The following is a 57671-nucleotide window of genomic DNA, read 5'->3' as shown; positions in this document are numbered from 1 at the left end:
TTACAAAGGGAAATTGCATCTTGTAAAGATGTAGTTATGGATGGTAGAGATATTGGTACCTTTGTTCTTCCTAATGCTACTTATAAATTTTATTTGACTGCATCTATAGAAGAAAGAGCAGAAAGAAGATATATAGAATTAAAAGAAAAAGGATTTGAAGTGACATTAGAACAAATTAAAGATGAAATACAAGAAAGAGATAAAATGGACATGGAAAGAGAAATTGCACCTCTTAAAAAAGCTCAAGATGCTATTGAAATAGATACTACAGGAAAAGGAATTGAACAAGTCATCCATGAAATATTAAAATATTTAAAAGAATAAAAGAGATTTTTCTAATTTTAAAGAAGGAGTTTGTAGGAATATGTAGAATCTAAAATAAATGTGCCTATAGGAGGGAGTATGATATTGAAAATTATTGTTGCAGATAATGCAGGTTTTTGCTTTGGGGTCAAGAGAGCTATGAATCAAACGATAGATGCTATTGATAAAGACCATAATAAAAAAATATATACCTATGGGCCACTGATTCATAATCATCAAGTAATAGATAAGTTAGAGTCTATGGGAGTCTTTGCGATTGAAGATATAAAAAAGGCACAAGATAAAACTTTAATTATACGGTCTCATGGAGTTCCTCTTAATTTTTATGATTCTACTCATGAACATAATATACAATTGATTGACGCTACTTGTCCTTTTGTAAGAAAAGTACAAAAAATTGCAAAAGAATATTATGACAAAGGTTATAATATTGTTATTGTAGGAAATCCAAAACATCCTGAAGTCATAGGCATTAATGGGTGGTGTAATAATCAAGCTTATATTATAGAAAATCTAGAAGCTGTTTCAAAATTAGAATCTCTAAATAAAATTTGTGTAGTAGCACAAACCACTATTACTCAAGAGTTATGGAATCATGTAGTAGAAGAACTAGAAAAAAAATCTACTACATTAAAAACATTTAATACTATTTGTACAGCTACAATAGAAAGGCAGAAATCATGTGCCCAGGTAGCCCAGATGGTAGATGCTATGATTGTGATTGGTGGCTATCATAGTTCAAATACACAGAAATTGGTACAAATCAGTAAAAAGTATTGCAAGAATACTTATCATATAGAAACTGCTGAAGAGTTACCACTAGAAGAAATAAAAAAATTTGATAAAATTGGAGTAACAGCCGGAGCTTCAACACCGGACTGGATTATTAAGGAGGCTATTCATAAAATGAATAATACAGAAAACAATGATATGATGAATATGATGGAGGAATATGAAAAAAGTTTTAAAGTCCTTAGAAGAGGAGAAGTTGTAAAAGGAACTGTTATTCTTGTTACAAATCAAGAAATTATGGTAAATGTAGGATATAAATCAGATGGAATTATTCCTAAAGGCGAAATCTCTAATGATCCTTCGATCAATCCTCGTGACATAGTAAAAGAAGGAGATGAAATAGAAGTATATATAGTAAGTACAGATGATGGAGAAGGAAACCTTCTTTTATCTAAAAAAAGAGTAGATGCAAAAAAAGATTGGGAAGAACTAGAAGAATCAGAAGGAAAAAACAATGTAATTTCTGTAAAAGTTTTAGAGGTAGTAAAGGGTGGAGTCATTGCTGGATACAAAGAAATTAGAGGATTTATCCCAGCATCTCAATTATCTACTAGCTATGTAGAGGATATGAAAATCTTTCTAGGGAAAGAATTATATGTACGAGTAATTGAGTTTGATCAAAAAAAGAAAAAAATTGTATTTTCTCGTAAGGCAGTTATGGAAGAAGAAAATCAAGTAAAACGTCGTATGTTATGGGAAAACATCTCAAAGGACAAAGTGATAGAAGGAGAAGTAAGAAGAATTGTAGATTTTGGTGCATTTGTAGATATTGGAGGAGTAGATGGTCTTGTTCATATCTCTGATCTTGCTTGGGGAAGAATCAAACATCCTACAGAAGTAGTTAAAGTAGGAGATAAAGTAAAAGTAATTGTATTGGACTTTGATAAAGAAAAAGAGAGAATATCATTGGGAATGAAACAACTTACAAAAGAACCATGGGAAACTGTAGAAGAGAGATATCATGTTGGAGATATTGTTGAAGGAAAAGTATTAAAGCTTGTAGATTTTGGTGCATTTGTTGAAGTAGAATCAGGAATAGATGGACTTGTTCATATTTCTCAAATCTGTGATAGACATATTGCAAAGCCATCTGAAGAAATTCATGTAGGACAAAAAGTAAACGTGAAAATACTTGATTTAAATAAAGAAACTAAAAGAATGAGTTTAAGTATCAAAGAAGCTGTTGAGGATACAAATGAACCGAATTTAGAACAAATCAATCAAGATGAACCAACTACTATAGGAGAAATATTAGGATCTAAAGAATAAGGAAGATCATCTTCCTTATTCTTTTCTAAATTTAGGGGTATATATAAATTTAGTATGAAAAAGAATGAATATTAAAGGGGGCAAGCTATGAACAATTATGAGCTATTCAAAGAGAAAGTCCATAAAAAGACAGGAATCAATTTATCTTATTATAAAGAAAGACAGATGAAAAGAAGAATTGATTCTTTAATGAAAAGAAACAACTTTTCAAATTATGATGATTACTTTAATGCAATGAATAAAGATGCAAAGATTTTTGAAGAATTTATTAATTATCTTACCATTAATGTTTCTGAATTTTTTAGAAATGCTAGTCAATGGACTATTTTACAAAAGGATATTTTTCCTGATCTTTTAAAAAAGAGTAGAACTTTAAAAATATGGAGTGCTGCATGTTCTACTGGAGATGAACCTTATTCATTAGTTATGGCTTTGAGTGAATTAGTGCCTTTAAGCAATATAAAAATTTTGGCTACAGATATTGATAAAGAAGTAATTCAAAAAGCTAAGACAGGAATTTATTCTGCTAAGAGTATTGAAAATGTACCTAAGCATTTAGCAAGTAAATATTTTGAAAAAATAGGAGAATCTTTTAAAATCAAAGATGAAATTAAAAATTGTGTCCAATTTAAACAGCATAATTTATTAAAAGATCCATATCCAGATCAATGTGATTTGATTGTATGTAGGAATGTGATGATCTATTTTACAGAAGAATCTAAAGAAATTATGTATAAAAAATTTAGAGATGCATTAAAAGAGAATGGAGTATTATTTGTAGGAAGTACAGAACAAATTATATTGCCTACAAGATATCAGTTGGATTCTGTAAAAACGTTTTTTTATAAGAGAATTTAAGATTATTTATATAATTTTATACGTAAAGTACAAAAAAATACTACTTCTTTACAATTTACGTTGTAAAGAAGTAGTATTTTTTGTTATAAATGTCTGTTTGTTGTTAAAGTTTGACTAAAATTAATATTCTAAATTTACTACAAAATTGCAGGAATTATCAAATGATCCAAGAATATTTACATTGAAGGAGTGATGAATGTGATTGATAAAGAAAAAAGATATTCTATTTCAGAAGTAAGTAAATTAACAGGATATGAAGCTCATGTACTAAGATATTATGAAAGTGATTTTAATTTAGAGATTCCTAGAACACCTACAAATCGTAGGTACTATACTTATAAAGAAATAGAAAGATTATTTTATATTAAAGAGCTTCAAGAGAGAGGCCTTACCAATAAACAAATTAAATTGATTTTAGAAGCCCCAGAATTAGTGATTCCTTCAACTAGTGAAGTGGCCGCAACTTCAGAATCACAAGAGTTATGTGTGATAGATAAAGATCCTGCAAAAGACATGATTCAAAGAATTTGTGATCAAGTTCATGAGACGATTCGACTCAATATAGGGAACAAGCTAGAAGAAGCAAAGGATGAAATTATTGATTATTTTCATTCTATGAAAAAAGAAGAAGAAGAGATTGAGAATACAGATGTGATCCGAAAAGAAAAAGATGTTTTAATCTGCGAAAATGCAAGGCTTAAGATGAAAGTAAAAGAGAAGTCTTATGAGATGGCTCAATTGAGAGAAAAGATGAAAAGATTAGAAGAAAAAAATAAGCCTTTCTGGAAAAAAATATTTTCCAAGAGCTCTTAATAAATAGAATGATGAAATATGTAAAAATGTGCGAATCATTTATTAGAAAATTTTAAACAATAAACAAAATTCTGTATCTTAAAAATGTTTTCTATGTTATAATAATTTCAGGACATACACTATGTATTATATATAGTGTACATAAAAAATAAATGGGGGGATTAACATGATTATTGGAGTTCCAAAGGAGATTAAAAACAATGAAAACAGAGTAGCCATTACACCTGCAGGAGTAGAATCTTTTGTAAAAAATGGGCACAAAGTAATCATTGAACATAATGCTGGAATGGGAATAGGGATAGATGACGAGGCGTTTAAAAGTGCAGGAGCTGAAATTATACCTACAGCAAAAGAAGTATTTGATAAAGCAGATATGATTATAAAAGTAAAAGAACCATTAAAAGAAGAATATGGATATTTTAGAGAAGGACAAATTCTATATACATACCTACATTTAGCACCAGAACCAGAACTTACAAAAGCTCTTATAGAGAAAAAAGTAATTGGTATTGCTTATGAAACAGTTCAATTAGCAGATGGATCTTTACCACTTCTTACTCCTATGAGTATGATTGCTGGAAGAATGGCTACACAAGTAGGGGCACAATTCTTAGAAAAGCATGAAGGTGGAAAAGGAATGTTAATTGGGGGCGTTCCTGGAGTTGCGCCTGGAGAAGTTGTAGTTATTGGTGGAGGAATTGTTGGAACAAATGCAGCTAAAATGGCGTTAGGTTTAGGTGCAAATGTTACGATTTTAGATATTAATCCAGCAAGACTTTTATACTTAGATGATTTATTTGAAGGAAAAGTAAATACAATTATGTCTAATAGCTATAATATAGCAAAAGCTGTTCAAAAGGCAGATTTATTGATCGGATCTGTACTTATTCCTGGTGCAAAAGCTCCTACACTTGTAACAGAAGAAATGGTAAAAACTATGGAACCAGGTTCTGTTATAGTAGACGTAGCTATTGACCAAGGTGGTTCTATTGAAACTATTGATAGAATTTCAACTCATGATAAACCAACTTATGAAAAACATGGTGTACTTCATTATGCAGTACCAAACATTCCTGGTGCAGTAGCTAGAACTGCTACTTTTGCTCTTACAAACTCAACAATACCTTACGGATTAAAAATTGCGAATAAAGGATATCTTGCTGCTCTTCGTGAAGATCCTGCATTGGCAAAAGGATTAAATGTAATTGATGGAAAAATTACTTATGAATCTGTAGCAAAAGTTCATAATTTAGAATATACACCTATTGAAGAAATCCTAGGTTGTGAAGCTGAAGCTACGATTTAGTAAATTGAAATTATAAAAAATGGGAAGCTACTATTTCAGTAGCTTCTTTTTTGTATAAAGAAAACCATCTGATAAAATAATCGATTCAATGTAATTATCTTATAAAAGTATTCTTTACTCGTTGAGATTTCAGTAGATAAGTTCCCCAGATTGTTAAGTAACCTATATTTTTGAATAAATTTTGAACTAAAACTTCAAAAGTTTCGTTACCCAATGCTGGAATTTGATTACATAAAATCATATCAATTACCATGAAAAGTATACTCATGATCACAGAAAATGACCACATTTTAATAAAAAATCTGGATTTTTTAAAAAGTAAAAACAAAGCTGTAAGAGCTAGAAGAACAGAAATTATATTTGCAACAAGTTCAAAAATTATAGTTGGTTTCCATAGAACATGGTAAACAGGACTACTAGGCGATGTTAGTGCATACCATGTATCCTCAGTAAGAGAAGTGGAGAATGTAGAATAGGTCTCATATGCCATATATATTGGCCTAATGATTGCAGTAATTGTAAACAGTAGTAGCCATCCACCTATACCACTATATTCTAATAGCTCAGTCTTATTATCAATAGTCATTTGTGTCACCTCCTTCTGAATGTCATGATCATATTATACCAATTATTGAAAAATTTACTGTAGGTAATCTGGCTTATATTGAGACATATAGTACATTAGATGAACTATTGAGGATAATGTAGAAGGAGAATAGCCATTAAAATAAGAGTAAGTTGGCAAATATACTAAAGATATATTAATAATTTAAAAGAGATAAAATTATGAAATAAATAATACATGATTACTAATGGGAAAAATATAATGTTCTCTGAAAATTGAATAATGTGGTGTTTGAAAATAGAAATATGCATATTTTCTCTGGCTGATAATCTTGTAAATATGTTTTGATTATTATAGAATATAGATGAATCTGTAAGATAATGGTGATAAATTAATAATATTAAGGTTATTAATATTTTAATAAATAAAAAGGAGATATTTTATGTTCAATTTGGGTACATTGGAGCTGGTATCAACAGGGGGGTATATACAAATAAAATAAAAGTATAGCCTCCCACAGATTACTAATTACAATTAATATTGGAGGTTTATATATGAATATAATTATTAGGCAAGAAAAACAAGATGATTGTAAGCAAATATATGATTTAGTAAAGGTTGCATTTCAAACTGCAAAAGTTTCTAATGGTAAGGAACAAGATTTTGTTAACCAATTACGAAGTAGCGATAACTATATTCCTGAACTTGCTTTAGTAGCTGAAGAGAATAATGTATTAATTGGACATATTATGCTAACTAAAAGTTATATCAGTAATAGTGGTTACAAAACAGAAACGCTTTTATTAGCACCTATTTCTGTTGCTTTGGAATATCGTAATAAAGGTGTTGGTTCTAAATTAATAAACAAAAGTTTTGAATTGGCGAAAGATATGGGATATAAATCTATCGTGCTTGTAGGGGATACTGCTTATTATAGCAAATTCGGATTTAAAAAGTCTGTTGACTTTGGGATTAAATATTTGCATGAGATTCCAGAAGAAAATGTTTTGGCTTGTGAATTAGTTAAAGGCGCATTAGATGGAGTAAGTGGAACGATTGATTGCTAGACTTTGTCATGTGAGATTATGAGCATGATCTTTAACTTTTATTAGATAGCTGTATTTCTATTTAGTATAACAATCAAAAAATTAGATAATTTATAAAACACCGTATTATTCAAGACTGAATTTTGCGGTGTTTTATATTTATATGGAAATCTCTAAATTGATAGTTAGTGAGAGAGAAATGACACAATTTACTTAAGCTAATGGAAAGTTATTTGAGGAATTCCAAAGGTATATAAAAGAATTATAACTATTAATATACTTATTAGAGATTCAACATACAAAGTATATTTACCAAATAGTTTATCGTCGTTTGCTTTGGATATAATAAATTTTCTGAATAATATTAAAAAAATAGCTAATACTAATGTACTTTTTAGAAAACTATTTTGTATCCTCATAAACATATAAATTGGAGATAAAGTAATATAGAGGACAAAACTAAGAAATATGTGTTGTATTGAAAATTCAATAATTTTATAAACCTTTGTTAGAAATACTTTATTGATGATTGGATTTACCATGTAAACGTACCTCCATTTATTTAATGGATATCCACTAATGTTAAATTTAAGAACATTATATCAAAAAAGTAATTCTAATACAAAAAAGTACAAAATATAAGGTTAATAAAGTGTATTTTCATAAAATATGGGGATGATTATTAAAAAATCTATGCTGAATTATAAATTATATATATTTATGATTAGAAGATATTTATATTTGCGATAAGTAGGCATATAGCAATTATCATTAGCACATTTATTGTAACTAATATTTTGTTGAGGGCTGAATTTTCAATGATTCTTTGTATGATATCATCAATGTATTTTACCATATATATTGCAATACAATTCAGAAAAACACCAAAAATAAATTGTTGAAAAGAGACAGATAACATATAGATTAACCTCCTTTCATAAATGAAATTTTTACAATCATTGTATAAACCATGTTATTACCTCCCTTAACTAGTAGTAAATATTGCAACAATGGTAAAAATCATCCCCATAAAAGTAATACAGAACGATTAAATATAAAATTGATTAAGATTATATTGTTATTTTAACCATTTGTATGAAATTTATAATATAAGCGAAAAGGGGGAATTTGGACAAAAGATGATTTCAAAAAGTTTTGTGTGTACTACATGAAGCTTTTTTTATGCTTTGATTCTCTCATATCCTAGAAAATAAAGGTACCCTTTAGGATTGCGGACAGATGGAATAGAATGAGAAAAGTTGTTGAATATCAGAAATGAGAACGTTGTATTTAACGGAGGTCTTTAGGTCTACGACATAAGTAAAAATATGAAGAAAGAACAGTACAATAAATAGGTCTATTTAAAATATCAAAAAAAATTGGTTCATAAGCATGTATTGGAAATTCATTTGTTAAATCCTTAAGAAATAAGTAAGGAACAAAAATTAGTATTCCAAGAGATATATCATATTTGAAATTTGAACCGAAAAATTTAATAAGTTTAGTTTTGTAATGATATTTGGTATCTAAAATATGAAGAATTAAGATAGTGAGAAATGCAGAAATAATTGATATTGAATAATTCATGGAATGCACAACCTTTCAGTTTATTTAGGTAAATTATACCAAATATGATAGTAGATATCAAAAAAGCTAAAGGTTAATTAACGAGAAAGGGAGGAGTAGATGAAAGTTTTTAAAATGAATGATTATAATTGGGTTGAAAGTAATTTAACTATGAAAGAAACAAATGGATCATTTTTATTAAATATGAAAAATGATATGCAAAATTTATGACTGAATTGCCAAAACCAATAGTATAACCTTGAATATAATTACATCAAACTGTTATAATATGTTATGATATAAAACAAGCTAAATTTAAAAAGTATGAAGTATGAAGGAGCGATAATTGAATGAGCGAAAGAAAAGAAGTGAATGTTTCTTTGAAGGAAATAGCCCTTCAAAATGAATATATAGAAATGATGAAAATGGAAAATGAGATATTTTTTGAAAAAAATGGACGAAGAAAAAAAGCTATGGTGGTAACCTATGGTTGTCAAATGAATGAGCACGATTCTGAAAAACTATTAGGAATGCTTGACAATATGGGATATGAAGAAACTACTGTTATGGAAGAGACAGATCTAATCATTTATAATACATGCTGTGTAAGAGAAAATGCAGAATTTAAAGTATATGGAAACTTAGGACAACTTAAGCCTTTAAAAAAGAAGAAAAAAGATATGATTATTGTAGTGTGTGGGTGTATGATGCAACAACCTCATGTAGTACAAGCTATCAAGAAGAAATACAATCATGTAGATTTAATATTTGGAACTCATAATCTTCATAAATTCCCTCAATTGCTAACAGAAAAAAAGCAATCTAAAGAAATGTTGGTAGATATATGGGAAGAAGGAGAAATCATAGAAGGAGTTCCTGCGATTAGAAAATATGAATTAAAGGCATTTGTAACTATTATGTATGGATGTAATAACTTCTGTACCTATTGTATTGTACCTTATACAAGAGGAAGAGAAAAAAGCAGAAATCCAGAAGATATTTTAAAAGAAATCAAGGGACTTGCAAAAAACGGTACAAAGGAAATTACACTTTTAGGTCAAAATGTAAATTCATATGGAAAGACTTTAGAAGAAAAAATGGATTTTGCGGATCTTTTATATAAGATCAATGAAATAGATGGAATCGAAAGAATAAGATTTATGACTTCACATCCTAAAGATCTATCTTATAGATTAATAGAAGCAATGAGAGATTGTCATAAAATATGTGAGCATATTCATCTACCTGTTCAATCTGGAAGTACAAATATTTTAAAGAAAATGAATAGGCATTATACAAAAGAAGATTATTTAAAATTAGTAGAAACTATAAAAAGAGAAATTCCAGGTATTGCAATTACTACAGATATGATCGTAGGATTTCCAGGAGAAACAGAAGAAGATTTTGAAGAAACACTAGATTTAGTCAAAAAAGTAGAATATGATGCAGCCTTTACTTTCCTTTATTCCATAAGAAAAGGAACCCCGGCAGAAAAGTATACAGAGCAAGTTTTGGAAAATGTTAAGCATGACCGATTTGATCGATTGTTAAATGTTTTAAATCCTATTGTTGCAAGAAAAAATATGGAGCTTAAAGATAGAATAGTAGAAGTGTTGGTAGAAGGAAAAAGCAAAACGGATGAAACAAAATGGATGGGGCGTACAAGAGAGAGTAAGCTTGTGAATTTTACAGGTCCTGATGATCTAATGGGAAAACTTGTACATGTAAAAATCACAGAACCTAAAACTTTTAGTTTAAATGGTATTTTTGTAGAAGAAAAATAGACATAATAGCCAGGGAAATCCCTGGCTTTATTGTGAAAGAAGGGGGAAGTTTATGACAAAATTAACTCCAATGATGCAGCAATATATGGAATTAAAAGAAAAATATAAAGATTGTATTTTGTTTTTTCGTTTGGGTGATTTTTATGAAATGTTTTTCGAAGATGCATTACTTGCCTCTAAGGAACTAGAAATTACACTGACTGGTAGAGATTGTGGAATGAAAGAGAGAGCTCCTATGTGTGGAGTACCCCATCATTCATCGGAAAGCTATATTGCAAAATTAGTAGATAGAGGTTTTAAGGTAGCCATTTGTGAACAAGTAGAAGATCCCTCACAAGCAAAAGGAATTGTAAAAAGAGATGTTGTAAAAATTATCACACCAGGAACCATTATAGATGCTCATATGTTAGAAGAGAAACAAAATAATTATATCATGTCTATTTACATAGATAAAAATGGAGCAGGAATTGCCTATTCTGACGTTTCAACAGGAGAATTAAAAACAACTCAATTTATAGATGAAAAATTTTTTATAAAGCTTTTAGATGAAATCGTAAAAGTAAATCCTAAAGAAATCATTATCAATACTTTTGATTGTGCTGGGGTCAATATAGAAAAAGAAATTTCTTTGATAACTTCGTCTTATATGAATGAATTTGACAGCTGGGCTTTTGAAAAAAAATATGGAGAACAAAAAATAAAGGATCATTTTAAAGTAGCTTCTTTAGATGGTTTGGGACTAAATCATAAAGACAAAAGCATTTGTGCGACAGGAGCATTGATAGAATATTTACAAGATACACAAAAGAATGCCCTATCTTATATAAATAATATAGAAGTTTATGCAACAGACTCTTTTATGATTTTAGACAAATCTACAAGACGAAATTTAGAACTTACAGAAACTATGAGAGATAAAAAAAGAAGAGGTTCTCTTTTATGGGTACTAGATAAAACGAGCACAGCCATGGGAGCAAGGATGCTCAGAAAATGGATTGAAGAACCTTTAAAAGAGGTTGATTCTATTCGTGCTAGACTAGATGGAGTAAAGTCTCTAAAGGATCATCTAATGATTCGAGAAGAATTAAAAGAAGCATTAAAAAATGTATATGATTTAGAAAGATTGGTAGTAAGAATATCTTATGGAAATGCCAATGCAAGGGACTTGGTAAATTTAAAATCATCATTAGGAGCCCTTCCTAAAATTAAAGATATTTTAAAGGATATAGATGCTTCAATCTTAAGGAAATTGATGAATCAAATGTATCTTGTAGAAGAAGTAAGAGAATTAATTCATAGATCGATTATGGACGAGCCTTCTTTGGCTTTAAAAGAAGGAGGAATCATAAAAGATGGATATGACAAAGAATTAGATGAATTAAGAGATATAGTGAGAAATAGCAAACAGTGGATTGCAAATCTTGAAAATGATCAAAAAAATAGTACGGGAATTAAATCTTTAAAAATAGGGTTTAATAAAGTTTTTGGATACTATCTAGAGGTGACCAAATCAAATCTACATTTAGTTCCAGATTACTTTATTAGAAAACAAACTCTTGCCAATGCAGAAAGATATATTACTCCAGAACTTAAAGAAGTAGAATCCAAAGTATTAGGAGCAGAAGATAAAATTATAGAATTAGAATATGAAATTTTTATTCGTGTGAGAGAGGAAATCAAAAGATTCACAAAAGAAATTCAAGATACAGCTCATGCAGTGGCATCCTTAGATGTATTATTATCCTTTGCTGAGGTAAGTGATCGATTTGGATATGTAAAACCTGTAGTTTCTGACGATTGTGAGATAGAAATTTGTGATGGGCGTCATCCTGTAGTAGAAAGAACTATGGATGTAGATTTGTTTGTAGGAAATGATACTCTATTAGATGGAGAAGAAAATAGATTTTCTATTATTACAGGACCGAATATGGCTGGAAAGTCCACTTATATGAGACAAGTAGCTTTAATCGTTTTAATGGCTCAAATAGGATGCTTTGTTCCTGCACAAAATGCAAAAATAGGAATAGTAGATCGAATTTTTACAAGAGTAGGAGCTTCAGATGATTTGGCACAAGGGCAAAGTACTTTTATGGTAGAGATGAGTGAACTGGCAAATATATTAAATCAGGCTACAAAAAATAGCTTGATTATATTAGATGAGATTGGACGAGGAACAAGTACTTATGATGGTCTTAGTATTGCTTGGGCAGTGGTAGAATATATTAGTTCAAAGGATAAGATAGGAGCCAAAACATTATTTGCTACCCATTATCATGAGCTCACAGAGCTTGAAGGAATATTTGAAGGTGTGAAAAATTACTCTATTTCAGTAAAGGAAAATAACGACGATATTATTTTTTTAAGAAAGATCATTAGAGGAAGCATTGATCAAAGCTATGGAATACAAGTTGCAAAGCTTGCAGGAGTAAGAGATGAAGTCATTGATCGAGCAAAAGAAATTTTAATACAATTAGAAGAAAATGATATTCATCATAAAAAAATAAAAACAGATATAGAAAAAGAAGAAATAAAGACAGAAGTAGTAAAAGAAGAAGATGTACAGCTTAATTTTTTAAATGAAGAAAAAAATTATGTCATAGATGAACTCAAAAAAATTGACATTTTAAATCTTACACCTATGGATGCTATGAACCATTTGTATCGTTTGGTCAAATTAGCAAAAGAGTAAAGGGGAGTAAGGCATGGTAAGAAGAATTTACAAGCTAAAGAAGCATATTGCAAATAAAATTGCAGCTGGTGAGGTTGTGGACAGGCCTTCCTCTGTAGTGAAAGAATTGATGGAAAATGCTATTGATGCAGGAGCTTTAAAAATTACGGTTGAAATCAAAGAAGGAGGAAAAAGCTACATAAGAATTACAGATGATGGAAGTGGGATTCATCCTTCAGATATAGAAGTAGCTTTTGAAAGACATGCTACAAGCAAAATAAGAGATATAGAAGATTTAAACAGAGTCATTTCTTTAGGTTTTAGAGGAGAAGCCTTAGCAAGTATTGTTGCTGTATCTCAGGTAGAACTCATTACAAAGGTAGAAGATTCTTATATAGGGACCCAAATTCAAATTCATGGGGGAGAGGTTATTCACAAAAAAGAAGTGGGTTGTCCAAAGGGAACTACTTTTATTGTAAAAAATTTATTTTATAATGTACCTGCAAGACTTAAATTTTTAAAGTCTAATACCACAGAAACTGCGTACATTAGTGATTTGGTGACCAAATTTTCCCTAGCTTATCCAAACATTTCTTTTCGATTTATTAATAATGGAACCATTGTATTTACTACATCAGGAAATGGAAAAGTAATAGATAATATTTTTAATATATATGGAAAAGAAATTGCTCAAAATATGTTATGTGCAGATGAAAAAGAAAACGGAGTTACCCTCCAAGGATATATTTCAAAACCAAATATATCAAGAGGAAATAAAAAACTACAAGTATTTTTTGTCAATGGAAGGTATGTAAAAAATAAAATGATTAGTGAGGCTATAGAAGAAGCATATAAGACTTTAACTATGGTCAACAGATTTCCTATATGTTTTTTATACCTTCAGGTAGATCCAAATTCTATTGATGTAAACATTCATCCTACAAAAATAGAAATTCGATTTGATGATCCAGAAACGATAAAAAAGTTTATCATAAAAGTCTTAAAGGATGCTTTATTTCATGAAGATTTGATTCCTAAAGTTTCTTTTGAAAAAAAAGTAAAAAAAGAAGAAGGTCATCAAGAAAGGATATTAGATCTTCCTATACAAAAGGAAGAATATAAATTACCTCCTAAAGAGATACCAGTTAAAGAAAATTTTATAAGTCCTATAAGAAAAATAGAGAATACTATAAAAGAAGATATAAAACCAGATATAAAACCAGATGTAAAGGGACATATAAAACCAAATATAAAAGAAGATATAAAGATAGAACCTTCTACAAAATATATAGATGAGCCTGTTGTCATAGAGGATAAGCCTCATTATATTACAAATAATAAAAGCAAAGAAGAATTCCAAGAAGAGTGTATTCAAGTTTCTCAAAACACTGAGCCAAAAGAAAGAAAAATTCATTTAGAAATTAAAAATATTCAAATTATAGGACAGATTTTTAATACTTATTTGATTGGACAAGATGGAGAAAATATGTATTTGATTGATCAACATGCTGCTCATGAAAGAATCATGTATGAATATCTTACAAATCATTATAAAAATCAATCTATTGCAAGTCAAAATCTATTGGTACCTATTGTATTAGAATTATCTTACATAGAATATGAAAGAGTAAAAAATAATATAGATTTTTTTACAAGCTTAGGATTTGATATAGATGAATTTGGAGTGAATACTTTTATGATTCGTTCTGTACCTATGCTATTTGGAGAGCCAGAGGCAAAAAAATTTTTTATGGAAGCACTAGATCACTTAAAAGATTCTATTCAAAATAGTTATGATATGAAGGTAGAGAAAATTATTTCTATGTCTTGTAAAAAAGCCATCAAAGCTCATGACAAACTAGATGCATTAGAAATAGACAGTTTAATGAAACAATTATCAGAGCTTGAGAATCCATATACTTGTCCTCATGGAAGACCTGTTATTGTAAAGATGACACAATATGAAATAGAGAGAAAATTTAAAAGAACATAAAGGAGGAGTATCATGAAAAAACCTCTTTTTATTATGGTTGGCCCTACAGCTGTAGGGAAAACAGAGGTAGCTATAGAACTTGCTAAAAAATTAAATGGAGAAATTATTTCTGCAGATTCCATGCAGGTCTATAAAGGTATGAATATAGGAAGTGCAAAACCCACTTTAGAAGAAAGACAAGGAATTGCTCATTATTTGATGGATGAAATAGATCCTAGAGAAAATTTTTCTGTAGCAGAATTTCAAAAAAGGGCAAAAGAATATATAGATCTTATCTTAAGTAAAAATAAACTACCTATGATTGTAGGAGGAACAGGGCTTTATGTAAATTCTATTATCTATAATATAGATTTTACGAAGACTTGTGGAAATTGGGAATATCGAGAAGCATTAGAAAAAGAAGCAGAAGAATTTGGAAATGAATATTTACATGACAAGTTAGCTCAAAAAGATATGGAAGCTGCAAATAGGATTCATCCTAACAATGTAAAAAGAGTTATAAGAGCCCTAGAAGTTATAGAAAGTGGAGAAAGAATAAAAGATTTTCAATCCAACTTAGTAGAAAATGAAGAATATGACTATGTACTTATAGGACTTATGAGAGATAGAGAAAGATTATATGAAAGAATCAACAAAAGAGTAGATTTGTTGGTTGAGATGGGACTTGTTGATGAAGTAAAGAGATTAGTAGATCTAGGTCTTGATGAAGAAGATATTTCTATGAAAGGCTTAGGGTATAAAGAAGTGATCAAATACTTAAAAAAAGAGTATGATTTAGATGAAGCCATAAGGATTATCAAAAGAGACACTAGAAGATTTGCAAAAAGGCAAATTACTTGGTTTAAAAGATATGATAAAATGAAGTGGTTTTTCATAAATGATAATACTTCAACCTATGAATTAGAAAATGATATTCTAAAATACCTAGAAGGAAAATGGAAGTTTATATAGAATATGTTAAGTAATGACGGAGAGGAGAGGGGTATTATTTATGAAGAATGGAATTAACATACAAGATGTATTTTTAAATCAAGCAAGAAAAGAACGCGTTCCCATTACCGTATATTTGGTAAATGGATTTCAAATAAAAGGAACGGTTAAAGGATTTGATAGTTATACAGTAGTGTTAGATAGTGATGGAAAACAAAATATGGTCTATAAACATGCTATCTCTACTATTACGCCATTAAAATCTATGAATTTAACATTAGGAAAAAAACAAGATGAAGAGTAACGAAAGTTACTCTTTTTTCTATTTTGAGCATATAGTGTTATAGTAATTAGTTTTGGGGTGATAAAATGCATAATAAAGAATATTCCCATGTATTTGAGCTTTTAGAAGAAGGAAAGATTCCAACAGAATATGCCATTCAAAAAATGATACAACAACAAGATGACAAAGAAGATGAAAAAGAATTAGAAGCTTTAATGAAGGAATTAGATAGCTTGATAGGATTAGATAAGGTGAAAAAACTCACAAAAGAATTGCAGGCTTATATCTATATTCAAAAAAAGAGAAAAGAAGAAGGTTTATCAGCAAATTCCTTAGTATTACATATGATTTTTAAAGGAAATCCTGGGACTGGGAAAACTACAGTAGCAAGATTACTGGGAAAAATATTTTCTACTATGGGGGTTTTAGAAAAAGGACATATGATAGAAGTAGAAAGAGCCGATTTGGTAGGAGAATATATAGGTCATACAGCAGTAAAGGTCAGAGATCACATCAGGAAAGCTTTAGGAGGTATTTTGTTTATTGATGAAGCATATTCTTTAGCAAGGGGAGGAGAAAAAGATTTTGGAAAAGAGGCAGTAGATGCATTGGTAAAAGGAATGGAGGACCATAAGGATGATTTTATATTAATTCTTGCAGGATATAAAGAAGAAATGGATAGATTTTTAAAAGTCAATCCAGGGCTTAAATCTAGATTTCCTATTCATATAGATTTTCCAGACTATACTTTGGAAGAACTACTACAGATCGGAGAAATTATGGTTCAAAAAAGACAATATGAATTATCTATGACTGCAAAAGCCAAAATATCTAAAATTATTTCTCAAAAAAGAGTAGAAGATTCTTTAAATAGTGGAAATGCAAGACTTGTAAGGAATATAGTAGAAAGAGCCATAAGAAAGCAAGCAGTAAGGCTTAAAAAATCTAAAACTTTTTCTAGAGAAGATTTAATGATTTTAAAAAGAGAAGATATCACCGAGGAGGATGATGGATGAAAACATGCTTGATCATTGGAAAACCCAATGCTGGCAAAACTTTATTTTTACTAAACTTTGCAGAATATATAGGACTTAAAAAAGTAAAAATTGAACATACAAAGATAAATCATAAGGTGGACACAAAAGAATATGACCTAGAGGAAGCAAAAAAAATCTTATCATCTCCTATTCCATATAAAACCCAATGTTTACAATCTATAAAGCTTGAAATTCACATGATAAAGGGAAAAAAAGAAATCATTATGATGGATAGTAGTGGGTTTACAGATGGAATTCATAAAGATATACAGATTAGAAGAGCCATGGCTCAAACTTTAGAACAAATCCAAAATAGTCATGTGATTTTTCATGTATTTGATCTTACAGATGATCATATTGAAGAGGTAGATGAACAGTTGGCAAAGTATGGAATGACTCAAGGGGGATATGTAATTTTAGGAAATAAAATAGATTTATTAGATAGAAAAGATGAAATCATAAAATTTCAAAGGAAATTTATCAATCACTATGTTATCCCTATCTCAGCCCTTACGAAAGAGGGATTTAGGGAGGTAAAAAGCTATGTTTGTCGTAGGTTATAATACTTTTACAAAAATAGGGGCATGTATCTTATGTGGAGTAGTCATTAAATTATTAGATGATGTGATAGATGAAGAATTAAAAGATATACATACAGGGGCTATCCTTTCTTATGGACTTATTATTTTTTCATTGGCTACAGGGTTCAATACTCATTATTCAGTGACTTTATTAAGCTCAGCTTATATGGTTGGCATGTTTCATGATTTGAATCATTTTTTACCTACAAGATTAAAAGCTTATCAAGAAAATATATTTTTATTTTTGATCAATAGCTTATTATTTTCCTTTTTATTTACTATAACTTCTTTTTTTAGTGTCCTTTTGATTCAATTGATAGATGATTTATGTGATCAAGAATATGATCATAAATATGGTTATAAAAATTTTGCAAATGAATTTGGAAAAATAGAGGTTTTGCTTACATGTTTTATTTTAGGAATAGGACTTATATTATTAGATCCATTAAAGATATTTATCATATTACTAAGCTATTTATGTACTGAGTGGATATATATAAAAATTACAAAGCCTTTAAAGGCAGGTGAACTAAAATGAATTATCTACTATACGTAATGATATTTTTAATAATATTTTTATTAGGCTATGCTATAGGGAGAAGGGTAGGGATCAAAGAAGGATATGAAAAAGGTATTTTATATGCTCCTTTAAAGATAAAAAAAGCAGAATATGATGAAATTGATTGAATAGATGGAATATGTTACAATACAAAAGGACAACTAAGGAGAAGGTGAATTTATGGGAATTTATACAAAAGAATTTTTGAAAAAACACATGAACATTAGTGAAAAAGTAGTAGATCTAGCACAAAAGATAGAAGAAGAAGTGAAAGATCAATTTGAAAAAATTAATGATATCAGAGAACTCAATCAATATAAAGTTCTAAAGGTTATGCAGGATATGAGAGTGAGCGATATGCACTTTCAATGGAATACAGGATATGGATACAATGATCCTGGAAGAGAAAAAATAGAGGAAGTATATGCAGCACTTTTTAAAGCAGAAGATGCTATAGTACGACCTACTATTGTAAATGGAACTCATGCACTTACTTTGTGTTTAACAGGAATATTAAGACCAAATGATGAGATGCTCTCTGTTACAGGAAGACCTTATGATACATTAGAAGAAGTAATAGGAATCAGAGGAGACTACAATGGTTCTTTAAAAGAATTTGGTGTTACATATAAAGAGATTGGATTTTTAGAAGATGGAAGTATAGATATAGAAAAGATGAAACAAAGTATTACCCCTAAAACAAAGATGGTATATATGCAAAGATCTACTGGATATAGCTTTAGAAAAGCTGTACAAATAGAGGATATGAAAAAAGTTGTAGAAGTAGCAAAAAAAATCAATCCAAATATTATTTGTATGGTAGACAATTGCTATGGAGAATTTTTAGATACTATAGAGCCTACAGAGGTAGGGGTAGATATTCTAGCAGGATCTTTAATTAAAAATCCAGGTGGAGGATTGGCTCTTACAGGAGGATATATTGTAGGAAGAAAAGATTTGATTGAAATGATTTCTTATCGTATGACATCTCCTGGAATTGGAAAAGAATGTGGACTGACATTTGGAATGACAAGAAGTATGTTCCAAGGATTATTTTTAGCTCCTCACGTTGTAAGTGAAGCTATAAAGGGAGCAATATTTTGCGCAAAATTATTTGACCATTTAGGATATGAAGTATCTCCAAGTTTTGATGAAAAAAGAAGTGATATTATACAAGCTATCAAGCTTAGAAGTCCAGAAGCTGTAGTTGCATTTTGTGAAGGAATACAAGGAGCAGCTCCAGTAGATGGATTTGTAACTCCTGTTCCTTGGAATATGCCAGGATATGATAGTCCTGTGATTATGGCAGCAGGAGCTTTTGTCCAAGGATCATCTATAGAGCTTAGTGCAGATGCTCCTATCAAAGAACCATATGCTGTTTATTTTCAAGGTGGACTTACTTATGAACATGCTAAGTTTGGAGCATTAAAAGGATTACAATCCCTTATAGATAAAGGATGTATAGAGTTATAGAAGTGTAGTTGTTTAATAAAGTTGTAAAGGAAACTTGCAAAACCAAAAGTGTTTTGCAAGTTTTTTTGTGTTTAAATTTAAGGTAGGAAAAGGGAGTTGAGAGAACTTGAAATATGCAATGATATTAATAGTTATGTTATAATATGGATTAAAGGTGTTGTAGTATAATTTTGGCAAATAAGATTAATTTTTATAATGAGAAGTAAAAAATTAGAATGAAAGTAGTTAAGTATTGAGTAAATATATTTAAGTTTATAATATGATAGGTTGAACCGTACCATAAATAACGACGGATATCATGTGCATATTGATTAAGTAAACATGATATAGTAATATTATAAGTAAAAATAAAATTCCTAGTGGTAGTTATTGTATGCTTATATGGAAGTGAAAAAATGACATATCCATTTTGCGAAAAAGTGGTAATTTCATTAAAATTCACTTGATTTGAAAGAAGGCTAGGCAGAGTTTAAATTGTTTTTGAATAGTATGAGGTGAAGTACGTGAAAGAGACATATTTGCAAAATTATCTTGTTGAAAACTATATACTTATTGCAATAGTAGTGGGTATATATTTTGTTGTTTCCATGAAATCGGCAGTAGATATATCTATAAAAAAACGAATGGTTATAAATATGACACTGCTTTTGATTCTGTCTATAGCGGAGTTCTATATGAATTATCTTAAGGAGCAAGCTATGGTGGGATTGCCCCTCATCATAACAGGTATAACCTATTACTCTCTAAAACCTTTGGTTATGGCTACAGTCATAAATATGGTGGAACCAAAAAATAAATTAATCTATGTTCCCGCCATAGTGAATTTCCTTTTTTACTGCCGTGCATTTTTTAAAAATAATGTATTTTATTTTGGGTCCGATGGAAGCCTTGAACTTGGACTTGTGGGATATACCTTTATTGTTACGGACTGGGTATATTGGGTTATATTCCTTCTTATATTGAATATGGAATTTTATAGAAAAACAGATGTAAATTCTCTTGGAGCTTTCTTCTGTATAGCCTGGCTGATGACTGCCAATATTATGGAATCAATAGGGGTACGAGCAGGAATATTGAACGAAACTTATGCTGTAGCATTTTTGTTTTATTACCTTGTAATACATGTATATATATCACAGCAGGTAAATGAGGAAAAGGAAATGAAGCTGAGGGAGCAAAGAGTATCATTGATGCTTTCACAGATACAGCCTCACTTCTTATACAATACATTAAATACTATCACTGCACTTTGCCGAGCAAATCCGAAGCTTGCAGAGGAAACTACTATAAAATTTTCCAGATATCTTAGGGAAAATATGTATAGTATGGGCGAAAATGACACACATCCTTTTTCTCAGGAGCTGGAGCATACAAATATTTATCTTGATATAGAAAAACTGAGATTTGGGGATAGGGTAAAGGTAGAATATGATATAAAATCAGATGATTTTAATATGCCAATCCTGACGTTGCAGCCAATTGTGGAAAATGCAGTTAAGCACGGAATATGCAAAAAGCTTGAGGGAGGAACAATAAAGATTTCTACAGAAAAGCAGGGGAGAGATCACATTATAACAATTGCAGATAATGGAATAGGCTTTGAAATAGACAAGGCATTAAATGATGGAAAACCTCATGTTGGCATACATAATGTAAATGAACGACTCAAAAGTATGGTTAAGGCAGAAATGGAAATTACAAGTTTTATAGGAATTGGAACAACTGTAAAAATTATTATTCCGGGAGAAAGAAAAAATGTAAGACTGGAGAGTGGTGAACGACGTGAAATACTTAGTATTGGACGATGAGATAATTGCAGCAGAGTATCTTGCAGCATTAATATGTGAAGCTGATGAAAAAGCAGAAGTTGTAACGGCAAATAATCCTCTTCAGTCACTGGAGCTTGCCAAGCAGCAGCAGTTTCATGTGTGCTTTATTGATATACAAATGCCGGGATTAAATGGCATAGAGTTTGCCAACGAGCTTAAGAAATTGTACCCTAAGACTAACTTCATATTTGTGACTGGTTATTCGGATCATATGGGAGAGGCATTTAGACTGGATGCCAGTGACTATATCATGAAGCCAGCAAATGTGGAGCAGATACGTCATGCACTTGAAAATCTTAGATATTCATCTCAGGAGAATCCAGTAGGGGAAGAGGAACGGAGGATACAGATAACCTGCTTTGGAAATTTTGAGATACGTATAGATGGAAAACCTGCAAAATTTAAATTTGATAAGACAAAGGAGCTTCTGGCATATCTTGTTCACAGAAAGGGCGCAAGATGTACTTCAAAGGAAGTAATTGCAACTTTATGGGAGGAAGATGGTCATGATTCGTACTACAGGATGCTCAAAAAAGACTTGCAGGATGTGTTGAACCAGCTTGGATGTGGAAAAATAATATATAGTGAAAGAGGCCAGATTGGACTGTCAAACTTAGAATGTATCCAGTGTGACTACTTTAAATGGGTAGAAAACAGTGTAGAGGGCAGAAGGCTTTATCATGGCGAATATATGGCTCAATATTCTTGGGCTGAAGAGGTTAATGCTTTCATCGAAAGGGAAAAATATCAAAAATAAATATTAAAAAAAATTGACTAATATTCATATTTATTGACACTTCCTTGACGGAGAGAATATTATGATGGAATTGTAATTTGATAAATCATCATATTTTCGGAGGTGTTTTTATGAGTGAAAAAAACAAAACAGTCAGATTGCCTAACAAAGTGGAAGCTCTTATTCCAATTGTTTTTCTTCTGACAGTAATGATCACAAACTATGCACTTGGCTGGGGACTGGATCCTCATATTCCTGTAACTCTTGCATGTGCAGTTGCCATGGTTATTGGAAAACTGTGCGGCTACAACTACAAGGAAATGCTTGCTGCAGGTCTTGAAGCTGTTAATCAGTCCCTTGAAGCAATCATTATCATTCTTCTTGTGGGATGCCTGATTGGTTCATTTACTGCATGTGGAACTATCCCAGCGGTAGTCTATTATGGGCTGAAGCTATTTACACCGTCTATATTCCTTCCATTTGTAACAATTCTTTGTGCAGTTGTAGGTATTGCACTTGGATCAGCATGGACAGTAACAGCAACTCTTGGTATTGCATTTATGGCTATAGGTACAACAATGGGACTAAATCCAGCACTTATTGCAGGTGCTATTCTTTCAGGCGCATGTTGTGGCGATAAATTCTCACCACTTTCAGACTCAACAAATCTGGCTGCTGGTTCTGCACAGACTGGACTTTTTGATCATGTAGCAGCTATGGTAACTACAACTTTCCCAAGTTTAGTTATTGCAACATGTATATTTGCATTTTTCTCACTTTCAGAGGTTCAGAACTATGACCCTACTCTTGCAAATGAGTTATCAGCTGCAATCATTGACCACTATACATATATGAGTCCAATTCTTCTTATTCCTATTTTACTGATTATAGTAGTAGCAGTAATAAAGATGCCAGCTATTCCTTCAGTTGTACTTCTTTCCTTGATTGGATGTGTATTTGCTTTAATTTTCCAGGGTGCTGGAATCTCTGACTGCATCAAAATGTTACACTATGGATATGCAGCTGAATCAGAAAACGCATTGTTTACAAAGCTTGTAAACAGAGGTGGTATGGATAGTATGCTTTGGACTAACAATCTTGTAATAGTTGCGGTTGCTTTTGGTGGTATACTTCAGAAGATTGGTTCAGTAGAATCACTTCTTGGTGGACTTATCAAGAAGGTTAAGACTCCATTCCAGTTAGTTCTTGTTACCCTTACGACTTCAATGTTCTGTATCACAACTATGTGCGACCAGTACTTAGGATTAATCATTCCTTCATCAATGTATAAGAATAACTTTGACGAAATGGGTCTTGGTAGGAACATGCTGTCAAGAACACTTGAAGACGGTGGTACTTTATGGTCACCACTTATCCCTTGGTCATCTTGCGGTGCATACCATTCAGCAGTGCTTGGAGTTCCAACACTGTCATACTTGCCATTTTGCTTCATGAATATCATCAATCCTATTTATGCTATTGCTACTGTAAGCTGGGGTGGAAATATTTTATATGCTGATGGATCAAGAACTAATATGTTTGGTAAGCTAAAAAAAGGTCATGGACCTGCTGGTGCACCTGAAGAAGCACATGAAAAGGCTATGAAAGCGCTTGCAGAAAGAAGAAATGCTGGATTATGTAAGAGCCTATAGAAACAAATCTAGCTAATATAAGAGAGGAGATACTATGGAATATTACGGAATCATGCCGGAACGAAAACTGTGGGTAAAGGTGGCAGTTATCATCTTTGGAGCTTATGCTGTTTATAACGCAGCTGTAAATCATAACTGGTTTTACCTGCCATTTGGAATTATCATGATTCTTGCCACTTTTTCTGACAGAAAACATGTGATTTCACAAGAAGGAGTGGATATTCTGTACACTGTCTGTGGAGTCCAGTTTCATAATATGTGGGACTGGGCCGAAATAAAAACAATTCATACAGATTCAATCAAATCCAGACCAAATGTGGAACTGCATATTGGTAAGGATGTGGTATCTAGAAGGTTTATTTTATCAGTGGATGATGCCGGCGAAGCAATAGATATTGCAGGCAGAATGAATTCAAAGATTTATATCGCAGAAGTGAATCACAAATAGTAAATAATCAAATTCTATAATTTTAAAAGTGCCTGGAGCTTTGGACATCAGGCACTTTTGATTTTATGAATTTAATTCTTCAAATTGGGTAGGAGAAAGATATCCAAGAGCAGAATGAATTCGCTTTGAACATGGACATAAGACCAATAATATAAGTAAGTATACCCAAGGGGGACTTACTTATGAGCATGCTAAGCTTGGAGCACTAAAAGGACTTCAATCCCTTATAGATAAAGGGTGTATAGAGTTATAGAAGTATAGTTGTTAAATAAAGTTGTAGACTGAACTTGCAAAACCGAAAGTGTTTTGCAAGTTTTTTGTGTTTAAATTTAAGGTAGGAAAAGGGAGTTGATGGAACTTGAAATATGCAATGATATTAATAATTATGTTATAATGTGGATTGTAAATATAACATTGATGTTATCGCAATCAAAACCTATATTATATTGGTGGAATTTTAGAATTAAAGTAGTTAAGTATTGATATTACTAAGTTAAGGATAGTTTTTGTAGTTAAAAACTGTATCGTAAGTTAGGCAAAATATAAATTATGATAAGGATGAAGAATGTTGAATAATGCAAATCTTTTAATAGTTGAGGATGACAAAGAAATTAACTATCTAATTACAAATTATTTGAGAAAAGAAGGATATAATGTTGACTGTAGTTTTGATGGTATAGAGGCCATAAATAAATTTGAGAATAACACATATCAATTAGTCATATTAGATTTAATGTTACCACTTCTTAATGGAGGTGAGGTTCTTTTAAAGATTAGAGAGAAAGCAACAATACCAGTTATTATTTTATCTGCAAAAGATGAGCAAACAGATAAAATATTTGGACTTGAATTAGGAGCAGATGATTATATTACAAAACCTTTTGAGATAGGAGAGGTTATTGCAAGAGTTAAAGCTCAATTAAGAAGATACCTATATTTTGACAATAAAATTAAACAAAAAGAAATATTAGAACATGGAAAACTCAAGTTGAACTTAAATACTTATGAGGTTGAAGTGGGAGAAAAAAATATATCTCTCACTGCAAAAGAATTTGAAATACTGAAGCTTTTAATGACTTATCCTAATAAGGTATTTACCAAATGTCAACTTTTAAGCATTGTTTGGGGGGAAGAATATATTGCTGATCAAAATACAGTAATGGTACATATAAGTCGTCTTAGAAACAAAATTGAAGATAGCTCATCTAGCCCTGAATATATAAAAACGGTTTGGGGGATAGGCTATAAGTTAGGTGAGGTATAATAATGAATATATATTTTTATATTATTTTAATATGTATTTGTTGCATATCAATATTTAGAAATATTTATTTTTCAACTCAAATAAATAGAATTAATAGAACTCTAGAATATATAAAAGATGGTAATTTTAATATGAGATTGCGTTTTTATTCTCATATTAAAGATATACAAAACCTAGGAATCAGTTTAAATTCTATAATAGATCAATTTCAGCGTACTGTTGAAAAAAAAGAATATCTTGAAGAATCAAGGAAAAAAATGATATCAAATATATCACATGATATAAGAACTCCTTTAACTTCAATTCTAGGATATTTAGAAGCTTTAAATAAAGATAAAAATTTAAGTGATGAAGAACGACAATATTTCTTGAGTATAGCGTATGACAAGTCGGAAAAACTATATAAATTACTTGAAGAATTTTTTGAGATATCTAAATTAGAATCAGAAGATATATTGATTAAAGTAGAAAAAATTAACTTAACTAATACAGTTCAAGAAGTATTGGTAGGATTCTATTGGGAATTTATAAATGAAAGTATTGAACCTGTTATAGATATACCAGAAAAAGATTTTTTTGTGTGGGGGGATAGTAAATTAATTGATAGGATATTATCGAATCTATTACTCAATGCTCTCAGATATGGAAAAAAAGGAAAAATAATTGGAATAAAAATAAGAGAGGAAAATGCTATGATATGGGTAGATGTATGGAATGGAGGGGTTGGCATCCCAGAGAAAGATATTCCGTACATATTTGATAGATTATATACTGTAGAACCTTCAAGAAATAAAAGAGTATATGGAAGTGGACTAGGCCTTGCAATAGTTAAAGAACTTGTAGAGAGCTTAAAAGGAGAAATTTCAGTTAATAGCATACCAAATGAAAAAACTACCTTTTCATTTTCATTGCCTTTATATAAATAGCTAATGTAAAGTAAAAACTTTATATTGGCTATTTATATATTTAAGGTATTTGTAAGGTTTTTGTTAAGATTATTTTAAAATACTGCAGTAGTATATAACCTATAAGATTAATTAATGTTAGGAGTAGATAACGATGGAGACTGTATTAAAAACATATAATCTAACAAAAAAATACAAACATCATAAGGCTGTTGATGGTGTAAATATAACTATTGAAAAGGGTGATATTTATGGATTTTTAGGACAAAATGGTGCAGGTAAAACTACCACTATGAGAATGATTATGGGATTAATTAAATCTACCACTGGAGAGATTGAGCTATTCGGTGAAAAGGTAAGCGAAAATAAAAAATATATTTTTGATAGGGTTGGATCTATTATAGAATTTCCTGGTTTTTATGAAAATTTAACGGCAGTAGAAAATCTAAATATTCATAGAAAGCTTATGGGGATTCCAGGTACAAACTGCATAGAAGAATCCTTAGAAACTGTAGGAATACTTGAGGCTAAGAATAGAAAAGCCAAAGAATTCTCTTTAGGAATGAAACAAAGACTAGGTATAGCAAGAGCATTGATTCACAATCCTGAACTTTTGATATTAGATGAACCAACAAATGGATTAGATCCTATGGGTATAAAAGAAATGCGTCAACTTATACTAGAACTTTCACAAAAGAGAAATATAACTGTACTTATATCCAGTCACATTTTAAGTGAAGTACAGCAATTAGCTACAAAAGTAGGTATAATACATAAAGGGAGGCTACTAGAAGAGATAAATTCTGAGGCTTTGAAACAGAAAAATAGACATTATATAGAACTAAAGGTTAATAACGATAGAGATACAACAGTTATTTTAGAGCAGAAATGTAATATAAAAGATTATATAGTTTCAGAGCAAGGGGTTATTAAGATTTATGAAAGGATAACAGAAACTTCAGATATCAATAAAATATTAATACAAAATAATATTGATGTTAAAGAAATATCCATAATGAGGGATAGTCTTGAAGATTATTTTATTGAACTGATAGGGGGAAAGGATAATGAGTAAAATTGCAAGTTTACTAACAGTAATCAATACCGAATTTCTTAAGCTAAGGAAATGTAAAATTTTATGGTGTGTCCCTTTATGCTCTTTGTTACCAGACATACTAATATTTCTTATTTATGCCTTTAATCCAAAGTATCCTATAGTTGTTTGGAAAGAGTACTTTACTAGTGCCATAATGTTGATTAATATATTGTTTGGGATAGGATTTTTTTCTTTACTAACAGGATTTATATACTCAAGAGAGTATCAAGAAAACACTATAAATACTATGTTTACATATCCAATAAGTAGGATGCAATTTTTCATTAGCAAACTTATTGTTATTCTAATGCTCATTATTGTCACAATTATTTCTTCGTTTATTATATTATTACTATTAGGATTAAGTATAAAGCATGAGCCGTTAACTTTTAACATTTTACTCTATTATACTAAAGTATATATATTTATGATTATCATGCACTATGCATTAATTCCTGTAGCGGCATTTTTAGGTATTCATAATAAAAGTATAATACCACCAATTATATTGGGGGTAAGTGCTATGGCTTTTAGTATTATAATAATGAATACTCCGTTTAACACACTGTTTCCTTGGAGCGTTCCAACCATATTAAGTCCTCATGAAAATGGGAGAACATATACTAATTATACTTTAGGAATTGTTACATTATCTACAACCTTTACTGTAGGAACAATATTAAGTATAAAAAGTATAAAGAGAGATGTACAGTAAAAAATATATAGAAACAAGGAAACGTGTTTTTCTTCTTTTCGAGTTAACAGATAGATCAATCTCTTCTGAAAGATTTCAATATATTAATATATTCTACAAAAATAAAAGGAACCCTTTTTGAAATTAGGATTCCTAATAATTTACATATATTGAGTTTTAATATTTTGTCATTATTAATATATACTATAATAGCTTCTTTTATCTCATAATATATAAAATTATAAAACCTATAAAACTCCCTATCACTAAAATAAGTAATTGAATAATACCACTTATTACATCATCGATGTTCCTATAGCCATTAATTCCTGGTATTAGTGGTAAAGAACTATCAATAAAATATCTAACTATATAGTAAAAAATTAATGTTATGATAAAAACTATTAATTCATCATTCATTATACATTCCTCCATTATAAAACATTATTATAAGTACTTTACTATTGACCATTAGTGTAATATCTAAGTTATACTATAACATTATTTGGTAAATGTTTATATAGTTAGGAAGAATCAAAAAGATTATTGATGTACCCTTATTAAAGAGCCATATGCTGTTTATTTTCAATGGGGACTTACATGAACAGAGCATTAAAAGGACTACAATCTCTTATAGATAAAGGGTGTATAGAGTTATATATCGAAAGAACTTTTAATTATTAATAAATCTAGAGGTTCTTTTTGAGTTTCTTATGGAAAAAGGCTATCGAAAAATTAGTTTATGAAAAATCATAACTGTTCCAATAACCAATAGTACTCAGAAAGTTCCTATAGTTATTTATCCAAGAAGATATTTTATATCTTCTATCATGGTTTTAAGGTTTAAACATATTAATGAGTATGATGGAATTATCTCAAAAAATGTACTTAAATTATAAGGTATAAAAAATTCTGTACAGTGTATTTGAAAACTACTATGGGTTGAAGTAATCTTAAAAATTATTTTCTTTATATAGTGTAGTTTTAAAACAATTAATTTCTTGATTATTTTTTTATATCTGTCTATTTTCCTATTTTTTTTATATACTCTTTATCGAATATATCAAATTTTATGTCATTTACATTTATCAATGGCAATTGATTCTTTTGCAAGTATTCTAATAAACGATTATGTAAAATCACTCTTTTAGTGCTTGTGAAGGATAACTCCCAATACTTTTCTTCTGTTATTCCATATGCTTGAATTTGTTTTTCTAAAATTTTCCTTACTTGAGAATCAGCATAAAATGCTTTTTTTGCATTTTCAGTATCTTTTTTTGCATTTTGCTCTACATCAATTCCATATTTTTTAGCTAACCTTTCTTCTTCAATATTCAGTTTCATTGCATTCCAAGCATCATAATAAGGATTTTTTGATCCGTTTGCTTGAAATTTTAAAGCTCTCAATTCTAGTTCCTTAGCAGTTATAGGTTTATCTTCTATCTTTCCAATTATTCGATTGGCCTTATTAGAATGATCTTCATTAATATTTTTGTAAATATGAGCCACTTGAAGTTCAAGTTCATCATTACAATTCGAATCTGAATTAGAATTAGAATAAGTCGTAGTTATTGTCATTATATCAGTAGAAGAGCCTGTTTCTCCAAATTCGCTCTTTCCCTGCTCAGTGTCTGATCCCAAAATAGAATTTGTATAAAGTATTACAAAAACTATAATAGCTATTCCTATACCACCTATTAACAAATATCCTTTTCTCATATGATCCCTCCATTACTTAAAAAATATGGCTCTCTATAAAAAGAGCCATATTACTTGTACATTCATTATTCCATATCTAAATTTCTGTCAAGATTTGCTTGCCCAAAATTTTTATCAATTCTGCCTTGGTATTTTATGATTATTATATCTACAAACAATGCAATTTCTTAGTATTAAAAGGTACAACACAATTATACGCATCCGTCTAATCTAAGTTATTCTTTGTGTATACAAATCTAATATATCATACAATATTGTAATAAAATGTAGAATATGCTGAAAATTGTTAGCATAATATAAAAATTTTAATATATGTGATAATTATTTATTTAGAAAATAAAAAATAAGTAAAAAATACAAAATACACAAAATAAGAAAAATATTCCAAGAGTAGCTAGACTTAAAAGTATAAATTCCATATATCATGTAATGATTCACAGTATTAGTGAAATTGATTTATTTTAAAAAAATAGTGACAAAATAAAATATTTTTCTCTAATAAAGAGATACCAATACAAATATAAGCCACGTTTGATTGATGGCGATCATGATATTGATTGCAAAATTGATGGTTTTGGAGGAATGAAATTAAAATCTCAATTTGCTAAAAAGGCATAAGGCTTTCATGCAACAAAACTAACTATAAATAAAAGCTATTAAAAATGATAGTATACTATATATAGTTAGGAGATGAGGAGAAAAGTGAAAGATAAATTATCAATTGGTGAATTTGCAAGATTAAGAAATATTACGACTGAAACATTAAGACACTATGATCGAATAGGTTTACTTAAGCCTATAAAAGTAGATCCTAAAACTGGATATAGATACTATTCTATTTTACAATATGAACAATTAGGAACTATTAAAGAGCTTCGCCAACTAGGTATGAGTATTGATGAAATTAAGAAGTACTTTAATAATAGAAATTTAAAACAGTCTGTTCATATATTAAAGGATAAACATGATAAACTTATAAAGAAAATAAATGAATTACAAGAATTAGAAAAAAATATAAGTGAAAAAATAAAACACTTAGAAGATATTTCTCAAGTATCAGATTTGGAAGGTATAGTGATTAAAGAAATTGAAGAAAGAGAAATCATTACATTTGATAAATCTATAAAAAATGAAATTGATTTAAGCTATGCATGTCTTGAATTAGAGAATACATTAAAAGAAATAGCACCGATACTTGCAAGTAATCGCTTTGGAGCAATTAGAAAACAAAAAGATATAGCATTGAATAAGTACAAAGAATCAATTGTAATGTTTCTTTTTATTAAAGATAAAGAAAATATTGATGAAAAGCATATTAAAAAGATAGAGAAAGGGACTTATGCTTGCTTGTATGGGAAAGGGAGTATTTGGGATATAGAAGTGCATTTAAAGAAAATGATTGCATATATTGAGAAAGAGGGATATAGCATATGTGGTGATATCCTTCAAATAGATCAAATAGACATTAGTGTTACAGATAAAAGGGATGAAGTATTATTCGAAATACAAATACCTATAAAAAAGCATTGACCTTTGTGCTACACAAAGGTTTATAATGGATTCCATTAGAACAAAACATACTTATTAGATGGTTACAGTATGTTTTGTTATGTTTTTTGGAGGGAGAGTAAATGAGAGAAAATATATTAGGAAAAGAGAAAATATCTAAATTATTTATTAAATATTCAATCCCAGCAATCATCGCTATGGTCATAGCAGGTGCACAAATTATCATAGATGGAATATTTTTAGGGAATTTTGTTGGGCAAAATGCACTGGCTAGCGTAAATATAGTCCAACCATTTATGCAAGTGATAATAGGTTTTAGTATGATCATAAGTGTAGGTTCTTTAAGCTTCATGGGAAGATGTTTGGGAGAAGGTAACAAAGAAGAGGCACAAAATATACTTAAAACAGCATTTGTATTTATTACAATAATCTCTTTAGCTATATTATTAGTTGGAAGGTTATTTAATGGAGAAATTGCAGTATTATTAGGGGCAAATGCAGTATTATTAGAAGGTGTATCAATATATATAGAGACTATATGTATATTTGCGCCACTGATGTCTTGGATGTTTTTATTTGGATTTATTAATAGGGTTGTAGGAAAGCCAGAATTATATTTAAGGGGTATGGTTTTAAGTGTGATTGTAAATATAGGTTTAGATTATATACTTATAAAAGAGTTAAGTTTAGGAATAAGAGGGGCAGCATTTGCTACAGGAACAGCATATGTAGCAGCATTTTTTATAGTAGCACCTCCTATGTTAAGTAAAAATAATATAGTAAATATATTTAGTGGAAAATTTGATCAATCAACTATATTACCGATAGCATATAATGGCTCATCAGAAGGAGTCATTGCAATTTCAGCAGTTACAACTTCATATTTGTTTAATATGACATTCATGAAAATAGCTGGTGAATCTGGTGTTGCAGCATTTACAATTATAAATTATATATCTCAATTTGGAATACTTATAATGTTTGGTATATCAGATGGAATAGGACCTATACTGAGCTATAACTATGGATATAAAAAATATGATCGGTTGAATCATACGTTAAAGTTAGCATCAAAGGTAAATGTAGTTGTTGGGGTAGTCTTATTCTTTATCATATTTGTATTAGGAGAACAATTAATAGGATTATTTACAAATGGCAATGAAGAGATTTTAAATTTAGCAGTAAGAGGAGCTAGAATATATGCATTTTCCTTTTTACTGTGTGGATTTAATATCATTAATTCAGGATATTTTACAGCAATAGGGGATGCGAAAGCATCTATTATAATATCAGCAAGTAGAGGGATTGTATTTATAATTTTAGGAATAAATATACTTCCTATGATGATAGGAATGAACGGAGTATGGCTTACAGTTCCATTTGCTGAATGTATGACATTTATTATAGGTATGTATTTAGTTAAAAAAAATTATACTTTATGTGTAAAAGTAGCTTGAATTTTCAAACTATAAATTATAAAATGGATAACTCTTTATTAGGATTAATTTTTTAAAAGAGTTATCCATTTTATAATGTGTTTTTTTAGCAATGTAAAGAAGAGGGATAGTTACGATATAATAAACAACTATAAGAACACAAACACTACTTCTAATCACATAAAGAGAGGAAGTAGTATTTGTATGCCAAGAGTAGCTAGAATGAAAAGTATAAATTTCATATTAAAAGCACAATAGTAGATAAAAACGAATATTTAATCATGTTATCAGCTTATATTCATAATAATCCAAGAGACGTAGCTAGATTTAAGGGGCGTGTTGAGAAATATTCTTTTTCAGGCTTAAAAGAATACATGAATCAGACTAATGAATATCAAATATTAGATAAGAGTTTTTTGGGAAACATGCTTAAATTATATAATAAAAAGAATTTTAAAAACTACTTAGAATTAGTAAATAAATGTGAGAGTGAAGATGATCATATAAAAAGTTTTATACAAGGACTGATTAAGACAGCATAAAATTTAATAAATTTTATAAAAGGGGTTATTTGTTATGGCCAAATATAGAAAGATCTTCTAATAATTAATAAAACTAGAAGTTTTTTTGAATTTGCTATGGGAGATGACTAGAGAAAATTAGTTTATGAAAAATTATAACTGTCCCATAGGCCATAAGTCTACTGTATATACTGTAGAAAGAAATAAAAAGGATAAAGGAAAATCTTGGAGAAACTAGTATTGTAGTAGTAGAATATGGTCAAAGAAAATACTTATAATAAAAATAAGTAGGTTAGAAAACAAACCCATATTATTATTTTAAAGATTAAAGGAGGTGAGAATTTATGGGTTCAAGGAAGATATATGAAAAAAGAGTCAGATATTACGGAAGGTTATTAGACAAGCTATCAAAAAACATAACTTGTATTAGTACTCTAAGAATATTAGTGGTAGGAGCTATAATTGCTACTGTAAGTTTTACAAACAGCCTGGAAAGCTATCTGATTTCTTGGGGAATATCTTTGTTTTGGATTATATTGTTTGTTTACCTTGTTTGTAGGCATAGAAGACTTAAGGAAACATATAAATATGTATCTATTCTTAAACAAGTAAATGTTGATTCAATCATGAGACTAGAGGGCAGATGGACAGAGTTTAACGATAAGGGAGATGACTTTCAAGATGAAGATCATAATTTTTCTTATGATCTTGATATTTTAGGACAAGGATCTCTCTTTCAATGGATTAATTCAGCGAGTACTTATATGGGAAGAACTAGGCTTGCGGATATATTGACTTACCCATATAGTGATAAAGAGACAATCCTTAAAAGACAGAAAGCAATCAGTGAGTTATCTACTAAAAGATGGTGGAGACATAAACTTCAGGCAGAAGCAAAGATGTTTACAGAAAAAAACATAAACATTGAAGTTTTTATAAATTGGGCCAAAGATAGACATTCATTATATACGAATTCTTGGATGATTGTAGTCTTTCGAGTATTACCACTTCTTACAGTTAGTACTTTCCTGCTAGCATTTGTAGGCCATAGCATCATCAAAGGGATTCCAATATTTTTTATAATATTTCAGCTTATGCTATTGTTAATTAATATAAAAAAGCGGAATAGAGATTTTGCCTTGGTATATAAATACCAAAAAAGTATCAAGGTATACAGAAGTATATTAAGACACTTTGAAAAAATGAGTTTTCAGTCTGAATACCTTAGGGAATTAAGCATGAGTCTAGGCAATAATAAAGGATTATCAGCAATGAAGCAACTAAAAAGATTAGAAGTATTAGTGGATAGGATTGAAAATCGAAATAATCTTTTATTTTTTCCAATTAATATGATTTCTCTCTGGGATTATCAATGCTTAATTGAACTAGAACGCTGGAAAAGTGAATGTGGATTAATACTTGAGGAATGGTTACAAAAAATAGGGGAAATTGAAGCCTTATCTAGTTTAGGGATCATAGCATATGATTATCCAAACTGGGCAATTCCTAAAATCACAGAAGAGTCTTCGATGCTTCAAGCCAAGAAAATAGGACATCCTTTACTTACAAATAGACAGGTTTGTAATGATGTAAATATACAAGATCCTTTTCGAATATTATTAATAACTGGGTCTAATATGTCTGGAAAGAGCACTTTTCTGAGGACAGTCGGAATCAATTTGATCCTTGCCTATGTAGGGGCACCAGTCTGTGCAAGTTACATGAGATGTTCAATTTTTAGTATTCATACGTGTATGAGAATAAGTGATAATCTTGAGAAAGGGATATCCTCTTTCTATGGAGAACTATTGAGGATTAAAGAAATTGTAAAGGCAACTAAGGAAGATACACAAGTATTTTTCTTACTGGATGAAATATTTAAAGGGACAAACTCCTATGATCGACATATAGGTGCAAAAAAGCTAATTAAAAAATTACAGCATAATGGAGCTATAGGTCTTGTATCAACCCATGATCTTGAGTTAGGTATCCTAGAACAGGAAAATACAATTAAAAATTACCATTTTCAAGAATATTATAAGGATGGTCAGATTTGTTTTGATTACAAACTAAGACCAGGTATTTCTACTACAAGGAATGCATTACATCTCATGAAGATAATAGGGATAGAAGAATAGTTGCAATGAAAAAATATATCTCTGGTACACTAATTAAGAATTAGAAATGAGGTTTCTTTTATAAAAGGCTTTGTACAAGGATTGATTATGACTGTATAAAATTAAATAAATTTTATAAAAGGGGTTATTTGTTATGCCCCAATAGAGAAAGAACTTCTAAGTATTAATAAATCTAGAAGTTCTTTTTGAGTTTACTATTAAAGATAGCTATAGAAAATTGGCAAGTGTGTACTTACTTAATATTCTATTTGATTTCTTCATTAGCGTCTGTATAGTGGATAGGAAGTCAATTTTATTTACTTCCGCACGGGTCTGATATACTTAAAAAACTGTTCCGGATTATAATAAAAGTAAATTATTTTACCGGGGGAAGTATCAAAGCAGTAACCAGTACCTGCAAAATCAAAAGTTGCCATTGCCTTTTCAATCTTTTCCTCCACACTACGATTTTCCTGGTCATAATCGAATGGGCCATGTTCAAAAACAATATACTCGGCTTCAGGAACATCAATCATAAGCATTTGTGGTGGTACTTCGCTTTTATAATCAAAAGGAAGTCGTACACCATAACACTCTGTACGTGGAATACCCCAATCGCAGAGTCTGCCGTCCGGGTCATTAATGTACGCCATAATCTGACCGCTGCCGCCGTTAGATTCGCTCCCACCATCATCATCCAATTTGCCCTTGATACTATCGAGTAAGCCGCAAATTGTTTCGCAGTCCTGTCCCGGAATAAGATTTTGCTTTTGCCAAAAATCCCAATACCCATTACTCTCATAGTTTTTAATGTGCAAAAATTTGTGTGCGGGAATGGTTACAAAATAAATTTTAACATCATCTGTAGATTTCATCATACCAATCTCTCCCAATCCTAAAAAGTAGCGATCAAAAGGGTTTATTTTTGTACGAAGAACGACAGGCTTAGGCTTTTTTCGGTATTTACTTGGAGTTACACCATATATTCCCTTGAAAGCTCTGGTAAAAGCTTCATGTGATGAAAAACCATAATTAAAAGCAATATCTAAAAGGCTTTTTTCACTATCCCGAACCTCTTTTAGTGCAAAGGCTAATTTTCTATGCCGCAGATACTCCCTAAATTGCATACCCAATATTTCTTTGAATTTTTTCGTTGTATAAAATTCGGAATAACCCAGTCTGCGAGAAAGAAAGCGTAGTGTCAAGGCTTCGTTATTATAATTTTTAATACATTTGTCAATTTCATCAACGATTATTTGAATTTGTTTCTGCCACTCGTACATTCGTCTATTCACCTCGTTTCAATCACCCTACATGTATTATAAAGAAATAGAGAGATTACTGCTTGATTTTACTTGCTGTTATTTCATATGATTGAATTTGTTTTTCTAAAACTTTCCTTACTTGAGAATCAGCATAAAATGCTTTTTTGCATCTTACTCTACATCAATTCCTTCTTGGTACTTTATGATTATTATATCTGCAAATAAGGCAATTTTTTAGTATTAAAATGTACAACACAATTATACACATCCGTCTAATATAAGCTATTTTTTGTGTACACAAATCTAATATATCATATAATATTATAGAAAAATATGAAATATTATGAAATTTATTAATGGAACATTAGATAATAGTTTCTTAGGAAATATGCTTAAATTATATAATCAAAAAATTTTTAAATTTATTTTACAGAAAAAGAATATTATGATAATATAAATGATAATGAGTATCGTTAATGTTGATGTAATAAAACCGATACACTGAGGCATCTTAGCATCTGTGACTATGGTAGGAGAGGGACATCATAAACATGAAAGTGGAAAATAAGTTATCTAGAAATCAGTTAGTCATTTATCAAATATTTCAAGAAAACATATGCAAAAACTTAAATATAAAAGAAATTATGGCATTGATCCATGAAAAAAATAAAAAGATTAGCCAAAGAACTGTATATAGAGTGCTAGACACTTTAATGAATATAGGCAAAATATATTGTAGCTATATGCATAAGGGAATGAGAAGTTTTAAATTAGTTGAAAACAATCATTGTTTATTGATTTGCAAAGAATGTAAAAGAATAAAGGTAGTTCATATGGGAAATCAGTATAGATTAGATCAAATCTATATAAAAAATAAAAACATTAAGATTATTGGCGGTTGGATAAACTTTTATGGACTCTGTAGAAAATGCATAGAAAAAATATGAAAGCTATTGACGATTGTAATCAATTAGTATACAATATCATTGAAACTGATAATCACAATCAAATGATGAGTATAAACAAATGGAAAAAATACATATTGATAGATATATTGTATTGAAATAATCTTACAAATATGGAAAAATCAATAATTTGTTGACAAAGCTACTCAACAAGTATAGAATACATTTGTTAACTAAGGTTAACTTTATAAATTTCTTGTAATATCAGATTATATATATCATATATGGGAGGAAAAATGAAGTACAATGAATCAGTTGAAATGTATTTAGAAACCATCTATATATTGGACAAGGAGCATGGCCATGCTCATGTAGTGGATATTGCTGAAGCTTTGGGAGTGTCAAAAGCAAGCGTGTCAAAAGCTATGAAGCAGCTCAAAGATCAAGAATTGATATATAAGGAAACTTATGGAAGTATTACACTTACGCAAAAGGGTAGAGAGATTTCTGAACAAGTGTATTATAATCACAAGTTGATTGCTGATTTTCTGGAGCATTCCCTTGGATTGGTACCAGCTGAAGCATCTGAGAATGCTTGTAAGATGGAACATATTGTAAGTGACAGCCTGCTTCGTGCAATAGAAGCATACTTTAAAAAATGTGATAAAGATTAAAAAGTGATATATATAGGAGGTATATATGGTTAGTAATGTAATAAGTAGAGGGATGACTGGAAATTATGAAGTTAAAGAGGTTAAGGGTGATTTGATGAAAAAATTATCAGAAGGAACAGTAGATGTAGAATATACAATAAAAAGGATTGAAACGGATGATGAGGAGCTAAAGAGTTTCTTATTTACGTTAGGCTGTTACGAAGGTGAAAAATTAACCGTAATATCCGCATTGGGTGAAAACTATGTTATATCTGTAAAAGATGCAAGATACAGTATTAATTTAGAATTAGCAGAAGCAATTATTATATAATTTTTTATTGAAAGCTATAGGAATATAGCTTTTCAATTGGCCATGAAGTTAACTAAGGTTAACTTTGATATTCGATCTCATATATAATAAATTATTAATTTATACTTATTTTAATCTAGCCATGCTGATAAATAATATTTAGGAGGGAAATTATGAAAATAGCATTAACAGGCAATCCTAACAGTGGTAAAACAACCATGTTTAATTCCATAACAGGTAAGATTGAACGTGTTGGTAACTGGGCTGGTGTTACCATTGAGAAAAAAGAAGGAGATATTAAAAAGAATTTGAACAAGACTGGAGTAGAGATTACAGCAGTCGATCTTCCAGGGGCATATTCTATGTCACCATTTACATCTGAGGAATCAATTACTCGTGACTTTGTTAAAAACGAAAATCCAGATGTAATCATCAATATTGTTGATGCAACAAACTTAAGTAGAAGTTTATTTTTTACAACACAACTTTTGGAGTTAGGTATTCCAGTAGTTGTAGCTCTTAACAAGAGTGACTTAAATGAAAAAAAGCAAACAGCCATTAATGTAACTGCATTAAGTAAAGCTTTAGGATGTCCAGTTATTAAAACCGTGTCAACAAAATCAAGCAACAATGGATTAGAAGCGCTAATTTCAAAAGCTGTAGAAGTTAAAGGGAAAGGTCAAACAGCTCCATATAATAGTAAGGGAGTTGACTTTACAAATGCTAAAGAGGTAGAAATCTCTGATAAAAAGCGTTATGATTTTGTTAAGGGTATTGTTTCCAAGGTTGAAGACCGTAAGGTAAGTAGTAATCGTCAAACAAAGCAAGATGCTGCTGATAGAATATTAGCGCATAAATGGTTAGGACTTCCAATATTTGCTTTGGTTATGTGGGCTGTATTCTCCATATCACAAGAATCTGTAGGACCATTAGTGGCAAATACATTAGTTGGTTGGATTGATGGAATAAATGCATGGGCAGCAGGTATACTGGGAGAAAATGTATCTCCAATTCTTAGTGCACTATTATTAGATGGTATTATTGGTGGTGTGGGTGCTGTAGTTGGATTCTTACCACTGATCATGGTATTATTTTTCTTATTAGCTTTACTTGAAGATTGTGGTTACATGGCACGTGTTGCTGTAATAATGGATCGTTTCTTCAATCGTGTAGGTTTATCAGGTAAATCAATTATCCCTATGATTATCGGGATTGGTTGTGGTATTCCTGGGATTATGGCAACTAGAACAATCAAAAATGAAAGGCAAAGGAGAACAACTGCAATGTTGACTCCATTTATGCCTTGTGGTGCAAAGCTACCAGTTATCGCATTATTTGCTGGTGTGTTCTTTAATGATGCAGCATGGGTTGGGACAACAATGTACTTTGTAGGTATAGCGATCATTGTTCTTGCTGCTATGGTGGTACTAAGAATTACTGGTGAGAAAAATGCAAAATCATTTTTCATTATGGAGTTACCAGAATATAGATTTCCAAGTATCAAAAGAGCTACAATTTCAATGTTCTCAAGAGCTAAAGCATTTATTGTTAAAGCAGGTACAATTATACTTCTTTGCAACGCAGGAGTGCAAGTTATGCAAACATTCAACTGGCAATTTAAAGTTGTTGCTGAAGGAGCAGAAAATACAAGTATCTTAGCTAGTATTGCATCACCATTTGCCGTTTTATTAATTCCATTAGGATTTGGTGTATGGCAGCTTGCAGCAGCAGCTATTACTGGTTTTATCGCGAAAGAAAATGTTGTTGGTACTTTAGCAGTAGTTTATTCTATTACAAATTTCATTGATACAGAAGAATTTGCATTAGTATCAGGAGGATCAGATGTTGCAAGTGCTATGGGATTAACTTCAGTAGCTGCATTATCATATCTTATGTTTAACTTATTTACTCCGCCATGCTTTGCAGCTATTGGTGCAATGAACTCAGAAATGGAAGATAAAACATGGCTTTGGGGCAGTATTGCATTCCAGTTTGGAATGGGTTATGTGGTAGCATTCTTAGTTTATCAAATTGGTACATTAGTAACAACTGGTGCTTTAGGAGCTGGCTTTATCCCTGGACTTATTTTTGTTGTAGCATTGGTAGCATATGTTGTTCACCTTGTGAAAAAAGGTGACCAAAAAGCACAACAAAAGTTAATAGCGAGAGCATAGAATAAAATTATGAAAAATATAATTGTTGGATTAGTCATATTATCAATAATTGGTTTATCTATTGCAAAGGTCATTAGGGAAAAGCGAAAAGGTACCAAATGCATTGGTTGTCCACTTAGTGGATCTGATAAGAAAAAAAGCAATTGTAGTTGCAATACAGAAAAATTAGATCAATAATATTTAAAAACCTGAGGGAAGTTTCCCTTAGGTTTTTTGTTGTATAAAGAAAACCAGCTGTTATTGAAGCGATCCCTATCAAATAGAAAGTGGAAATAATAAAAATCTTTATATTGTCAATTACATTTTGTGGTTGGTGATATTTCTATGCAACCTTACTGTTCAGATACTCTCTGTATTTTAGTGGTTTCATAAAGTTTAGATGTTTCTGATATCTATGGTTATTGTAATAATCAAGGTACTTGTCCCCATAATTCTTATAAATTTTATATATAATGTCTATATTCAATGGGACATAAACCAGTGCTTTTTTTAAAAAGTTCTGAAAATCTACTAGCGCTTTTATAACCTACAATTTTAGAAATTTGACCTATTGTCAAATCGGTATTTGTTAAAAGATGCTCAGCTTGGCTCATACGACGATGCTGTATATATTCAGTAGCAGTACATTTATATAGTTCTTTGAAGGATTTTTTGAATTTAGTAGTCCCCATGCAAGCCATTTCACACAATTTAGATAAAGGTAATTCATTAGCATAATGATCATTAATATATGAAGCTACACTTTGTAAATGGTCTATATCTATTTGAGAAAGATTGGAATAAGTTTTTTTATGGGGCTTATATCTTTCGTATATAAGTGCCATTGCTTCTGAAACTTTGCCATCATAAAATAATTTAGCAGAAATACCATTACCTTTATAATTTAATATTTGATGTAGTAACAAGACCATTTCTGGAAAATGGGTTGTTTCATTAATGTTTATTAAAGCTGAGCGAGGATTTATATACTCATCTGAAAATTTATTTGATAAAAATTCGTCACAATATTTGGGCATAAATTCTATTCCTATAGATTTTATAGGAATGTTTTTATGTAATAATGCTTTATATCTGGTTTTATTACACCAGTAACTTTTAACACATCCTGCATGTAAGGGAGAATAAGGATTTAATTCTTCACCAGAAATAGATTCGTAATAAGAAATACTAAAATACTCAGGAAGTAAACTTTCAAAATAAAAATCTTCATGAAAATAAAAATCATGAATTACTATAGAGAAAAGATTTTCATGAATATAAATCCAATAATAACCTGATCCAATAGCAGGGTTTAATTCATAACAAGTTCCAATAGAATTATATTTTTTACAGTTATTACATTTATGAAAACCGTTCTTTAAAAGCAAAGATTCATGAATATTTAATTGTTGATTCATTTTCAGCCTCCTTTGCCACGATTGGACTCTAATATATCGTGAATAGACGAATGATAATAATATGCATTCTCAATACTGCCGTTATAATATATACTATATACTAAAAATAGGTTTTATAAAATGTCAATTACAAGATAGGTATAGAACTAGATTCACTAACTCAATATTTTAGGGGGAATACTTATGTCAAAACAATTAAGCAAGGCAAATAAATTAACTGTGAAGGATATGGTAACCACAGGGATTTTCTCTACAATTTTTACAGTATTTATGCTTTTAGGAGGAGTATTTTTTGCAACCAATCCTGTTTTAACTTTTCTTATGCCATTAGGTGCAGCATTACTTCCAGGTCCAGTGTATTTACTTTTATCTGCAAAAGTTCCAAAGAAAGGTGGTATCACAATTTTAGGAATTTTAGTGGGAATTTTTATGTTTATAACGGGTATGCACTGGAGCATGGCTGTTGGGTTTATGGTTTTAGGAATTATTTCAGATCGTATTACAGCAAGTGGAAAATATAAAAATTTCAAATTTACAATAATAGGATATTCATTATTTATGTTAGCGAATACAACATCATATGCCATGTTTTTTTTAGATCAAAAGAATTATTTGGCTTATATGCAAAAGAACAGTACAGCAAATCCAGCGTATTTTGATACAATGGTTTCAACTGGTCAGAGCTGGATGTTGCCAGCTATTATTATAGGTACAATTATTTGTGCTGTGATAAGTGGTTTAATAGGTAAAAGATTATTAAGAAAGCAGTTTAGAAAAGCCGGAATAGTGTCATGATCAATTATATTACAGTAGAAAACAAAGGGGAAAAAGGTATTTTGAAAATTGATCCTCGAACAAAGATTATTTTAATGATATTAGGAAATGTGTCAATATTTCTTGCATCTAGTATTCAAATAAAAATGGGTCTTATAATTTTTTATTTAATTTTTGGCTTTTTATGTGGTGCATATAAGTCTCCAATAAAGATATCATTTGGATATTTTTGTCTTATTTTAGTAGAATATCTGGCTGGAAAATATTTAAGAGGAACATTGGCGCTTATGATAATGACATTTTCACAATTCGTAAAGATGATATTACCATGTGCATTATTAGCAAGTATTATGATTTCTACAACAAAAGTTAGTGAATTTATGGGAGCTCTCAACAAGATGGGAGTATCCAAAAAAATTATTATTCCATTAACAGTTATGATTAGGTATTTTCCAGTAGTATTTGAGGATTGGAAGAATATAAAAGATTCAATGAGAATGAGAGATGTAAGTCCTACATTTTGGGGATTCTTAAAAAATCCATCAGATACTATTGAATGTATATATGTTCCGATGCTTATGTCAGCTTCTAAAGTATCAGATGAACTATCAGCAGCAGCTATAACAAGAGCAATTGAAAATCCAAATCCAAGAACATGTATGGTAAAAATGAAAATGAGATTTTGTGATTATTTATCTATTAGTTTAATGGTGATAGTTATTGTTTTAGAAGTATTAATGTAGGGAGATGGATTTTGTGATTAATTTTAAAAATGTTTCATTTACGTATAAAGGAAAGGAAGAACCTTCTATAAAAAATATTAATCTTACAATAAAGGAAGGCCAATGTATAGTTTTATGTGGAAGAAGTGGTTGTGGAAAAACAAGTAATACACGTCTTTTAAATGGCCTTATACCAGATTTTTATCCAGGAGATTTAAGTGGAGTTGTAGAGATTGATGGTAAATTAATTTCAAATCTTCCAATTTATAAAATATCAGAAAAAGTAGGGTCTGTATTTCAAAATCCTAATACTCAATTTTTTAATACAGATACAGATAGTGAAATTGCTTTTGGTATTGAAAATCTTTCGGTTTCAGAAGAAAAATTAAGACCAATTGTAGATAAGGTATTTTATGATTTTAAAATAGAAAAATTAAGAAATAGAAGTATTTTTGAGTTATCAGGAGGAGAAAAGCAAAAAATAGCCTTTGCTTCTATTTATGCTATGAATCCAGATATTTATGTTTTAGATGAACCATCTTCTAATCTAGATAGTGATGCAATTAATGATTTAAAAGCCATATTAACCTTTTTAAAAAGTAAAGGAAAAACAATTATTATAACAGAGCATCGATTATATTATTTAAAGGATTTAGCAGATAATATTTGTTATATAGAAAAGGGAGAAATAAAGTCTATATATTCTCCGGAAAATTTTTTAAAACTTTCTGTTAAAGAAAGAGAAAATAAAGGATTAAGAGCATTAGATCTAAGCAAAATTGAACCAATAAAAAAAGAACAATTAGAAAAAAATAACTATTTAACAATAAAAAATATGATTTTAAGATATGGGAAAAAACAGATTATTAAAAAAGGTTTTGATATAACTGCATCTAAAGGTGAATGTATAGGTATTATAGGTCATAATGGAGCAGGAAAAACAACATTTTCAAAAGCTTTATGTGGATTACACAAAGACTATGATGGGAAAATTATTATAAATGATAAAGAACTTACAGATAAACAGCGTCTAAAAAAGTGTTATTTAGTTATGCAGGATGTTAATTATCAGCTTTTTGCAGAAAAAGTTGAAGAAGAATGTTGTTTTGGAATAAAAAATTTTAATAGAGAAGAAGTGTTTCAAGTACTTAAATCTTTAGGACTTTATGAATATAAAGATCATCATCCAAACACCTTGTCAGGAGGTCAAAAACAAAGGCTTGCTGTTGCAACAAGTATTGTAAGTAAAAGAAAAATTTTAATATTTGATGAACCAACAAGTGGATTAGACTATGATAGTATGATTAGAGTTTCAAAACTTATAGATGAACTGAGAAAAAACGGAAAAGTTATATTTTTAGTTACTCATGATTATGAATTTATTTGTAAGACTTGTACTAGAATATTGCATTTCGATAAAGGTACATTAATGGAGGACTATTTTTTATCAGATGAAGAAGGAAAAGGTAAATTAAAAAAATTTTTTATTCAACAATAGAACTGTAAGTTTGCTTTAGAATATGTTTTGAATTGCTGGATCAGTGCTTTATTTTTTGTAAAAAATTCAATGTTGGAGTTTTTTACCCCAACATTTATTATACAATTGAAAAAATGAGAACTTGACAGAATCAGAATAAACATATACAATATCATAAATGATAATCATTATCGTTGGTTACGTTGTATGAATATGCAATTTAACTGGAGGATGAAGTTTATATGAATGATATAAAAAAGGAATCTTTTATTAGTAAGCTTACAAAGGAAGAAAAAACTATCAAAGATAAGACTGTATATCAGATACTACCTGAATATGGGAAAGGGAAAATCATTACGTATAAAATTGTACCAGGAATGTATTTGACCTGGAGTGATTTTATATTAGAAGATGTAATCCAAAAGAAAACAAATGGCAAATGTTTGAATTCTTTTATTGAAATAGATTATTGCTTAGATGGCGAATATATATGGAAAATAAAAGACAATCATTCAGGAAATATAACTGGAGGAGAAAGTTTACACTATGGAGGAAATAGTATATTTGCGAAAATTGATTTTAAAGGAAAAAAATATCAAAGCATTAATATATTTTGCTATTTAAATGAACTTAAGAATTCAGTAGAGCAAATATATGGAGTTTCAAAAGATAGAATAGAGAGTTATTATGAGAAACTTTTTCAGCAAGAAAAATATTTAATAGCAAAAAATCAACATAAGACCATGTGTATATTAAATGAAATATACAAACTTATAAAATATGATTATGTAGATTTAATTAAGGTTAAAGCCATTGAACTTTTCCTTATGGAGATTTATGGATATAACAATTATGAAACACAGGAAAAAAGATATTATACAAAAGTACAAATGGATAAAGTTAAAAGAATAAAAAATATAATTGAAGATAATTACAATAAAAAGCTGACCATAAAAGATTTGTCAAGAATGGCGAATATAAATACAACAGATTTAAAAAGGTGTTTTAAAGATATGTTTGGACATTCCATATACGCATATAAAAGAAAATATAGAATGAAAAAGGCGATACAATTACTTCTTGAAACAGATTATAAGATTTATGAAATTGTTCACATAATAGGATATAATGATGCGGGACAATTTGCAAAAATGTTTAAGGAAATTCAAGGTATGACACCAACTGAATATAGAGAGAATATAAAAAATTATGTATAGACTCTAAAAATAGCTAACATTAAAAAGTTGGCTATTTTTTTATCTTTTAATAAAGTATATAAATGTAAAATATGAAAATTTTTTATTGAATTTCTATTTTAACTATATCTCGTCCATTCTACCATTGCAATTTAATAGTAAAATAGTAGAATAAATTTTAGTTAGTATTACCTAATTTATCCATTATATTCATTAAAAATAGAAAGGAGTAAAAATTGATTAAATATATATTAAAAAAGGTTATCAGCAAAATATTTATATTATTCATAGTAACTATAATGGTATTTATTTTAGCAAATATATCCCAAGTTGATCCTGCTGAAAGTTATGCAAGAAGAACTAGTGTATTAGTGACAGATCAGCAAATTGAAGAAGTGAGAGAAGAATTAGGGCTAAATGATCCTATAATCATACAATATAAAAATTGGTTAAACAATATAATACATTATGATTTTGGAAAATCTCTTATTACAGGTAATAAGATATCTGATGATATAAAACCTATTATAGGACCAACCTTTTTACTTGTAATAACAGCTACTATATTTGCTTTAATAGTAGGTATTTTCATAGGAGCATTTTGTGCCATATATAAAGATGGAGTGTTTGATAGGATAATACGTTTTATAACATTATTCGGAATATCTGTACCTGGTTTTTGGATAGGGTTTTTATTAGTATGCTTATTTGCTATAAAGTTAAATGTAATACCCGTTGTTAGCAAGATAAATTTCAAATGTTTAATATTACCTTCTATAACAATGGCTATTGGGCCTGCAAGTCAATATATAAGATTAATAAGGAATAATATTTTAGATAATATGAATAAAGACTATGTACTTTATTCTAGAGCGAGAGGGTTGCCTAAAAGAATAGTTATATATAAACATGTTCTTAAAAATGCAATTCAACCTTTAATTCCTATATTTTTTCAAAATTTTGCTAATTTCATTATAAGTTCTGCCATTGTTGAGTCTGTTTTTACATGGCCAGGTATGGGATTATATATGATAAGGGCAGTGATATGTCGCGATTTTAAGGTGGTAGCTTTTTATGTTTTATTGTCAGCAGTAATTTTTAGTATTTGCAGCGTTATTTCAGATGTAGTGAATGTTAAGCTTAATAAGCAACTGATGAAAGATAAAGGGTAAGAAAAATAGAAAGGAATACTATAGTATGGTTTTAAAGAAGTCTGTAAATAAAAAAATAATTATTGGAAGTATCATGATAGGAATCATTGTTATTATTAGTATTTTTTCAGGAATATTGGTACCTAATGATCCTAATATAAATAACTTAAGCTATCGATTTGAAAACTTCAGTAAAGAATACCCTTTTGGAACAGATCAATTTGGAAGATGTATATTATCAAGACTTATTTATGGTGGATACAATACATTTTCAGTTGTATTCGTAGTTATGGGAATTTCAGCTCTTATTAGTATAATAATGGGTATTATAGCAGGGTATTATGGTGGGCTACTAGATAAAATTCTTACAGGATTATTTGATATATTCATGTCATTTCCTCCGTTTATTTATGTAATGGCGTTAATTGGAGTAATGGGAGGAAATAAAATGACTTTAATATCGTCACTTGTTTTAGGCTCATGGGCATTTTTTACAAGAACCATCAGAACTCAGGTTAAAATTGAAAATAGTAAACTTTATATTCAATCTTCTAAAATATGTGGTTCATCTGATTTTAAGATTATAACAAAACATATATTGCCTAATATTATCCCCAATATAATAGTGTTTTTTAGTCTTCAAATAAGTGGATTAATATTAGCTGTCTCTGGATTTTCTTTTATAGGATTAGGACTACAAAGTGATATTCCAGAATGGGGGAATATGATAGCAGAAGCTAGGGAATATATTTTTTTAGATATGAAGATGATGATTTATCCAGGAGTATGTATCTTTTTTACAGTGTTTGCATTTAACCTGTTAGCTGAAGGGATAAGAGAACGATATGAAATATAAGTATTATTTATGAATAATAAAGGAGAAAGTTATGAAAATATTGGAAGTGAAAAATTTAAATGTTACACTTAAAAATGGCAAAAAGTTAATAGATAATGTGTCATTTTCATTAGAAGAAAACAGTGTTTTAGGAATAATCGGTGAAAGCGGTAGTGGCAAATCTACTACCACAAAAGCTATACTAAAACTTTTAAATGAGAAAACATTTAATTTTTCGGGCAAAATTTTTTTAGAAGGCCAAAATATTAGTACTTTTAATGAAAAACAAATGCAAAAAGTAAGAGGAAAAAAGATAAGTGTGATTTTACAAAATCCAATGACTTCTTTAAATCCTCTTGTTAGAATAGGAAATCAAATGATAGAAACATTAAAATTTCATTATAAAATAAATAAAAAAAATGCATATGATATGGCATTCGAAGCACTTTCCCTAATGGAATTTGAAAATATACAAAGAGTAATGAAAAGTTATCCGTATGAATTAAGCGGTGGAATGCTTCAAAGAGTGATCATAACAATTGCTTTATTATTAAAACCAAAAATATTAATAGCAGATGAACCTACAACAGCTCTTGATATAGCTACTAGAGATATTATTATAAAAGAAATAATGGAGCTAAAAAACAAATTTGGTATTTCAATTATATATATTACTCATGAAAATGAAATTATAAAAAATATTTCCGATGAAATAGTAGTATTAAAAGACGGAAAAATTATAGAAAAAGGGACAAAAGAAAAATTAGTACAATATCCTAAAGAACAATATACTAAGACATTGTTAGAAGGAAAATTAGTATTCAAGGAAAAGGTAAAAATATGTTAAAAGTATCTAAAATATATAAAAATTATGATCATGAAGTATTAAAAGGAATATCATTAAGCCTAAAAAAAGGATATTGCTATACCCTCGTAGGAAAGAGCGGTTGCGGGAAAAGTACGTTATCCCGAATTATATGTGGAATGGAAAAACCTGATAAGGGAAATGTAATTTACAATGGAAAGGATATCTATTCAATAAAAAAAAGAGAATTTAAAAAAATACAAAAAGATGTACAAATTGTATTTCAAGATGCCTACAGTTCATTAAATCCGAGATGGAGTATATATAAATCCATAAAGGAGCCAATAGATAATTATCAAAAACTACGAAAGGAATCTTGTAAGAATAAAATAAACGAACTAATTAAAATAGTAGGATTGGATACAAATGTACTAAAAAGACGACCAAATGAATTAAGTGGTGGGCAGTTAAAGAGAGTTTGTATTGCAAGGGCTATATCGTGTGATCCTAAACTTATTATTTTTGATGAATCAGTCAGTGGTCTTGATATGGAAACTAAACAAGGAATTTTAAATCTTCTTATAGATTTACAGAAGAAAATAAATAGTACATATTTAATGATAACCCATGACATGGAGGTGGCTCAGGCTATATCAGATATTATATTTAAAATGGAGAATGGTAAAATTAGCCTTATTTAGGTTAATATATTAATTATTATTTTAAAAAAGACTTGTGGTAATAAGTCAAGATAGAAAAAGATAGGTTTTGATTAAACTTACAATAATATTTTCTAAAAAAGTCAGCACTTAATAAACCTAAGGTAAATTAGGATTAAAACGAAAGGATTGCGCATCGAATATTATTCGATATTATACACTCCTTTCTGGTGTATAAAGTTGGTGATTGCGTAGCAGCACATCCACCATGCGCACAAATTTTCTTGCAGTAAGGACGAGAGCTCTTTTATGTTGATGCTTAGGAACTTCATGATATTTCTTGAGATAGTATTCTCTATAAACGGGTTCATTTCGCATAAGTGAATTGGCAGCTTCAATCAAGTAATAGCGAAGGTAATGATTTCCCGTTTTAGTCATTGTAGTTCTTTCAGATTCAAAATTACCAGATTGTTTTCGCTTCCAGTAAAGACCTGCATATTTGGCAATTTTGGATTCATTTTCGAAGCGTTGAATTTGACCAATTTCGGCTATTATGCCAGCAGCATAAACAGGTCCAATGCCTGGAATGCTAAGCAATGATTTGGATTCAGGTAAAATTTCAAATAATTGCTGAATTGCTTTATCAAGTTCTTTGATCTGTTTTTTTATGGTTTTAATCATCATAGCATATGAAGCCAAAATAACATCGACTGAATTCTGCATGACTTTTCCTAGTCGATAAGAGTCTCTAATGGCTTTTGAAAGTGATTTCGCAAGCTTTTCAGGATTGCTAAATCGACCACGGCCTTTTTCTTGTAAAATAGCAGCTAAATCCTCTAAAGACATATTGGCGATGTCTTCAAGAGTCATAGAGTCGGTTACTAAGTCCATCATGGTTGCACCAAAGACAGATGTATCAATTTCTTTAGTGAGGGTATTACACTTGTAATAAATATTTTCTAAAAAATGTTGCTTCATTTCAGTCAATTGACCAATGAGCTGGTAACGTGATCTAGTTAATCTTTGTAAAGCCATATATTGTTCTTCTTTAATCAAGGAAGTATTGAAACGATCAAAGCGAAGAAAGTCAGCAATACGATAAGCATCTATTTTATCGGTTTTATCTTCTTCAAATAGGCCTTTAAACCGATGTATAGCCTTAGGATTCATAACAACAACTTCGACTCCTAAAGACTTAAGCTCAGAGTCTTCTGATAGGAAAGTTGAAGGATGAAAGCTGTAAATAGAAGTTGCTTCCATACCGATTATAATACGATCATACCGAATTAGATCAGCGAAATGGCTAATATGTTCTTTGATTTTACTAGCACCAACAACATTATTGGGTAGAGAAACTTCTAGTAAAATTTGATCTTCACTGGTGAGAAAACAAGTATCAAGTTTTTCAGAACTAACATCAATACCAACAAATAATTTCATGGAGAGGACCTCCTTTCTATGAATTTGGAACGGCTTGGATACTGAAACCTATCCCTAGTTACCAACCGGATGGCAACAACCTCGCGTATGAGTATTCAATACTTGTCAATCATAAGCTGCCCGAAGCTACTAACATTCGGTATGATAGGCAAGAGATACAGCTTGTGAGTTTGCAGTACACCTGTTGGCTGGGAGACAGTCTTTAAATGCAGTCTTGCTGCAGGAGAGAACAGCCTTAATCCAGATAGATCCTTATTCCATACTTCTATTATCTAGGAATAGGACTCAATATCCAAGGCGATAGATGAAAATTTTTAACTTTAAATATATTATACGAGGGGAGGAAAATATGAAAAAAAATATCACAATAATGTTAGCAGTAATGCTAGTATTTACACTTATGCTAAGTGGTTGTTCAAGCAATATATCACAAAGTAAAGAAAACTCACTTAAAACTAGTGGGACACAAAAAAGTAAAGAGCTTGTTATAGGATATGGAATTGATGTGGAAGGTGTCAATCCAAAGGACTGTTTTGAAACAAAATATTACATGTTATCTATTGTTTATGATACACTTGTAAAATATGACAATGGGGAAATAAAGCCTAATCTTGCTGAAAGCTGGGAAGTAAACGAAGATAAAACAGAATATACCTTTAAGCTGAAAGAAGGTATTACGTTTAGTGATGGTACGCCATTTAATTCCGAAGCAGTTAAAAAGAATTTAATGGCGATAAAGAATGTATCAAGGTATTGGTGGCTACCTATAACTAAAGATCTAAAGAGTATAGATATTATTGATGATTATCAATTTAAATTAACAATGACTAAACCTTCTTCTGCTGTATTAAGTAATTTATTGCAATATTGTCCGCTTGGAATGGTAGCACCTTCAACAATTAAAGATCTTGATCCTGTAACTATTGAAGGAAGTATAGGAACAGGTCCATACAAACTTTCAGATTATGAAGCCAACAAGTATTATACTTTTGTTCAGAATGAACATTACTGGGGAGAAAAACAAAATTGGGATAAGGTTACGTTAAAAATCATACCAGACAGTGACGCTAGAATGTTAGCTCTTTCTTCTGGAGAGATAGATGTCATAGCAGGATCATTTTTTCTTCCATTTGATACAATAAAGTCAGTATCAGACAATGATAAATTTACATCAAAGACTTCTGATACATTGGTTGATACAAGGAATATTAAAATCAATACAAAATCTAATATATTAAAAAATGCCAATGTGAGAAAGGCTATTGCACACGCTTTAAATAAGAAGGAAATTGTCAACTCTATTTTTTCTGGATACGAAGAGGTTTATGATTCTTGGCTTATTAAAGATTTGCCATATTGTGATGTTTCTTTAAAGCCATACTTATATGATATAGAAAAAGCAAAAAAACTACTTGATGAAGCAGGATGGGTTCAAGTAGATGGTAGTAAATATAGACAAAAGGATGGGAAAGAATTAAAGGTTGAGTTTGGTTGGATATCAGATTTTCAAACAGATAAAGATTTAGCTTTTGCTATAAAAGGATATCTTGAAAATATCGGGATTCATGTAAATGCACAAAGTGCAGATTTGGCCACTTGGAGCAATAATTTCTGTGAAGGAAAATATGATATTGTTATTGATGATATGACTCCTATTCCTTATCAACCATACATTAGTATAAATACTTTAGGTATGGAAAAGGCTGATGGACAATTTATTAGTGGATTGCCTATGAAGGAGGAGCTTAATAAAAATATTAAAATAATAGGGTCTTCAGGAAATGATGAAGAAATAGCAAGTGCTTTTGAATATATATTAACAACAGTACATGATGAAGCAGTAATAATACCTATTGCATCAAAGAAAGAAGTTATTTTGTATAATAACAATAAAATTAAAGATGTTAAATTTGCAAATCTGCCTCAAATGATTGTTCCAGATAATATAAAAAGTAAATAAGATTTATGAATAAGAGATTATTCATATGAATTTAACCATTACTTTAAATCAGAAAGGTATTTATAAAATTTTAGATGCAGATACGATGATAAATGTATTCGAATAATTATAAAGTGCAAAGAAGGATATGGCCTTGTAAAAGCAAGGGAAAAATCAAGAAAATCAAGTAACAGTTACAATATAATAAATAATTATGAAAATACAAATACTACTTCTAATCATATATAAAAAGAGGAAGTAGTATGAGTTATCTTATCTTTCAAAACGTATATTTTCCACGTCTAGCCTCAATTTATAAAATTGTTTTAACCACTCAGGTTGGTCACTTACTTTATCTTTAAGCTTATAAAGTGTTCTTTTACCAATTCTTCTGTCTAGTATTGCAAATAATCTCACAAGAGGATTTGTTGAATTTATGCTCTCTTTTATTGAATGGTGTAGATAAAAATTAAGAGCTATTATGAATAGATAGGCATCAATTATACCTTTATGAATACAAATAGCATCAACATTTTCTTCTAGCTCTTTATTTTCATTATCATAAAGTATTTCATCTCCATTCCATAAACGTTTTGGGATTTTTTGTTCTGCTCTAATTTTATCTGAAATAGGATCAGCTTCTCTATAAAAATCAAATATATTACCACGTACAACTTCTTTTTTATCTATTAATATGGCTATTCGAGACTCATCATCATGAGCTTTTCTATATTTGGTAATAAAATATCTCACTCTACCTCTTAATTTTTCACATAATAAATCTTGTTCTAATTTTTTCTGAATTCCACTCCATGATTGTGCCATATGTACCTCCTAAACAATTTTTGTATAACTTAAACACCATAATGTATAACATATTTATTTTCACTTATAGCCTTTCTAATCAATGTCATAAGATTTGCTAATTCTTTTGAAGATTTAGACCTGCTGTCATTAGCTACAATTTTATAAAAAGCTTCTAATGATTCTGGTGGTATTAATGTTACGCCCCATCTTGCTAGTGCATATTCTGGTCTATTGTAATTATGAAAATACGTCTTTATTAACATTAGTTCATTCCACCAATTATTTATTATATCGTCTTCAATAGCAATACAATTATATTTTTGTGGTTCATATTCTGAATAATCCTTGTTTTGATCAAAGTTGTCTACTATACCAAATTCAGCAACACACGCCATCCTATAGTCACCTCCAACCTTTATAGGTTATGATACCACAAATCAAAATCTAATAGAAGATGGCTATAGAAAATTAGTTTATGAAAAAGTCTAACTGTCCTATAAGTCACCATAAGCTATATATTGTATAAATAACAAAATACAAAATATGGTATTTACAAGTTGAATAATATCATTTATGATGTGTATAAAAATAGTTTTAAAATTTTACAGGGAGAAGGAAATCAAATGATTGAGATAAAAGGAAAATATAATACTGCTAAAGTTTATACGGATAAGCTAGACACTGAGGTTATTTCTCAGGTAATGGAATTATGTAGTCAAGAATTTTGTAAGGATAGTAAGATTGCAATTATGCCAGATACTCACGTAGGTAAAGGTTGTGTAATAGGTTTTACTGCAGATTTAGGAGATAAGGTTATACCGAATATAGTAGGTGTGGATATAGGCTGTGGCATGACAACAGTAGAATTGGGAAGAGAAAATATTGATTTTAAATTGTTAGATGAAATTATTCACAAGTGGATTCCTTCTGGTATGGAGGTTCATGAAGGTAGGAACATAAAATTTCCAAAACTTCAGGAATTATACTGCTATAGGGATTTAAGTCATACAAAGAGAATTGAAAGGAGTATAGGTACATTAGGAGGAGGAAATCACTTTATAGAATTAGACATGGATGATGAAGAAAATATATATCTTGTCATTCATTCTGGAAGCAGAAATTTAGGGAAACAGGTAGCTGAGTTATATCAGAATCTTGCCATTGATTTATGTGCGGGAAAAGAAGATTATTTCAAGCAGAGAGATAGTTTAATTGCGAAGTATAAAAAAGAGGGCAAGAAAAAATTTATTCAAGCTGCATTAAAGGAGCTAAAAGTAAAATATGATAATTTATTACCAAGCTATCCAAAGGATTTATGTTTTCTAACAAAAGAGTATAGAGAGCGTTATCTACATGATATGAGTATTTGTCAGGAATATGCCAAGTTAAATAGAGAAACAATGGCAAATATTATATTGGCAAAGTTATTAGGAAAGAAACTAAATGATTTCAGTTATTTTCATACAATTCATAATTATATAAATTTTAAAGATAACATCATAAGAAAGGGAAGTATTTCTGCTTATGAAGGAGAGAAAGTATTAATTCCCATTAATATGAGAGATGGAAGTATATTAGGTGTTGGCAAAGGTAATCCAGATTGGAATTACTCTGCGCCTCATGGGGCGGGTAGGCTTATGAGCAGAAGTAAAGCTAAGAGAGCTGTATCTCTAGAAGAATATAAAAAGTCTATGGAAGGAATATTCACTACATCTGTAAATCTAGCTACTTTAGATGAAGCACCCATGGCCTATAAGCCTATGGAGGAGATTATTCATAACATACATGATACTGTAGATATTATAAAGGTGATTAAACCTATATATAATTTTAAAGCTGGATCATAAAGTCAATCAAGAGTCAGATGACAATCTGGCTTTCTTTTATTTTAAAGGGTTTTAAGTTCTTTTTTAGTTTATTATTAAAGATCGTATCTGTCAAATACAGCCCATATATAACACAAGTCCTATCTATAAGATAATAATCATAAATAGGACTTCTTTACTTTTTGGATTTTAGTTTTAATTTACATTCTTTCGGAAGGTTTTCTGCCCATGGAAGAAGGTGATCTCAAGAATCATATAAATTCAAATTCCTCTTTATTATCTTTGGTGTATTATCTCATTACAATTTCATAGAATCTATATGTGTCCTATTTGATGGATACAGATAAAAGGTTATTTTATTTACGATATGCTTCAAAAGTAATGATTTGATTTTTATCTGTAGGATATACATCAAACTTATAATCAGAAGAAATAATAATATCTTTAAATCCAATTTTCTCTAGAATTAATCTGAATTCCTCTACGCCATACCATCTAAGTGACAAACGTTCCAATTCAGTTTGTATCAACTGATTGTTGCACCATTTTTCATATCGCAAATGGGAAACTGTATATTGATTAATAAAATTAACTTCGACAAGGGATTCGTTTAAGGTGATTAAGTCTCCGGCAGGAGTACCCCAAGTTCTTGTTGAAGTATATCCAGTATTAAAATTTGATGGCATAAATAGATCTATAATAAGACGTCCATCTATATCAAGATGTTCATAGAAGCATTTTAATCCATTCATAGCATCAATTGAATTTTCTAGTAGTAAAAAGGAGCCTGCAGGAATAATGATTGCTTCATATTTATAAGGTAAAGAAAAAGATTGCATATTTTTCTGATAAAGGTTAGTTTTAAAACCTCTTTCTTCACAATGAGAGTTACATAAACTTAGCATCTCAGAAGATGAATCTATACCACCTACAGTGAAACCTTCTTCTAATAGGGGAACTAAAATACGGCCTGTTCCCACTGCTGGTTCAAGAATTCTTCCTTTAACAGGTTTAAGTCTTTCTTTGTAAAATTCCACATCACCAAAGGAGTGTCCAATAGGCTTATCTATATTGTATACTTCTGTAGAGAGCTTACTATAAAAACTAAACATGTTTTTTCACCTCGATATAATTATTATAATGGAATAATTTACTATATGATTATAGAATAGCATTAAATTTTTAAAATATTAATTTAAGGTCCCTTAAATCAAAGACATATAGTTCATGAAAACCCACCTTTCTATAGAAATATCGTCAAGTTAATAATATCACTTAAGCATAAGGTAATTAAACATATATATTATAAATTTAAAGAGATTTAAGTTTTTTTTAGTTTACTATTGAAGATAGTTACAGAAAATTAGTTTATAAGAAATGATCACTGTCCCATAAGCGTATAATTCAGAACAAACGTTTGCATATTCGGAAAAAAATGTTATAATACGCATATCTAGCTCTGTAAGATTTTTAAGTGTATAAGTAATATATGAATATAAAAGGGTAAGTAGGAGGATACGAATGAGGGGAAAAAATGAATATGGAAATGAAAGCCTTTCAACA

General features: G+C 29.8%; 53 protein-coding genes and 1 pseudogene (2 of these 54 running past the window's edge). 45 read left to right on the top strand and 9 right to left on the bottom strand.

Annotated features, from left to right (window positions below; all coding sequences use genetic code 11):
* The 5 genes from cmk to ald form a co-directional block, all read left to right on the top strand.
* Positions 1-324: the 3' portion of a (d)CMP kinase gene (cmk, locus tag BN2409_RS14375; protein ID WP_330375474.1), read on the top strand. 354 nt of this gene lie to the left of the window's left edge; only the last 324 of its 678 coding nucleotides appear in the window; its start codon lies beyond the left edge, outside the window; the stop codon is at positions 322-324.
* Between the two features lie 78 nt (positions 325-402).
* Positions 403-2385, top strand: coding sequence for a bifunctional 4-hydroxy-3-methylbut-2-enyl diphosphate reductase/30S ribosomal protein S1 (locus BN2409_RS14370; protein ID WP_199873049.1), 1983 nt, complete (start codon positions 403-405; stop codon positions 2383-2385).
* An 87-nt stretch (positions 2386-2472) separates the two neighbouring features.
* On the top strand, positions 2473-3243 hold the full coding sequence (locus BN2409_RS14365) for a CheR family methyltransferase (protein WP_053957300.1): 771 nt from the start codon (positions 2473-2475) through the stop codon (positions 3241-3243).
* 198 nt (positions 3244-3441) lie between these two features.
* On the top strand, positions 3442-4056 hold the full coding sequence (locus BN2409_RS14360; RefSeq protein ID WP_053957299.1) for a MerR family transcriptional regulator: 615 nt from the start codon (positions 3442-3444) through the stop codon (positions 4054-4056).
* A 166-nt stretch (positions 4057-4222) separates the two neighbouring features.
* Complete coding sequence (gene ald, locus BN2409_RS14355) at positions 4223-5362, top strand: alanine dehydrogenase (RefSeq protein WP_053957298.1); 1140 nt, start codon at positions 4223-4225, stop codon at positions 5360-5362.
* Between the two features lie 94 nt (positions 5363-5456).
* Here ald and BN2409_RS14350 read toward each other — a convergent pair whose 3' ends face one another.
* Positions 5457-5948, bottom strand: coding sequence for a DUF2569 domain-containing protein (locus BN2409_RS14350; protein WP_053957297.1), 492 nt, complete (start codon positions 5946-5948; stop codon positions 5457-5459).
* Positions 5949-6481: 533 nt separating this feature from the next.
* On the opposite strand from BN2409_RS14350, the gene BN2409_RS14345 reads away from it, so the two are divergent.
* From BN2409_RS14345 to BN2409_RS14250, 19 genes are all read left to right on the top strand, one after another.
* Positions 6482-6994, top strand: a complete 513-nt coding sequence (locus BN2409_RS14345; RefSeq protein ID WP_053957296.1) for a GNAT family N-acetyltransferase — start codon at positions 6482-6484, stop codon at positions 6992-6994.
* Between the two features lie 1895 nt (positions 6995-8889).
* The gene (miaB, locus tag BN2409_RS14330; protein WP_053957293.1) at positions 8890-10323 is read left to right on the top strand and encodes a tRNA (N6-isopentenyl adenosine(37)-C2)-methylthiotransferase MiaB; all 1434 of its coding nucleotides are present in this window, start codon (positions 8890-8892) and stop codon (positions 10321-10323) included.
* A gap of 52 nt (positions 10324-10375) precedes the next feature.
* Positions 10376-13012 (top strand): DNA mismatch repair protein MutS, encoded by a 2637-nt coding sequence (gene mutS / locus BN2409_RS14325; protein WP_053957292.1) that lies wholly within the window; start codon positions 10376-10378, stop codon positions 13010-13012.
* Positions 13013-13025: 13 nt separating this feature from the next.
* Positions 13026-14984 (top strand): DNA mismatch repair endonuclease MutL, encoded by a 1959-nt coding sequence (gene mutL / locus BN2409_RS14320; protein ID WP_053957291.1) that lies wholly within the window; start codon positions 13026-13028, stop codon positions 14982-14984.
* Between the two features lie 12 nt (positions 14985-14996).
* Positions 14997-15935: a tRNA (adenosine(37)-N6)-dimethylallyltransferase MiaA gene (gene miaA, locus BN2409_RS14315; protein WP_053957290.1), complete on the top strand. Its 939-nt coding sequence runs from the start codon at positions 14997-14999 to the stop codon at positions 15933-15935.
* Between the two features lie 40 nt (positions 15936-15975).
* Positions 15976-16218: an RNA chaperone Hfq gene (gene hfq, locus BN2409_RS14310; protein ID WP_053957289.1), complete on the top strand. Its 243-nt coding sequence runs from the start codon at positions 15976-15978 to the stop codon at positions 16216-16218.
* 65 nt (positions 16219-16283) lie between these two features.
* Positions 16284-17213: a stage V sporulation protein K gene (spoVK, locus tag BN2409_RS14305; protein ID WP_199873048.1), complete on the top strand. Its 930-nt coding sequence runs from the start codon at positions 16284-16286 to the stop codon at positions 17211-17213.
* Positions 17210-17797: a GTPase domain-containing protein gene (locus BN2409_RS14300; RefSeq protein ID WP_053957288.1), complete on the top strand. Its 588-nt coding sequence runs from the start codon at positions 17210-17212 to the stop codon at positions 17795-17797. Before spoVK ends, BN2409_RS14300 begins: the two co-directional genes overlap by 4 nt.
* Positions 17778-18353, top strand: a complete 576-nt coding sequence (locus BN2409_RS14295; protein ID WP_053957287.1) for a UbiA prenyltransferase family protein — start codon at positions 17778-17780, stop codon at positions 18351-18353. The genes BN2409_RS14300 and BN2409_RS14295 overlap by 20 nt, the downstream gene beginning before the upstream one ends.
* Positions 18350-18502 carry a hypothetical protein gene (locus tag BN2409_RS17350; RefSeq protein WP_199873047.1) on the top strand — a complete coding sequence of 51 codons (153 nt, stop codon included), beginning with the start codon at positions 18350-18352 and terminating at the stop codon, positions 18500-18502. Before BN2409_RS14295 ends, BN2409_RS17350 begins: the two co-directional genes overlap by 4 nt.
* A gap of 52 nt (positions 18503-18554) precedes the next feature.
* Positions 18555-19847 carry a methionine gamma-lyase family protein gene (locus BN2409_RS14290; RefSeq protein ID WP_053957286.1) on the top strand — a complete coding sequence of 431 codons (1293 nt, stop codon included), beginning with the start codon at positions 18555-18557 and terminating at the stop codon, positions 19845-19847.
* Positions 19848-20350: 503 nt separating this feature from the next.
* Complete coding sequence (locus tag BN2409_RS14285; RefSeq protein WP_053957285.1) at positions 20351-21655, top strand: sensor histidine kinase; 1305 nt, start codon at positions 20351-20353, stop codon at positions 21653-21655.
* Entirely contained in the window at positions 21645-22433 is a 789-nt protein-coding gene (locus tag BN2409_RS14280; protein WP_199873046.1) for a response regulator, read from the top strand. The genes BN2409_RS14285 and BN2409_RS14280 overlap by 11 nt, the downstream gene beginning before the upstream one ends.
* A gap of 110 nt (positions 22434-22543) precedes the next feature.
* Positions 22544-24064 (top strand): Na+/H+ antiporter NhaC, encoded by a 1521-nt coding sequence (nhaC, locus tag BN2409_RS14275; RefSeq protein ID WP_053957283.1) that lies wholly within the window; start codon positions 22544-22546, stop codon positions 24062-24064.
* Positions 24065-24098: 34 nt separating this feature from the next.
* Positions 24099-24512 carry a hypothetical protein gene (locus BN2409_RS14270; RefSeq protein ID WP_053957282.1) on the top strand — a complete coding sequence of 138 codons (414 nt, stop codon included), beginning with the start codon at positions 24099-24101 and terminating at the stop codon, positions 24510-24512.
* Between the two features lie 565 nt (positions 24513-25077).
* Complete coding sequence (locus BN2409_RS14265; protein ID WP_053957281.1) at positions 25078-25776, top strand: response regulator transcription factor; 699 nt, start codon at positions 25078-25080, stop codon at positions 25774-25776.
* Positions 25777-26033: 257 nt separating this feature from the next.
* Positions 26034-26702: a sensor histidine kinase gene (locus tag BN2409_RS14260; protein ID WP_199873045.1), complete on the top strand. Its 669-nt coding sequence runs from the start codon at positions 26034-26036 to the stop codon at positions 26700-26702.
* A 133-nt stretch (positions 26703-26835) separates the two neighbouring features.
* Positions 26836-27756, top strand: coding sequence for an ABC transporter ATP-binding protein (locus BN2409_RS14255; RefSeq protein ID WP_053957279.1), 921 nt, complete (start codon positions 26836-26838; stop codon positions 27754-27756).
* Positions 27749-28492, top strand: a complete 744-nt coding sequence (locus tag BN2409_RS14250) for an ABC transporter permease (protein WP_053957278.1) — start codon at positions 27749-27751, stop codon at positions 28490-28492. Before BN2409_RS14255 ends, BN2409_RS14250 begins: the two co-directional genes overlap by 8 nt.
* A gap of 198 nt (positions 28493-28690) precedes the next feature.
* Here the strand turns inward: BN2409_RS14250 and BN2409_RS14245 are convergent, their stop codons facing one another.
* Both BN2409_RS14245 and BN2409_RS14240 read right to left on the bottom strand, forming a co-directional pair.
* The gene (locus tag BN2409_RS14245; RefSeq protein ID WP_053957277.1) at positions 28691-28891 is read right to left on the bottom strand and encodes a hypothetical protein; all 201 of its coding nucleotides are present in this window, start codon (positions 28889-28891) and stop codon (positions 28691-28693) included.
* Between the two features lie 603 nt (positions 28892-29494).
* Positions 29495-30190, bottom strand: a complete 696-nt coding sequence (locus BN2409_RS14240; RefSeq protein ID WP_053957276.1) for a hypothetical protein — start codon at positions 30188-30190, stop codon at positions 29495-29497.
* A gap of 522 nt (positions 30191-30712) precedes the next feature.
* Between BN2409_RS14240 and BN2409_RS16990 the strand changes: the two are divergent.
* The 5 genes and pseudogenes from BN2409_RS16990 to BN2409_RS14220 all read left to right on the top strand — a co-directional run.
* Positions 30713-30808, top strand: a pseudogene (locus BN2409_RS16990) (PhnA domain-containing protein); the annotation flags it as partial.
* 84 nt (positions 30809-30892) lie between these two features.
* The gene (locus BN2409_RS14235) at positions 30893-31720 is read left to right on the top strand and encodes a MerR family transcriptional regulator (RefSeq protein WP_053957275.1); all 828 of its coding nucleotides are present in this window, start codon (positions 30893-30895) and stop codon (positions 31718-31720) included.
* 101 nt (positions 31721-31821) lie between these two features.
* Positions 31822-33156 carry an MATE family efflux transporter gene (locus BN2409_RS14230; RefSeq protein WP_053957274.1) on the top strand — a complete coding sequence of 445 codons (1335 nt, stop codon included), beginning with the start codon at positions 31822-31824 and terminating at the stop codon, positions 33154-33156.
* Positions 33157-33416: 260 nt separating this feature from the next.
* Positions 33417-33677 carry a hypothetical protein gene (locus BN2409_RS14225; RefSeq protein WP_053957273.1) on the top strand — a complete coding sequence of 87 codons (261 nt, stop codon included), beginning with the start codon at positions 33417-33419 and terminating at the stop codon, positions 33675-33677.
* Between the two features lie 323 nt (positions 33678-34000).
* Positions 34001-35794 (top strand): MutS family DNA mismatch repair protein, encoded by a 1794-nt coding sequence (locus tag BN2409_RS14220; protein WP_053957272.1) that lies wholly within the window; start codon positions 34001-34003, stop codon positions 35792-35794.
* A 296-nt stretch (positions 35795-36090) separates the two neighbouring features.
* Here BN2409_RS14220 and BN2409_RS14215 read toward each other — a convergent pair whose 3' ends face one another.
* Complete coding sequence (locus tag BN2409_RS14215) at positions 36091-37056, bottom strand: helix-turn-helix transcriptional regulator (RefSeq protein ID WP_053957271.1); 966 nt, start codon at positions 37054-37056, stop codon at positions 36091-36093.
* A gap of 533 nt (positions 37057-37589) precedes the next feature.
* Between BN2409_RS14215 and BN2409_RS14210 the strand changes: the two genes are divergently transcribed.
* The 5 genes from BN2409_RS14210 to BN2409_RS17345 all read left to right on the top strand — a co-directional run bounded on the left by BN2409_RS14210 (position 37590) and on the right by BN2409_RS17345 (position 41257).
* The gene (locus BN2409_RS14210; RefSeq protein ID WP_053957270.1) at positions 37590-37985 is read left to right on the top strand and encodes a transcriptional repressor; all 396 of its coding nucleotides are present in this window, start codon (positions 37590-37592) and stop codon (positions 37983-37985) included.
* Between the two features lie 254 nt (positions 37986-38239).
* A complete protein-coding gene (locus BN2409_RS14205) occupies positions 38240-38617 on the top strand; it encodes a metal-dependent transcriptional regulator (protein ID WP_053957269.1) in 378 nt (125 codons plus the stop codon).
* Positions 38618-38642: 25 nt separating this feature from the next.
* Positions 38643-38927, top strand: a complete 285-nt coding sequence (locus tag BN2409_RS14200) for a FeoA family protein (protein ID WP_330375471.1) — start codon at positions 38643-38645, stop codon at positions 38925-38927.
* A 152-nt stretch (positions 38928-39079) separates the two neighbouring features.
* The gene (gene feoB / locus BN2409_RS14195; RefSeq protein ID WP_053957268.1) at positions 39080-41080 is read left to right on the top strand and encodes a ferrous iron transport protein B; all 2001 of its coding nucleotides are present in this window, start codon (positions 39080-39082) and stop codon (positions 41078-41080) included.
* 9 nt (positions 41081-41089) lie between these two features.
* Positions 41090-41257 (top strand): FeoB-associated Cys-rich membrane protein, encoded by a 168-nt coding sequence (locus tag BN2409_RS17345; protein WP_199873044.1) that lies wholly within the window; start codon positions 41090-41092, stop codon positions 41255-41257.
* Positions 41258-41523: 266 nt separating this feature from the next.
* Here the strand turns inward: BN2409_RS17345 and BN2409_RS14190 are convergent, their stop codons facing one another.
* Positions 41524-42477, bottom strand: coding sequence for a helix-turn-helix domain-containing protein (locus BN2409_RS14190; RefSeq protein ID WP_053957267.1), 954 nt, complete (start codon positions 42475-42477; stop codon positions 41524-41526).
* A 183-nt stretch (positions 42478-42660) separates the two neighbouring features.
* Here BN2409_RS14190 and BN2409_RS14185 point away from each other — a divergent pair, with 183 nt between their 5' ends.
* The 8 genes from BN2409_RS14185 (at position 42661) to BN2409_RS14150 (ending at position 50138) form a co-directional block, all read left to right on the top strand.
* Positions 42661-43272, top strand: coding sequence for an MptD family putative ECF transporter S component (locus tag BN2409_RS14185; protein WP_053957266.1), 612 nt, complete (start codon positions 42661-42663; stop codon positions 43270-43272).
* Positions 43269-43994, top strand: coding sequence for an energy-coupling factor transporter transmembrane component T (locus BN2409_RS14180; protein WP_053957265.1), 726 nt, complete (start codon positions 43269-43271; stop codon positions 43992-43994). Before BN2409_RS14185 ends, BN2409_RS14180 begins: the two co-directional genes overlap by 4 nt.
* 13 nt (positions 43995-44007) lie before the next feature.
* A complete protein-coding gene (locus BN2409_RS14175; protein WP_053957264.1) occupies positions 44008-45471 on the top strand; it encodes an ABC transporter ATP-binding protein in 1464 nt (487 codons plus the stop codon).
* A 221-nt stretch (positions 45472-45692) separates the two neighbouring features.
* Complete coding sequence (locus tag BN2409_RS14170; protein ID WP_053957263.1) at positions 45693-46667, top strand: helix-turn-helix domain-containing protein; 975 nt, start codon at positions 45693-45695, stop codon at positions 46665-46667.
* A gap of 215 nt (positions 46668-46882) precedes the next feature.
* Positions 46883-47818, top strand: a complete 936-nt coding sequence (locus BN2409_RS14165; RefSeq protein WP_053957262.1) for an ABC transporter permease — start codon at positions 46883-46885, stop codon at positions 47816-47818.
* Positions 47819-47843: 25 nt separating this feature from the next.
* The gene (locus BN2409_RS14160; protein WP_053957261.1) at positions 47844-48653 is read left to right on the top strand and encodes an ABC transporter permease; all 810 of its coding nucleotides are present in this window, start codon (positions 47844-47846) and stop codon (positions 48651-48653) included.
* 31 nt (positions 48654-48684) lie between these two features.
* Positions 48685-49479, top strand: a complete 795-nt coding sequence (locus BN2409_RS14155; RefSeq protein ID WP_053957260.1) for an ABC transporter ATP-binding protein — start codon at positions 48685-48687, stop codon at positions 49477-49479.
* On the top strand, positions 49473-50138 hold the full coding sequence (locus BN2409_RS14150) for an ABC transporter ATP-binding protein (protein ID WP_053957259.1): 666 nt from the start codon (positions 49473-49475) through the stop codon (positions 50136-50138). The genes BN2409_RS14155 and BN2409_RS14150 overlap by 7 nt, the downstream gene beginning before the upstream one ends.
* Before the next feature lie 171 nt (positions 50139-50309).
* On the opposite strand, the gene BN2409_RS14145 is transcribed toward BN2409_RS14150, so the two are convergent.
* The gene (locus tag BN2409_RS14145; protein WP_053954960.1) at positions 50310-51536 is read right to left on the bottom strand and encodes an IS110 family RNA-guided transposase; all 1227 of its coding nucleotides are present in this window, start codon (positions 51534-51536) and stop codon (positions 50310-50312) included.
* A gap of 349 nt (positions 51537-51885) precedes the next feature.
* Between BN2409_RS14145 and nikA the strand changes: the two genes are divergently transcribed.
* Positions 51886-53496, top strand: a complete 1611-nt coding sequence (gene nikA / locus BN2409_RS14140) for a nickel ABC transporter substrate-binding protein (RefSeq protein WP_053957258.1) — start codon at positions 51886-51888, stop codon at positions 53494-53496.
* A 252-nt stretch (positions 53497-53748) separates the two neighbouring features.
* Here nikA and BN2409_RS14135 read toward each other — a convergent pair whose 3' ends face one another.
* Positions 53749-54300, bottom strand: a complete 552-nt coding sequence (locus BN2409_RS14135) for an SF0329 family protein (protein ID WP_053957257.1) — start codon at positions 54298-54300, stop codon at positions 53749-53751.
* Between the two features lie 29 nt (positions 54301-54329).
* A complete protein-coding gene (locus tag BN2409_RS14130) occupies positions 54330-54677 on the bottom strand; it encodes a hypothetical protein (RefSeq protein ID WP_053957256.1) in 348 nt (115 codons plus the stop codon).
* 162 nt (positions 54678-54839) lie between these two features.
* Between BN2409_RS14130 and BN2409_RS14125 the strand changes: the two genes are divergently transcribed.
* A complete protein-coding gene (locus BN2409_RS14125) occupies positions 54840-56129 on the top strand; it encodes an RtcB family protein (protein WP_330375470.1) in 1290 nt (429 codons plus the stop codon).
* 335 nt (positions 56130-56464) lie between these two features.
* Here BN2409_RS14125 and BN2409_RS14120 read toward each other — a convergent pair whose 3' ends face one another.
* Positions 56465-57220: a class I SAM-dependent methyltransferase gene (locus tag BN2409_RS14120; protein ID WP_053957254.1), complete on the bottom strand. Its 756-nt coding sequence runs from the start codon at positions 57218-57220 to the stop codon at positions 56465-56467.
* A gap of 409 nt (positions 57221-57629) precedes the next feature.
* Here BN2409_RS14120 and BN2409_RS14115 point away from each other — a divergent pair, with 409 nt between their 5' ends.
* Positions 57630-57671, top strand: the 5' end (the start) of a protein-coding gene (locus tag BN2409_RS14115) for a toprim domain-containing protein (RefSeq protein WP_053957253.1). Its footprint extends 1947 nt past the window's final position; 42 of the gene's 1989 nt are visible here — the first part of the coding sequence; the start codon lies at positions 57630-57632; its stop codon lies off the right edge, out of view.

The organism is Inediibacterium massiliense (genome assembly GCF_001282725.1).
GTDB classification, from domain to species: domain Bacteria; phylum Bacillota; class Clostridia; order Peptostreptococcales; family Thermotaleaceae; genus Anaerophilus; species Anaerophilus massiliensis.
The sequence above is the reverse complement of the archived record's forward strand: the minus strand, read 5'-3'. Positions and strand labels throughout refer to the sequence as shown.

Bases quoted from the DNA above. Each gene is read 5' to 3' on its own strand.
- BN2409_RS14370 (WP_199873049.1), top strand. From the start codon at position 403: ATGATATTGAAAATTATTGTTGCAGATAATGCAGGTTTTTGCTTTGGG.
- BN2409_RS14365 (WP_053957300.1), top strand. From the start codon at position 2,473: ATGAACAATTATGAGCTATTCAAAGAGAAAGTCCATAAAAAGACAGGA.
- ald (WP_053957298.1), top strand. From the start codon at position 4,223: ATGATTATTGGAGTTCCAAAGGAGATTAAAAACAATGAAAACAGAGTA.
- BN2409_RS14350 (WP_053957297.1), bottom strand. From the start codon at position 5,948: ATGACTATTGATAATAAGACTGAGCTATTAGAATATAGTGGTATAGGT.
- BN2409_RS14345 (WP_053957296.1), top strand. From the start codon at position 6,482: ATGAATATAATTATTAGGCAAGAAAAACAAGATGATTGTAAGCAAATA.
- miaB (WP_053957293.1), top strand. From the start codon at position 8,890: ATGAGCGAAAGAAAAGAAGTGAATGTTTCTTTGAAGGAAATAGCCCTT.
- mutS (WP_053957292.1), top strand. From the start codon at position 10,376: ATGACAAAATTAACTCCAATGATGCAGCAATATATGGAATTAAAAGAA.
- mutL (WP_053957291.1), top strand. From the start codon at position 13,026: ATGGTAAGAAGAATTTACAAGCTAAAGAAGCATATTGCAAATAAAATT.
- miaA (WP_053957290.1), top strand. From the start codon at position 14,997: ATGAAAAAACCTCTTTTTATTATGGTTGGCCCTACAGCTGTAGGGAAA.
- hfq (WP_053957289.1), top strand. From the start codon at position 15,976: ATGAAGAATGGAATTAACATACAAGATGTATTTTTAAATCAAGCAAGA.
- spoVK (WP_199873048.1), top strand. From the start codon at position 16,284: ATGCATAATAAAGAATATTCCCATGTATTTGAGCTTTTAGAAGAAGGA.
- BN2409_RS14300 (WP_053957288.1), top strand. From the start codon at position 17,210: ATGAAAACATGCTTGATCATTGGAAAACCCAATGCTGGCAAAACTTTA.
- BN2409_RS14295 (WP_053957287.1), top strand. From the start codon at position 17,778: ATGTTTGTCGTAGGTTATAATACTTTTACAAAAATAGGGGCATGTATC.
- BN2409_RS17350 (WP_199873047.1), top strand. From the start codon at position 18,350: ATGAATTATCTACTATACGTAATGATATTTTTAATAATATTTTTATTA.
- BN2409_RS14290 (WP_053957286.1), top strand. From the start codon at position 18,555: ATGGGAATTTATACAAAAGAATTTTTGAAAAAACACATGAACATTAGT.
- nhaC (WP_053957283.1), top strand. From the start codon at position 22,544: ATGAGTGAAAAAAACAAAACAGTCAGATTGCCTAACAAAGTGGAAGCT.
- BN2409_RS14270 (WP_053957282.1), top strand. From the start codon at position 24,099: ATGGAATATTACGGAATCATGCCGGAACGAAAACTGTGGGTAAAGGTG.
- BN2409_RS14265 (WP_053957281.1), top strand. From the start codon at position 25,078: ATGTTGAATAATGCAAATCTTTTAATAGTTGAGGATGACAAAGAAATT.
- BN2409_RS14260 (WP_199873045.1), top strand. From the start codon at position 26,034: ATGATATCAAATATATCACATGATATAAGAACTCCTTTAACTTCAATT.
- BN2409_RS14255 (WP_053957279.1), top strand. From the start codon at position 26,836: ATGGAGACTGTATTAAAAACATATAATCTAACAAAAAAATACAAACAT.
- BN2409_RS14250 (WP_053957278.1), top strand. From the start codon at position 27,749: ATGAGTAAAATTGCAAGTTTACTAACAGTAATCAATACCGAATTTCTT.
- BN2409_RS14245 (WP_053957277.1), bottom strand. From the start codon at position 28,891: ATGAATGATGAATTAATAGTTTTTATCATAACATTAATTTTTTACTAT.
- BN2409_RS14240 (WP_053957276.1), bottom strand. From the start codon at position 30,190: ATGAGAAAAGGATATTTGTTAATAGGTGGTATAGGAATAGCTATTATA.
- BN2409_RS14230 (WP_053957274.1), top strand. From the start codon at position 31,822: ATGAGAGAAAATATATTAGGAAAAGAGAAAATATCTAAATTATTTATT.
- BN2409_RS14225 (WP_053957273.1), top strand. From the start codon at position 33,417: ATGTTATCAGCTTATATTCATAATAATCCAAGAGACGTAGCTAGATTT.
- BN2409_RS14220 (WP_053957272.1), top strand. From the start codon at position 34,001: ATGGGTTCAAGGAAGATATATGAAAAAAGAGTCAGATATTACGGAAGG.
- BN2409_RS14215 (WP_053957271.1), bottom strand. From the start codon at position 37,056: ATGTACGAGTGGCAGAAACAAATTCAAATAATCGTTGATGAAATTGAC.
- BN2409_RS14210 (WP_053957270.1), top strand. From the start codon at position 37,590: ATGAAAGTGGAAAATAAGTTATCTAGAAATCAGTTAGTCATTTATCAA.
- BN2409_RS14205 (WP_053957269.1), top strand. From the start codon at position 38,240: ATGAAGTACAATGAATCAGTTGAAATGTATTTAGAAACCATCTATATA.
- BN2409_RS14200 (WP_330375471.1), top strand. From the start codon at position 38,643: ATGGTTAGTAATGTAATAAGTAGAGGGATGACTGGAAATTATGAAGTT.
- feoB (WP_053957268.1), top strand. From the start codon at position 39,080: ATGAAAATAGCATTAACAGGCAATCCTAACAGTGGTAAAACAACCATG.
- BN2409_RS17345 (WP_199873044.1), top strand. From the start codon at position 41,090: ATGAAAAATATAATTGTTGGATTAGTCATATTATCAATAATTGGTTTA.
- BN2409_RS14190 (WP_053957267.1), bottom strand. From the start codon at position 42,477: ATGAATCAACAATTAAATATTCATGAATCTTTGCTTTTAAAGAACGGT.
- BN2409_RS14185 (WP_053957266.1), top strand. From the start codon at position 42,661: ATGTCAAAACAATTAAGCAAGGCAAATAAATTAACTGTGAAGGATATG.
- BN2409_RS14180 (WP_053957265.1), top strand. From the start codon at position 43,269: ATGATCAATTATATTACAGTAGAAAACAAAGGGGAAAAAGGTATTTTG.
- BN2409_RS14170 (WP_053957263.1), top strand. From the start codon at position 45,693: ATGAATGATATAAAAAAGGAATCTTTTATTAGTAAGCTTACAAAGGAA.
- BN2409_RS14160 (WP_053957261.1), top strand. From the start codon at position 47,844: ATGGTTTTAAAGAAGTCTGTAAATAAAAAAATAATTATTGGAAGTATC.
- BN2409_RS14155 (WP_053957260.1), top strand. From the start codon at position 48,685: ATGAAAATATTGGAAGTGAAAAATTTAAATGTTACACTTAAAAATGGC.
- BN2409_RS14150 (WP_053957259.1), top strand. From the start codon at position 49,473: ATGTTAAAAGTATCTAAAATATATAAAAATTATGATCATGAAGTATTA.
- BN2409_RS14145 (WP_053954960.1), bottom strand. From the start codon at position 51,536: ATGAAATTATTTGTTGGTATTGATGTTAGTTCTGAAAAACTTGATACT.
- nikA (WP_053957258.1), top strand. From the start codon at position 51,886: ATGAAAAAAAATATCACAATAATGTTAGCAGTAATGCTAGTATTTACA.
- BN2409_RS14135 (WP_053957257.1), bottom strand. From the start codon at position 54,300: ATGGCACAATCATGGAGTGGAATTCAGAAAAAATTAGAACAAGATTTA.
- BN2409_RS14130 (WP_053957256.1), bottom strand. From the start codon at position 54,677: ATGGCGTGTGTTGCTGAATTTGGTATAGTAGACAACTTTGATCAAAAC.
- BN2409_RS14120 (WP_053957254.1), bottom strand. From the start codon at position 57,220: ATGTTTAGTTTTTATAGTAAGCTCTCTACAGAAGTATACAATATAGAT.